Origin of the sequence: Conchiformibius kuhniae DSM 17694 (assembly GCF_000428785.1) — a bacterium.
Taxonomy (GTDB): Bacteria; Pseudomonadota; Gammaproteobacteria; order Burkholderiales; family Neisseriaceae; genus Conchiformibius; species Conchiformibius kuhniae.
This window is the reverse complement of the sequence record NZ_KE386799.1, coordinates 5,690-61,929: the sequence shown is the minus strand read 5'-3', so window position 1 is coordinate 61,929 and position 56,240 is coordinate 5,690. Positions and strand designations below refer to the sequence as shown.

The following is a 56,240-nucleotide window of genomic DNA, read 5'->3' as shown; positions in this document are numbered from 1 at the left end:
CCGCCGCCCTGATACAGGCACGCGTGCGCCGCGTCATCTACGCCGCCGCCGAACCCAAAAGCGGCGCGGCGGGCAGCGTTTGCGACCTGTTCGCCCAAAAAAAACACAACCCCCACACGGCGGTACTCGGCGGCGTACTGGCGGCACAAGCCCAAGAACTGATGCGCGGCTTTTTCCGCCAACGCCGCCACACCCCACCGCCCGAACCCAACCCAACGGAGCCAACCCCATGACCTTCAACCTGATTTTATGGCGGCACGCCGAAGCCGAAGAAGCCAAAGCACAAGGGCGCGACCTGCCGCGCAAACTCACCCGCAAAGGACACAAACAAGCCAAAAAAGCCGCCGCCTACCTGCGCGCCAAACTGCCTGCCGATGCCCGCGTCTTCGCTTCGCAAGCCACCCGCAGCCAGCAAACCGCCGACAGTCTCGGCACGGCATACCACATCATGCCCGCGCTCAACCCCGACATCGACGCCCGCAGCCTTGCCCGCATACTCAACAACTTGCGCGGACACAGCCACGTCGTTTTGGTCGGACACCAGCCATGGCTCGGACAACTGTGCGCGTTTTTGCTCAACGGCAACTGGGCGCAGCAAAACATCTGGTCGGTGAAAAAAGGCGCGTTTTGGTGGTTTCAAGTGCGCCCCGAAGCAGACGGCAGCTTCCGTGCCAAACTGAAATTGGTGATGTCGCCGGCAGACTTGGCAGATTAAGGCACATCGTCAATTGCCTGAAAAAACGCCACACCGTCATGCCCGCACAGGCGGGAATCCAAAACCAATTTCAAAAAGCGTTGATAAAACATCGCTTCACAAACATCAGGCAGTGGATTCCCGCATTCGCGGGAATGACGGCGCAGCGTTTCTTCGGTCAAATGATGACACGCCCTAAAAAAACCGTGTTCCCCCAACGGAACACGGTTTGTTGTGACGGATTAACGCTGCTGCGTTTGCGCCGCTTTCACAAACGCGCTGAAAAGCGGGTGTCCCTTGCGCGGCGTGGAGGTGAATTCGGGGTGGAACTGGCAGGCGAAAAACCACGGATGTTCCGCAATTTCAATGCATTCCACCAAACGCTCGCGCCCCGCCGACACGCCGCCCACCGTCAAACCCGCCGCTTCCAGTTGCGGCACGAAGCCGTTGTTTACTTCGTAGCGGTGGCGGTGGCGTTCGCTGATGCGGGTGCTGCCGTAGATTTTGGCTGCCAAGCTGTTTTCTTTTAATTCAACTTCTTGTGCGCCCAAACGCATGGTGCCGCCCAAATCGGCGTGTTCGTCCCGTTGCTCCACTTCGCCGTCCGCCGTTTGCCACTCGTCAATCAGCGCGACCACCGGCGCGGGCGTTTTCGGGTCAAACTCGGTGGAGTTCGCGCCGTCCAGTCCGGCAACGTGGCGGGCGTATTCAATCAGCGCGATTTGCATGCCCAAACAAATGCCTAAATACGGCACGCGGTTTTCACGCGCATAACGGGCTGCGGCGATTTTGCCTTCCACGCCGCGCAAGCCGAAACCGCCCGGCACCAATACGGCATCAAATTCTTTCAGGCAGCCTGCGCCGTTCTGCTCGATGGTTTCGCTGTCAATATAAGTAATTTGAACATCGGTTTGCGTGTGAATGCCCGCGTGTTTCAGGGCTTCGGTGAGCGATTTGTAAGACTCGGTCAAGTCCACATATTTGCCCACCATGGCGATTTTGACGGCGTGCTGCGGATTTTGCACGGCATACACGATTTTTTTCCATTCGGTCAAATCGGCTTGGCGCACGGTTAATTGCAGTTGCTCGCACAAAATCGCGTCAATGCCTTGAGCATGCAGCATTTCGGGGATTTCGTAAATGCTGTTTGCATCGTAGCAGCCGATAACGGCGCGTTCCTCCACATTGCAAAACAGGGCGATTTTGCGTTTTTCCTCTTCGGGCAGCACCCTGTCCATGCGGCAAATCAACACATCGGGCTGAATGCCGATTTCGCGCAGTTCTTTCACGGAGTGTTGCGTGGGCTTGGTTTTGATTTCGCCCGCCGCTTTGATAAACGGCACATAACTCAAATGCACAAACAAGGAGTTGGTGCGCCCCAGTTGCGAACGCATCTGCCGAATCGCTTCCAAAAACGGCAGCGATTCGATGTCGCCCACCGTGCCGCCGATTTCCACAATCGCCACGTCCGTGCCTGCCGCGCCTTCGTGAATGCGGCGTTTGATTTCATCGGTGATGTGCGGAATCACCTGCACTGTGCCGCCCAAATAATCGCCGCGCCGTTCTTTGGCGATGACGTTTTCATAAACCTGCCCCGCGCTGAAACTGTTGCGGCGGCTCAAAGTGGCGTTGATAAAACGTTCGTAATGCCCCAAATCCAAATCGGTTTCCGCACCGTCTGCGGTTACGAACACTTCGCCGTGCTGAAACGGGCTCATCGTGCCGGGGTCTACGTTGATGTAGGGGTCGAGCTTGAGCATGGTTACGTTCAGCCCGCGCGATTCCAAAATGGCGGCAATGGAAGCGGCGGCGATGCCTTTCCCCAAAGAAGACACAACGCCGCCGGTTACGAAAATAAACTTGGTCATGATGTAAAACTTGAATTGGAATGCGCGATTTTAGCCGAAAAACGGTGCGGGCAAAAGGGTTCGCCCCCAGCCTTGCCGCCCCCGCCGCGCCCAAGCGTAAAAAAACGTTAAATACAAAGTGTTTGTGATTGTATTCTTTAACAAAACTTGGCACAAACCCAAGATTGGGATTATAATGCGCGGCAAATGATTTTCATCTGCCTGTTTGAAAATCCGCATGCGCCCTTGCCGTTTGCCGGCACACGCCGAAGCGGACGGGCAGCCCCCCCCGCCCGAATCCGAGCAATCACGCGCCAACGGACGCCGCCGCGCACACGGCAGCGCCCCACAAACCGAATTTCAAACCGAAAAGGAATTTTGATGAACGGACACAAAAACCCATTGCACTACTTCGCGGGCGTGTGCGCGGTACTCGCCGCAGCCGGTTGCGGCGGCGGCCCGCACGCAGACAACCGCGATACCGGCAGCCCCTTTCCTGCGGCGGTGGTCGGCGCATCGGTCAGCAGCATCGAAAGCAATCCCTTTTTCAAAGGCATGTACCAATCGCTGGAAGAAACCGCCAAACAGCAGCCCAACCTCACCCTGATGCTCGACAGCGCCCGCAACAACCAAGCACTGCAAAACACCCAACTGGACGGCATGCTCGACAAACAGGCAAAAGCACTGGTGGTCAATCTGGCGGAAGTGGCGCAAGGCCCCGTGTTTTTGCAAACCATGTGCAAACGCAAAATACCGGTGGTGTACATCGACCACCACCCCGGCAAACGCCCCCTTGCCTCCTGCCCGCAAGCCTATATGGTTGAAGGCGACTCGGTACAAGCGGGCATTTTGCAGGGACGCCAAGTCCTCAAAGGCTGGAAGGCCAATCCCAAATGGGACAAAAACGGCGACGGCGTGATTCAATACGCCATGCTCGAAGGCACGCCCGGACACGAAGGCGCGATGGCACGGACAAAATGGTCGGTCGGCACGATGGAACACTACCCCAAGCTCGGCGTTCCCGTGCAAAAACTGTTTCAGGAAACCGCCATGTTCAACTTCCAAAAAGCCGAAGAAGTGGTGGGCGAATGGGTCAAATCCCCCGCCTTTGCCGGCGTGGAAGTATTGCTCGCCAACAACGACAGCATGGCATTGGGCGCAATCAATGTTTTGAAAGAAAACAATATTTCCCTACCCGTATTCGGCATTGACGGCTCGGAGCCGGCACTTCGCGCCATGCAGGCGGGGCATCTGACCGCCACCGTGTTCAACGACTACCGCGAACAGGCGCGTACCGCCTTGCGCATGGGCGCCAACCTTGCCGCCGGCAAAGACGCATCGGCAGGCATCGGACACAACATGGAATACCGCGTGGTCAAAATCCCCTATCAGGAAATCGATGCCGACAACATCGCCCAATTCCTGCCGCAATGATTGATACAAAAACCAAAGGGCCACTGTTATGTTTAACAGCCGTTTTTTCAACCGCAGCATCAAAAAATACCGTGCCTTGGTGTTGCTTATCGGCATATTCTTGGCACTGAACGTCGTCTTGCTGGTGTTCAGCTTTTTCGCCACCCGCTACTTCACCAACCACGCCCTCATCATCGACGCCACCGCCCGTCAGGGCGTATTGGTACAGCAAATGTCCAAAAACCTGATGGACACCGACCTGTATCTGGCAGAAGCGCTCGCCGCCAACCCCACTGCGGACGGACGCGTGGCAACGGCGGCACTGCCCCAAGAAGTCCTGTACCGCATCAGCGAAATCAAACAATACCGCGACCAATTCCAACAAGCCCTGCAAACCCTGCAAAACGGCGGACAAATCCACATGCCCAACGGCACGTCCGCCCACATCGGCAGCGACCTGAGCCAAGACCCGAAAATGCGCGGCTACATCGACAAGCTCGATACCTACTGGACACCCTATCTGGGCTTGCTCGACAACTACCTGCAAGACATCGGCGCAGGCTACCTCAACGCCCAAACCAGTAACTATCTGGTCGAATACACCCGCCTGTACAACCAAGCACTGCTGACCGAAGCGGGGCATCTGACCGAAGTACTGCACGAAAAAATCGCCAAAGAAACCACCACATGGGAGCGGTTTCAATTATTCGGCATCGTCTTGGCATTTGCCCTGTTCGGACTCATCGTCTTCGGGGCGCTGCGCCGCTTGGCAGAAAGCGACGAACTGCTCGAAATCGCCAACCGCGAAATGGGCGAAATCATGTCGTCCGTGCGCGAAGGCTTGTTTTTGCTCGACAAAGAATTTTCCATCGGACACGAATATTCCGCACGCTTGGAAGAAATCTTGGGGCAGAAAGACATCGGCGGCAAAAACTTTCTCGACGTGATTTCCGGACTCGTTCCCGAAAGCGACTTGGAAACCACACGGATTTTTGTCGAACAGCTTTACAGCGACTGGGTGGTCGAAGACCTGATTGAAGACCTCAACCCCCTGCACCGCATCGCATTCGTTCCCGAAGGCGAAACCGTGCCGAAATATTTGGATTTCAAATTTTTCCGCGTAACCAACAACGGCACCATCGAACGCGTTTTGGTAAACGTGGTGGACAGCACCGAAACCGTGATGCTGCAATCGAGCTTGGAAGCGCAAAAAGAGCAGGAAAAACGCGAACTGGAAATGCTCAACACCATTTTGAACACCGACGGCATGGTGTTGGACAACTTCATCCGCGTCAGCAAAGAGCGTTTGGAAGAAATCAACACCGTACTCAAATCGCCCGAAACCGGACAAATGGAGCTGAAGAGCAAAGTCAATTACATCGGGCGCGGCATCCACAGCATCAAAGGCGAAGCTTCCGCCCTGCACCTGAACCGCATGGTGGACATCTGCGAAACGGTGGAAGACACCCTAACCCTGCTGCGCCGCCAAAGCAGCCTGAGCGGTCAGGACTTTTTGGGCATGGTGGTGCTGCTGGAGGATTTGTACCGCTTGGTGGACATTTTGGACAACTACAGCGAGCGTCTGAACCGCAGCCAAGGCAACCAAGACAAACGCCTGAAAGAAAAACTGCTCGCCAACGCGCCCGCTTCGGTGCAGTTTGCCCACGCCCAATCGCTGCATTTGCAACGTTTTGTTGCCGACATCGCCGAACGCTCGGGCAAAAAAGTTTCCTTGCTGGTGCAGGGCTTCGACCGCGAAAACGGGGTAACGGGCAAACAATGGCAGGCCGTGCAGGACATTGCCATGCAGATTTTGCGCAATGCGGTGATTCACGGCATCGAAACGCCCGATGTGCGCCAAGCCCGCAAAAAATCGGAAATCGGACGCCTGAAGCTGAGCATCAGCGAAGACAAAGACAAAAAACATCTGGTTTTGGTGGCAGAAGACGACGGCAACGGCATTGATTTTGACGCGATTCGCGCCAAAGCGGTGGCAAACGGCCAATACACCGAAGAACAAGCGGCGAATTTGAGCAAAAACCAACTGCTGGTGCTGATGTTGGGCGACGGTTTCTCCACCGTTGAAGAAGCGGGCGAAGATGCCGGCAAAGGTGTGGGCATGGGCATCATCAAAGAAACCGTGCATCAGATGGGCGGCAAGATGAATATCGCCACTGCCAAACACCAATACACCCGCTTCAGCATCAAGTTTCCGAAGGCAAAACCATAATACGGGGCAACAAATATGGCTAAACTGATGATTGTGGACGATTCAAACATCATCCGCAACCGTATTGAACGCAGCATGGAAGGCATGCAAATTGAAGTGGTGGCCACAGCGTCCAACGGCGAAGAAGCCGTAGAGCTGTTCATGCAGCACCGCCCCGATTTGATTACCATGGATTTGACCATGCCCAAAGTAGACGGTTTGGAGTGCATCAAGCGCATCAGGGCGTTGAGCTCGGACGTGAGCATTTTGGTGGTGTCGGCGCTGTCCGACCGCCAAACGGGCTTGCGTGCCTTGCAATACGGCGCGCGCGGATTTATCTGCAAGCCGTTTACCGAAGAGCAATTGATTTTGGCGTTTACCAAATTGCTGCAAAATCATCAGCGCATGAAGCAAACGGGCAAGGGCTGAGGGCGCATGACGGCTTCGGTTTAACAAATCTTGATGTTTCTTATAAAAAAATAATACAAATGGGGCAAATCTTGATTTGACACCTTTGCGCCAAATGCCGCATAATGGCTGCGTTCCGTTGCAGTGATGCGGCGGGATATTTCTCCTCTATTTCTCCTTTGTAGACTTGGCGCATATCCGTAATCGGGTATGCGCATTTTTTTGCTTGGTAAAACATTATGGCGATTCAATGGTTTCCCGGACACATGAACAAGGCGAAAAAGGCCATCGCCGAACGCATGAAAAACATTGATATGGTGATTGAAATGCTGGACGCGCGTTTGCCCGCTTCCAGCAGCAATCCCCTGCTGGCGCAGCTTGCACGCGGCAAGCCGAAGCTGAATATTCTCAACAAACAAGACCTTGCCGACCCGGAGCGCACGGCATTGTGGCTGGCGCATTATCAGGCGCAGGCGCAAACCCGCGCTTTGGCTTTGGACGCGTCCGACAATCAGGCAGCCGCCAAAATCAGTCGCACCTGCCGCGAGCTGCTGCCGCAGCGCAGTGGTTTGGACAAGCCGTTGCGGGTGTTGATTTGCGGGATTCCGAATGTGGGAAAATCCACTTTAATCAACGGTATGATTGGCAAAAAATCCGCCAAAACCGGTAACGAACCGGGCATTACCAAAGCGGAACAGCGTTTGTTTCTCGCCGATGATTTCTGGCTGTACGACACGCCCGGAATGTTGTGGCCGAAAATCATTGTGGAACAAGGTGGTTATAATTTGGCGGCAAGCGGCGCGGTGGGGCGCAATGCGCTGGACGAAGAGGAAGTGGCTTTGGTGTTGCTGGATTATTTGCGCCGTCATTATCTGCCGCTTTTGCAGGCGCGTTATGCCGCCGACAAAGACCCGAGCAGCCATTGGGACGATGTGGCGTGGCTGGAATGGGTGGCGCAAAAATGCGGTGCGCTGCTCGGTGGCGGACGGGTGAATTATCAGAAAGCGGCGGAACGGGTGTTGGTGGATTTTCGCGGCGGACACATCGGGCGCATCACGCTGGAAACGCCGCAGCAATGGGCAGGCTGGCTGAAAACGGCGCAACGGCGCGAGGCGGAATTGAAAGCCGAACGCGAAGCGAAAAAAGCGGCGCGAAAGGGAAATGGTGGCAACTGATACACAAGGCTATGTTTATGTTTTGGTTTCGCCAAACTGCGACAGCTTGAAAATCGGTGGCAGCGACTATCCGCCGTTTAAACGTCTGAAAGAAATCAACCACAGCGAGCCGTACAAGCACTGGGGCAAGTGGGAGTTGGCGGATTTTCGCCAAGTGCGCAACTGGCGCAAGGTAAAACGCAGTTTGCATTATGCGTTCCGCAGCCGTTTGAATACGCGGCTGCCCCATCAAAAAGAGCTGTTCCGCATCAGCCTGAAAGAAGCATCAGATGCTTTTCATGCCGTTGATGAAGATGAAATTATCGGCAAGCCCAAAGTAGACCGTATGTTTTACGATGCGCCGTTTCGCGATTATCTGCAGCAATTGTTTGTGTTTGCGGGCTTGACGCATTGGCTGGCATATCAGGGCGCTTGGACGTTTGTTTTGTTTCCGGCAACGGAGGGAGGGCGTTATTTTACGCTGAACATCGGCCCGCATGAGGTGGCATTTGCCACATTGAACCGCAAAAGCCGTCCGACCGAACACATGATTTTAACCGACTGTTTGATTTTGGATTTTGACGAAGTGGCGGTTTGGTTGGCAGCACACGGCGGCAAAACGGTGGCGGCACATTATCAAACCGCTTGGCCGCGTGCGGTATGCGTACACTTTGTCGGCGACTTTGCAACGGCTGCCGAATTTTTGCACTTGCCCGGCGTGCGCCGCGCTTTGATTGCTTATTGGCACGATGCGCTGTTTGATTTGAAAGACCGCGATAAGACGAGTGTTTATGCGCGTTTTCATCATTATAATGCGGTCGCAAAATTGAACGAATATATTGCACAAAACCCCTAAAGCGTGGGATTTCCGCTACAATGATGTTTCCGCTCGGTTTGCGGCAATGATGCCGAATGGGGCTGCATATTCTCTTTTCCGTGCAGTATTGACGCAGTTTTCCGCCTTGTTTGGCGGATAAAAAACGTTCCGGCACGACAAACGGACTTTAGATTTGCAACCAACATCAATTAAGGAAACACAATGAACAAACTCTCTCTGACGGCAGCAGCAACGCTGCTGGCGCTGGCTGCCTGCGGCGGCGGTCAAAACGAACAAGACAAGCAAATTCAGGAAAACAATAAAAAAATTGAATTGCTAAAACAAGAAGCCGAAATCAAACGCCTGCAAAACGAAGTGCAAAACGCTGGCGCACAAGCCGCTTCCGGCGCGGCGCAGGTGTACCAGCTTGCCGCTTCGGAAGTGGCGAACACCATTCCCAAAGAAGCACAGGCAGCCGCCAAAGCGGGCGAAGTGGTGCAGGGCAAGGACGGCCAGCAATACACGTTTGACCCCGACACCGGCAGTTGGCTGCTGTATGGCGCACTCGGTGCGGCGGCGGGCTATTTGGCGGCCAACGCCATGAATAAAAACAAATACGAACCCGCGCCCAAACCCACCGCCGCCGTGGAGCGCGTCCACAAAGACTATCAGGCGAAACACCCCAGCCAAATTCCGCCGCCGAAACCTGCCGCCACCGCGCCGCAAAACAAGCCTTTCGTACCTGCCAACGCGCCCGCGCAGCAGCAGTCGCCCGACCAACGCGCCGCCCAGCCCGCGCAGCAGCAATACCGCCAAACCCAGCAGGGCTACAGCAATCATCAAAAACCGTCCGGCAGCCGCTTCGGTGGCGGGCGCAGACGGCGTTGATTTTCAGGCTGCCTGAACATGCCGTTGCCGCCGCCCCTGCTGCTGGAAGCCGCCTTGCTTACCAGTGCCGAACCGCTTGGCGAAGCCGCCTTGTGCCGCCTGTGCGAACCGCCCTTGTCGCGGGAAGCAGTGCGGGCGCATCTGCACGATTTGCAAAAACATTGGCAAAACCGTGCCTTAACCTTGGAGCAAACGGCGGCAGGCTGGCGTTTCCGAGTGTGCGCGGAGGCTTTTTCCCGATTGGGACAATGGCAGCAGCAGCGTCCGCCGCGTTATTCCCGCGCCGTGTTGGAAACTTTGGCGGTGATTGCGTATAAACAACCGGTTACGCGCGGCGACATTGAAGCCGTGCGCGGCGTGTCCGTGTCGCAGAACGTGATGCAGGTCTTGCAGGAACGCGGCTGGATTGCCGCCGCAGGGCAGCGCGACAGCATCGGCAAACCGACTTTGTGGGCGACCACCGCCGCGTTTTTAAGCGATTTCGGCTTGAACGGCTTGGACGAACTGCCGCCGCTTGCCGATTTGGGCGCAGTCTTTTCAGATGAGGAAACCGATACATGAACAGCGTTTACGTCTTGCATCATGTCCGTCCCGAAGAAGACGATTATTATGAAGATGTTAAAATGATAGGCGTGTTCACCGATATCGCCGCCGCCGAAGCTGCCAAAACCGCGTTGTTGTCGCAACCGGGCTTCCGCGATTATCCCGATGGTTTTCACATTGACGAATACGAATTGAACAAAATCCATTGGCAGGAAGGTTTCGGCGACCCATCTTAAATCCAAACAAATCAATACAATGAAAAACAAAATCAAAACCAAACGCGAATTTCGGGACGGCGGCGGCAAAAAATCCGCCCGCCGCCCGTCTGCCGCCGCGCCGCGTCCCGAAACCGCCGCGCCGAAAACCCGCACCACCCGCGCCAAAAAACTCGCCGTGCGCGCGCCGAACCAAAAAATCCAAAACCGTTCCCGCGACTTGCGCGAACAACGCGGCGATTTGTCGCGCATGGAACCCGTGCGCCTGCAAAAAGCTCTGGCGGCTTCGGGTGTCGGTTCGCGCCGCGAAATGGAAGCGTGGATTGAAAACGGCTGGGTCGCCGTCAACGGGCGCACCGCATCGCTGGGCGACAAAGTGTCGCCCGATGACCAAGTAACGGTAAAAGGCAGCGCGATTAAGCTGAAATGGCCCGACCGTTTGCCGCGCATCATCTTGTATTACAAACAGGAAGGCGAAATCGTTTCCCGCGATGACCCACAAGGGCGCGTGAGCGTGTTTGACCGTTTGCCGCAGGCGGCGAGCAGCCGTTGGGTCGCCATCGGGCGGCTGGACATCAACACCTGCGGGCTGATGATTTTGACCACTTCCGGCGAGCTGGTGCAGCGTTTCGCCCACCCGCGTTTTGAAGTGGAACGCGAATACGCCGTGCGCGTGTTGGGCGGTTTGGACGCGGAGCAACTGCGCCAACTCACCGAAGAAGGCGTGATGCTGGAAGACGGCGAAGCGCGTTTGGCGCGTATCCGCGAACAGGGCGGCGAGGGCGCAAACCGTTGGTATCATGTGGTGATTAAAGAGGGGCGCAACCGCGAGGTGCGGCGGATTTTTGAGCATTTCGGTTTGACCGTCAGCCGTTTGGTGCGCGTGGGCTTCGGGCCGATTGCGCTGCCCAAGCGTTTGAAACGCGGACAGTTTTACGAACTCAATCCGGCAGAAGTGGCGGGCGTGATGAAGTGGGCGGACATGGCATTGCCCGGTTCGCGCCGCCGCCGCTAAACAGGTCTTGTCAAAACGGATAACAGCCCGTATAATACGCATCTTTACGGAATGTAGCGCAGTCCGGTAGCGCACTTCGTTCGGGACGAAGGGGTCGGAGGTTCGAATCCTCTCATTCCGACCAATTTTTCAGGCAGCCTTATTTGTTGGGCTGCCTGATTTTTTTGGAGAAAGCCATGAGCAACCTGCCCCGTCCGCTTTCCGACCGCCAAATGGCGTTTTTGCTCGCCATGCTGGTGGCGGTGATGCCGTTTTCGGTGGACGCGTATCTGCCCGCACTGCCGCAAATCGCGCAGGATTTACGCGCCGACATTCATTATATTGAAAAAAGTTTGGGCAGCTTTATTTTGGGTGTGGCATTCGGGCAATTGCTCGGCGGTTCGCTCGCCGACATCAAGGGGCGGAAAAATCTGGCGGTGGCGGGTTTGACGGTGTACATGCTCGGCAGCGCGGGGCTGGTATTGGTGCAAACCGCGCCGCAGCTTTTGCTGTTGCGGGTGGTGCAGGCGGTGGGCGCGGGCATGGCATCGGTGGTGGTCGGCGCGGTGGTGCGCGACAATTATCAGGGGCGCGAAGCGGCGCAAATGTTTGCGCTGATTGGCATCATCATGATGGCTGCGCCCTCGCTCGCGCCGATGATTGGCGCGGGGCTGCAAACTTTGGGCGGCTGGCGGCTGGTGTTTGTGTTTTTGCTGGCTTATGCGGCGTTGGTGTGCGCTTTACTGGTGCGTTTTTTGCCGAAACACAAAACCGCCGAGCCGTTTACCCGCGATATTTTGCGCGTGGTGCTGGCGCGTTACCGCAACGTGCTGGCAACCCGTCCGGCTTTGGGTTTTTTGTGTTTTCAGGCGGCTTCGTTTTCGTCCATGCTGGTATTCTTAACGGAATCGCCGTTTGTGTACATGCAGTTATACGGCTTGACCCCGCACCAATACGCTTGGGCGTTTGCGGGCAACATCGGCATGATGGCGCTGTTTAACCGTACCACCGCATGGCGGTTGCGGCGCGGCAGCCCGCCGGAAAGCATTTTGCTGACGGGCATTGCCGTGCAGTTGTCGGCAAACACGGCATTGGCGGCGATGACGTGGGGCGGTGCGCTGCCGTCTGCGGCGGGCTTGTTGGCGTGTGCGATGGTATCGGTCGGCACGCAGGGCTTTGTGGTGGCGAACACACAGGCATTGTTTATGGAATTTTTCCGTGAAAACGGCGGTAGTGCCAATGCGCTGTTGTTGGCAACGGCATCGTTGGCGGGCGCGGGTGCGGCGCTGCTCGCCACCACGCTGCACAACGGCACGGCACAGGTGATGGGCGGCATGATGTTGGCGTGTACGGTGTCGGGATTGGCGTTGTTGTCGCTGCTGTCGCCGCAGGTGTGGCGGCGCGGCTGATAACGACGCGGCATACCAAAACGCCGTTTCCTGCGGGGAAACGGCGTGATTGCTTCAACAAAGCACCGGAGCGTGTCGCCAATTAACCGAAAAATCCCTGCACCGTCATTTCTGCGAATACGGAAAGCCACTGCCCGATGCTTGGCAAGCCATATTTTATCAAGTCTTGTCGTGCTTCGACTTGGCTTCCCGCCTGTGCGGGAATGGCGGTGCCGTGTTTTCTTGGTCAATTGATGACACGCCCTAACGGTAGCCTTGTTTCAGCACAAAACCTTTCGAGCGCATACAATAGCCCACCAGCTTCTCCGCCTGCGCTTTGGCAAGCCTGTCCGCGCCCACGTCCTGACGGCAAAAGCCCAACACATCACGGGTTTTCGCCTGACTCACGCCCTGCTTTTCCCAAAAATAATACGGTTCGGAAGCGCATGCCGCCAAACACCCAAGCGCCAGCCATGTGAACATTCTTGTTTTCTTGAAAAATACATTCATTGAAATTCCTTTACTGCATAAAAATGAAAGCATATTCTGCGCCCCAAACGGCGGCAGCCCTTATTTGTCCGCCGAATTGTTCAGATTGACTTTGTTCACCGGACTCAAGTTGATGATGATGCCGCCTTTGTTGTCTTGGCTGCCCTTGCTTTTGGCGGCGGGCGCATCGTTGTGGTGGTCGGTACACTGGTATTCGCGTATGTGCTGCCACACCACGCACACGCCTTTGGGGTGGCGGTCGATGCAGGTGCGCGTGTTGCCGCCAAACGATTCCGCGCCCGTATAGCCCCACACTTTGCAACGGTGGTAGGCAACGTTTTGTGCTTGTTTTTCATTGCGCGACAACCTTTGTTTGAAATGCTGTTCGTATGCCACGCGCACAATGCCGTCCGCACGGCTGCCGCCGATGGCTTGCCAATCGGTCGGTTCGGGCGTGGAGGCAGTCAGCATCAAAGCGGTCGGCACAAATAAAAAGCCGTATTTTTTCCATTTCATCACACATATCCTTTATTCACACAATCGGTTTGGGAAAAAGCAAGAAACCATGCTTGCCACAGAAAAACAATTTATCTGCAAGCATAGCCATTGCCGCAAAAAAGCACCAGAGACAAACTGTCCCCCTTACCCGCCCAAAATGTCCCTATGATGAAAATGAAAATCAAGTGCGGCAAACGGCGTTTGGACATTCCGCGTTTGCAACAGATTGCCGCCGTGTTCGGCATGGACGCGGCGGATTTGATGACGGTGGACACGGGTGCGGTGCTGTTGGCACGGAACAACCGCTTGAAAGACGTCAAACAAAGCGTGGTGTGCCTGATGAATAAGGACAGCCCCAGCCACCATACTTATTACAACGGCGCAGAAGCCCTGTTGCACGAAATCGAAACGCTGAAGCTGCAATTGGCGCACCAAGGCGAAATCATGCGGCAGCAACAGCAGCAGTGCGAAGCCTTGACGGCGGCACAGCAGCGCGAAATCGATTTGCTGCGCGGTTTGCTGGCATCGCTGCAAGCACAATAAGGCGCGTGAAAAGCCGTGCCGCGCCACCGTTCTGCGGCGCGGTTTTTTGTTGCCCGTCATTCGCGTTTGCGGCGGGGATTTGTTAAAATCATCGGGTTTGGATAACGCTTTTTGACCGTAAAACCATGTTCCGATTTGCCCTTGCCGATGATGCCCCTCCCCTGCGCCGCGCCGTCACCGCCGCCTACCGCCGCGATGAAGCGCAAGCCCTTGCCGAACTGCTGGAAACGGCGGCGCTGCCGCCCGAAGACGAACAGGCGGCACGCAACCACGCCCACACACTGATGCGCGAAATCCGCGCCACACGCAGCAAGGCAAACGGCGTCGATGCGCTGATGCACGAATTTGCCCTGTCGGGCGAAGAAGGCATCGCACTGATGTGCCTTGCCGAAGCCTTGTTGCGCATTCCCGATGCCGCCACCCGCGACCTGCTGATTCGCGACAAACTTTCCGGCGGCGACTGGGCGGCGCATTTGGGCAACAGCCCGTCCCTGTTTGTGAACGCCGCATCGTGGGGCTTGCTGCTCACCGGCAAACTCACCGCCGCCCCCGCCGCCGACACGCTTTCAGGCAGCCTGAACCGTTTGCTCGGCAAAGGCGGCATGCCCTTGATACGCAAAGCGGTGGACTACGCCATGCGCTTGCTCGGCAAACAATTCGTAAGCGGCGAAACCATTGATGCTGCTTTGAAAAACGGCAAAGCTGCCGAACAGCGCGGCTACCGTTTCTCGTTTGACATGCTCGGCGAGGCGGCGATGAACCAAGCCGATGCCGAACGCTATTATCAAGACTACATCAACGCCGTTCACGCCGTCGGCACAGACGCTGCCGGCGCGGGCGTGTATGCGGGCAACGGCATTTCCGTCAAACTCTCCGCCATTCACCCGCGCTACGTCCGCGCCCAACACCAACGCGTGTTGGACGAACTCTATCCGCGCCTGAAACAACTGTTTGTTTTGGCAAAAACCTACAACATCGGTTTAAACATCGATGCCGAAGAAGCCAACCGCTTGGAACTGTCGCTGGATTTGATGGAAAAACTGTTGTCCGACCCCGACTTGGCGGGCTTTGACGGCATCGGCTTCGTGGTGCAGGCGTATCAGAAACGCGCCCCCTTTGTGATTGATTACTTGGTGGACTTGGCGCGGCACAACGGGCGCAAACTGATGATTCGCCTCGTCAAAGGCGCGTATTGGGACAGCGAAATCAAATGGGCGCAAACAGACGGTTTGGACGGCTATCCCGTTTACACCCGCAAGGCGCACACCGATGTGTCGTATTTGGCGTGCGCCCGCAAGCTCTTGGACGCGCAAGACGCGGTTTATCCGCAGTTTGCCACCCACAACGCGCTGACTTTGGCAACGGTGGCGCAAATGGGCAAAGGCAAACATTTTGAATTTCAATGCCTGTACGGCATGGGCGAAACCCTTTATGACCAAGTGGTCGATGCCGACACCTGCCGCGTGCGCGTCTACGCCCCTGTCGGCACGCACGAAACGCTGCTGGCGTATTTGGTGCGCCGACTGCTGGAAAACGGCGCAAACTCATCTTTCGTCAATCAGATTGTGGACGAGCGAACCGATTTGGACACGCTGCTGCGTTCGCCGGTGGAAGCGGCGCGGGCAACGGGCGGCGCCATGCACGCTGCCGTGCCGCTTCCCCGCGATTTATACGGCGCAGCACGACAAAATTCGCAAGGCTTTGATTTCAGCAACGAAGCGGATTTACACGCCCTGCAAACGGCGTTGAACCAAGCCGTGCAAACCCGCGTTGCCGCCAAGCCTTTGGTGTCGCCGCGCCTGAAAAAAGCCGATGTCGCCGCGCCGCACGATGTGTTGAATCCTGCCAACCATGACGATGTGGTCGGCACGGCGGCGTTTTTGACGGCGGACGCGGTGGCGGCGGTGGTCGGTTCGGCGTGTGCCGCGCAAAAAAATTGGGCGCAAACTTCCGCCGCCGAGCGTGCCGAATGTTTGCGCCGTTTTGCCGACTTGCTGGAACGGCACGCGCCCGAACTGATGATGTTGGCGGTGCGCGAAGCGGGCAAAACCCTGCCGAATGCGGTGGCGGAAGTGCGCGAAGCGGTGGATTTTTGCCGTTACTACGCCGCCGAAGCGGAAAACACTTGCGCCGGACGCGCCCCCATCGGCACGGTGGCGGCGGTCAGCCCGTGGAATTTCCCGTTGGCGATTTTTGTCGGCGAAGTGGTGGCGGCGTTGGCGGCGGGCAACACCGTGGTTGCCAAACCTGCCGAACAAAGCTGCCTGATTGCCTACCGCGCCGTGCAACTGCTGCACGAAGCGGGCATTCCCGCCAAAGCCCTGCAACTGGTACTCGGCGCGGGCGACGTGGGCGCGGCGCTCACGCAGGATTCGCGCATCAACGGCGTGATTTTCACCGGCTCCACCGAAGTGGCGCGGCTGATTAACCAAAGTTTGGCGCAACGCGATGATTTGCCGGTACTGATTGCGGAAACGGGCGGACAAAACGCGCTGATTGCCGACAGCAGCGCGTTGGCGGAGCAGGTGTGCGCCGACGTGCTGAACTCGGCTTTTGACAGCGCGGGGCAACGCTGTTCCGCGCTGCGGGTGTTGTGCGTGCAGGAGGAAGCCGCCGACCGCCTGATTGCCATGATTAAGGGCGCGATGAACGAGTTGCGCGTGGGCGACCCGCGCCGTTTGGACACCGACATCGGGCCGGTGATTGATGCGGAAGCACAAGCCAATTTGTTGGCGCATATTGATAAAATGAAAGGCGTGGCGAAGTCGTTCCACGAAATCAGGCTGCCCGAACACGCCGCCAAAGGCACGTTTGTCGCGCCCGTGTTGTTTGAGTTGGACAATCTGGACCAACTGCAACGCGAAGTGTTCGGGCCGGTGCTGCACGTGGTGCGTTACCGCCGCGAACACCTGCCGCAGCTTATCCGCCAAATCAACGCCAAAGGCTACGCGCTCACGGGCGGGGTGCACAGCCGTATTGATGAAACGGTGGCGTTTGTGCGCGACAGTCTGGCGGCGGGCAATCTGTATGTGAACCGCAATATTGTCGGCGCGGTGGTGGGCGTGCAGCCTTTCGGCGGACACGGCTTGTCCGGCACCGGCCCGAAAGCGGGCGGGCCGTTTTACCTGCAACGCTTGAGCAAAGGCGCGTGGCAGATGCCGGCGCTCACCCGCCACGGTGAAGCAGACACCCGCGCCGCCACCGTGTTGGAACGCTTGCTCGCCCGCCAAGACTTCGACCAAGCGGCACGTTTGCGGCTCGGCGCGGTGCTGGGGCAAGCGCGTTTGCACACCCTGCGCCACGCCCAATCCCTGTTGCCCGGCCCCACCGGTGAGGAAAACATCTTGTCGTGGCACGCGCCCGCACGGGTGTATCTGGCGGACGGCGCGGGCGAACGCGCATGGGAAGCCTTGATTTGGCTGGCACTTTCCGGCATGCAAACGGTGGTGGACATCAACCACCCGCTCGCCCGCTTCGCCCCCGATGCGGACGGGCTGCTTGCCACCGACCCGCATTCCGCACACACCGCCGCCTGCGTGCTGACACTGGACGGCTTGCCGCCCGAGCGCAAAATCGAATTTGCCGCCCGCGAAGGCGCATTGCTGCGGCTTGCGGACGCGCAAAACGGCGTGGACGTGCTGCCCCTGTTTTACGAACACAGCACCAGCACCAACACCGCCGCCGCAGGCGGCAACGCCCGCCTGATGGCGATGTCGGAAGACGGCGTTTGCGCCTGATTGCCCGCACCATCATGACAGGCTGCCCGCACGGGCAGCTTTTTTGCGCCCGCACGCACGCTTGCCAATCCGATTGTTCACACGCCGCAAATTGCGCTACCATACGCGCCTTTCACCGCCATTGACGGCGCGGTTCAAACCGAAAAGGAATTGTGATGAATACCGCCCCCATGCTCGCCTCCGTTGATTTGGGCTCCAACAGCTTCCGTCTGCAAATCTGCCAAATTCGGGACGGACAAATCCAGATTATTGAAAACATTAAAAACATGGTGCGTTTCGCCGCCGGTTTGGACGAACAGAAATACCTCGACCAAGCCTCGCAAGCCCGTGCGCTGGAATGCTTGGCACAGTTTGGCGAACGGCTGCGCGGTTTTGACCCCGCCTGCGTCCGCGCCGTTGCCACCAACACCTTCCGCGTGGCGAAAAACATCGCCGGTTTTCTGCCGCAGGCGGAAGCCGCTTTGGGTTTTCCGATTGAAGTGATTGCCGGACGCGAGGAAGCGCGGCTGATTTACACCGGCGTGGTGCACACCTATCCCGCCGAAGGGCGCAAAATGCTGGTGGTGGACATCGGCGGCGGCAGCACCGAATTCGTCATCGGCAGCAGCCTGCAACCCGTTTTGACCGAAAGCCTGCCGCTCGGCTGCGTCAGCTACTCCGTGCGCTTTTTCGCCGACAAAACCAACCGCAAAACCTTTCAGGCAGCCGTGAACGCCGCCCGCAGCGAAATCCAACGCATCGCCAAATTCTACAAACGCGAAGGTTGGGACATCACGCTCGGCACTTCCGGCACGGCAAAATCCATCGCTGCCGTGATTGCCGCCGAAGGCTTGGGCAACCGCATCACGGCGGGCGCAATGCGCGTGCTGGCGGAACGCATCATCGCGGCGGGCGGCGTAAAAAAAGCCAAATTGGACGGCTTGAAACCCGAGCGCGTGGACGTGTTTGCGGGCGGGCTGGCCGTATTGACGGCGGTGTTTGAAGAACTGGACATTGCCGAAATGGGCTTTACCGAAGCCGCCTTGCGGGACGGCGTGTTTTACGACCTGATTGGGCGCAAACCCGACACCGACATGCGCGAACAAACCGTGCGCCAATTCCAAAGCCGTTACCACGTCAGCAGCAAACAGGCGGCGCGGGTGGCGGATTTGGCGGCGCGTTTGTTCGGCGAAACCAACCATTACCTGCGTTGGGCGGCGATGCTGCATGAAATCGGCTTGGACATCGCCCACACCGCCTACCACAAACATTCCGCCTATATTTTGGAACAGGCGGATATGCCCGGATTTTCCCGACCCGAACAGCAATTATTGGCAAAACTGGCATTGGGACAGCGCGGCGACTTGAAAAAAATGGCGGATTTGCTCGGCAATGACGACAAATTGTGGCGGGCGGTGCTGGCATTGCGCTTGGCGGTACTGTTCTGCCGTGCCCGTCTGCCCGATGCGCTGCCGCCCGATGCCCGTCTGCACTGCGAAAACGGCGCATGCGTGCTGCATCTGAACGGCGCGTGGCTGGACGGCAACCCGCTTACCTCGTCCGCGCTGCACGCCGAACGCGAGCAATGGCGCAAATTGGGGCGCGAATGGGTGTTGGAAGCGGTGTGAACGGGTTTCAGGCAGCTTGAAAACGTGCGGGCTGCCTGTAAAGTTGATATTTTATGAATGAAAGGTAAAAAAACATGGATACAAAACAAAAAGCAGAAAGTATTTTTCAAAAAGCTTATGAATTGTATGAACAAAATAAAATCAATGAAGCGATTGAAGCTTGGCAAAGCATTCGGCGCGAAGATGATGCTGAAGTTTATGTTTTAGCGCAAACCTTTTTGGGGATATGTTTTGAAGAACTCAATCAATTAAGTAAAGCCCAAAAAGCCTATCAAAATATTCAATATACAGATTCGCCTAAATATTATGCTAGGGCACAATTCCATCTTGGGATTTTATTTGGTAATCAAAATCAAGCGGACAAAGCCCAAAAAGCTTGGGAAAACGTTAAGCGCGAAGATGAGCCTGAACAATATACTAATGCACAATTTCATCTCGGTTTACTATTTATGGGGAAAGAACAATTTGATGATGCCCGTCAGGCTTGGAGCAACATAGAGCGAGCTTATTTATCTGTAGAATTCGGTTTTATCTATGAAGGGATAGGGAGAGTTCTCCATTCAGAAAAAACTGCTGATTTATTAAAAATTTTTTGGATTATTCAGGATATTTTAGAAAATTTGCGTGTGGGTCAAAACAGCTCGGAAATCGAACGCCAATTCTCCCATTACACCCGTCCTTCCACCGCGCATTCGTTACTTATGGGAGAATCGGCATTCCGTTTAAACACCGTTGCCAACGTCAATGACCCCACCGAAGGCAAAATTCTTCATCGTTATTTAAACAACCCTTTTGCAGAACACGGCAATCATGCCGTATTTATCAGTTGCTTTACTTTCAATCACGACAGCTTGAACCAGTTCCGCCTATACGGAAAAGAGGGCGGCAAAGAAGCGACAGGTTGCAGCATGGTGTTGGATAAGGCATTTTTTAACCAAAGTCCATTGAATTTTGCTTCTATCAATCTCAATACGCATCAAAGCATGGCTTTGTCTGCCGATATGAACAAACCGGATAAACCAGCCGAAGCCAAACCCGCCCCATCAGGCATCGGCTTGCTGCCTTTATACCGTTGTATTTATATTGATGAAAAAAGCGGCTATGTGCGCTTGGCTTGTCGCGATGAGGTAACGTTTTATCGGGAATACGGACAAGAGGCAACGGACAAATGGTTAGCGTATCAAAAAATGATTGAAGATAAACAAAAGATTGTTGCGGAAAAATTGAACCATATCCAAACCATTTTAGCGGGATTAAAAGAGTATAAAGACGATGAAAAATTGTCAGAAGCCATTGATTTTATTTTATTGCCATTGAAATATCTGGTTAAACACGCCGCATTTCAGGAAGAGCAGGAGTGCCGCGTTTTTTATATTGCCGATTGGGGCGATGAATATATTCAAACCGATTTTAAGAATAATTGGTTGTATGTAAATTATGACGAGCCGCCGCTTGCCCATTTGCGTAAAATTTATTTGTCGCCTGGCGCGATGCCGTATCAGCATTTCTTTGAAAAATTGATATTTGAGCGCAATCAAAAAGAACCGGAAAAAGCCAAATTGTGCATTTCCCACAATCCTTTCCGTAATGCCTAACGCTGCCTGAAAGCCCGCCATGTCCCAACGCATCGAATGCCCCCACTGCCGCACCCCGTTCACGCTGGACGAAAACGACTACAACCACATCGCCGCGCAAGTACGCAGCCACGAATTCCAAACCGAACTGGAACAACGCCTGACCCAAGAGCGCGACAAACACCGCCGCGATTTGCAGCTTTCCGCCGAGCGTTTGCAGCACCACGCCGAACAGCAACTGGCGGCGAAAGAACGCGAATTGGCGGTGTCGGCGCAGCACATCGCCCAGCTTTCCCAACAAGCCGAGCATTTGCGCCAAGCGCAGCAGTTTGCCGTGCAGCAGGCGGTGAACGAGAAAGAAAAAGAAATCCTGCAATTACACAGCCGTCTGACCCAAGCGGACGCGGAAAAAGAACAGGTGCGGCAGCAGGAACAACAGCGCTTGTCGGAGCAAATGCACGCGCAACAACGGCAAATCGCCGAATTGCAGGCGCAGCAAAAATTGCTGCTGTCTGAAAAACAACAGGAATTGGCGCAAGCGGTGTGGACGGCGCAGCAGGAGCGGGCGCAGTTGGAAAGCCGTTTGCGCGAGCAGCAGAGCCGTTACGAGCTGGACAAACACCATCTGAACGAGCAGCACCGCCGCACGCTGGAACAAAAAGATGAAATGATTGAATACTATCGGGATTTCAAAGCGCGGCAGTCCACCAAAATGCTGGGCGAAAGTCTGGAGCAGCATTGCGAAACCGAGTTCAACCGCATCCGCACCGCCGCCTTTCCGCAGGCGCAGTTCGGCAAGGACAACGATGCCAAAAGCGGCAGCAAGGGCGATTATATTTACCGCGAATCGGACGAAGACGGCACGGAAATCGTTTCCATTATGTTTGAAATGAAAAATGAGGGGGACGAAACCGCCACCAAAAAGAAAAACGAGCATTTTTTCAAGGAATTGGACAAAGACCGCCGCGAAAAAGGCTGCGAATACGCCGTATTGGTGTCGCTGTTGGAAGCGGATAACGAGTTGTATAATAACGGAATTGTGGACGTTTCCTATGCCTATCCGCGTATGTATGTGATTCGTCCGCAGTTTTTTATTCCGATAATCAGCCTGTTACGCAATGCCGCGTTGCACGCGCTGCCCTACAAACGCGAAGTGCAGCAAATCCGCAATCAAAACATTGATATTACGAATTTTGAGCGGGATTTGGACAACTTCAAAAGCGCGTTCGGGCGCAATTACCGCATCGCCAGCGAGAAATTCAAAACGGCGATTGAGGAAATTGACAAGACCATCAGCCACTTGGAAAAAACCAAAGCCGCGCTGCTGTCGTCCGAAAACAATTTGCGCCTTGCCAACGATAAGGCGGAAGATTTGACGGTGAAAAAGTTGGTGCGGAAAAATCCGACCATGAAAGCGCAGTTTGAAGCCTTGAAACAAAATGGTTTGTTGGACGGGGTTGAAGACTAGGGCGTGTCATCAATTGACCGAAAAACCTTTGCACCGTCATTCCCGCGTAGGCGGGAATCCAAATCAAAGCACGACAAACCTTGATGAAACATCGCGTTCCAAACATCGCGCAATGGATTCCCGCATTCGCGGGAATGACGGTATTTTTGTATTGTGCCGGTTTGCAGCAGGTGTAGCTTGGGTTGGAGCGAAGCGCAAACCCAACAACATCCATAAATTTTCGGAAATTCGACCTAAGCTACGCTTGCTTCACAAACATCAGGCAGTGGATTCCCGCATTCGCGGGAATGACGGCGTTTTTATATTGTGCCGGTTTGCAGTGGACACGTCCTAGTGGGGCAGATGCAGGCGTTTTGCCAGTTTTTCCGCCGTTTCGCTGCGGGTGAGGCGGGCTTGGGCGGACGGTGTGCCGTTCAGGGACGACCATTTGGGGTGTTGCCGCGCTTGGTTTAATTCGGGCGGCAGTTTGTCGGGTTGCCAAGGGGCAAGGGCGGCTTGGGCGGTGATGCCGTCTTGGGCGGCGTGTCCGCGTGTTTGCAGGACGGCGAGCAAATCCAATGCCCGCGCCGCCAATACGGTCAGGCTGTCGGCGTCAAGGCGTACGTTGTCCACGCCTTTTATTTTGTCCGACAAGGTGTTGAAGTTGGGAAACAGGCCGCCGATGATGCCGCCCAGTGCCGTCCCCACGCCCAATGATGCGCCCAGTGTGAGCGCGTCGATGCCGAAACCGATGAGCGCACCCGCCGCCGCGCCGCGTGTGGTGCGGATACCGTAGTGTTTGAGCTGGCTGCTGTCAAACGGGTCGTGGCGTTGCAGTTGCAGGGCATGTGCGCCCGCCGCCACTTCGCTGTGGTAGAAGCGGTAGCGGGCGAGTGTTTGTTGTTGGAAGTCGCGCTCCAAACGGCGCACGGCTTCGTGCAGCTCGTTTTGAATGTCGGGCAAGGCGGCGGCATCGGCAAGCGGGCGCACGCAGGCGGCGGCATCGAGCAGAAAATGCGCCGCGTCCAAACGCGATTGTGCGTCCAATTGCGCCCATTCGCGGCGGCGGGCGGCGGTGAGCCGTTCGGGTATGTCCCGTTGCGGCAACATGGTTGCCAAATTGTTCCACAGGCGCATTTCCCCTTCAAAATCAAACGCCACAGTGTCGAAGCTGCTGACAACGTGCAGGTTGCGCCGCGCCAGCATGGTTTGCCATGCCGTCAAGTCGCGCCCCTGCGTGAAGTTGAACACGGGCATCACCGGCTTGGCGCACCACGACAATACCGTCAGTTCGTCTTTGTATTTGGGCAACACGGGTTCGCGCGCGTCCACCACATACAGGGCGACGTCGCTGTGCAGAAGCTGGCGCAACACTTTGGCTTCTTGGGAAAATTCGTTTTGCGCGGCAGGGCTTTGCAGGAAAATCCGCAAGCGTTCGATGCCGTCCCGATGCGCGGAGGTTTCGCTTTCCAGCCAGTCCAAAATCCCGCCCGCGTCTTCCAGCCCCGGCGTGTCGTACAGGCGCACCAAGGGCGTGCCGCCATCGGCAATCACAGCTTCTTCAACGTGGCGGGTGGTGGCGGCGGCGTTGCGTACTTCGCCAAACGCGGCATCGCGCAGCAATGTGCGCATCAGCGAGGTTTTGCCGGTGTTGGTGTGGCCGACCACCGCAAGGGCAAGGGCTTCGGACATAAGGGGCTTCCTATAAAATTTGATGTGTGCCGCCCGTCTGCGGGCAAGACAAACATTATACCTTTGCCCGAGACAGGCGCAAAATCACACCGCCAAACCCGCGCAGACGTGTTACAATCCGCCCGCCGCTTCACGCAGCAACGCAACATGCGCCTGAAACCCTAACCGCGCCCATTGGCAACAGTGTGCGCCGTTAGTGTTTCAGGCAAGACAAACAATTGATTCAGGAAAACGATATGTTTCAAAAATTCAAAAAATCCTTTCAATACGGCGACCACACCGTAAGCTTTGAAACCGGCGAAATCGCCCGCCAAGCCGCCGCCGCCGTCAAAGTGTCGATGGGCGACACTGTGGTGCTGGTGGCGGTTACCGCCAACAAAGAAGTGAAAGCCGGACAAGACTTTTTCCCGCTCACCGTAGATTACTTCGAGCGCACCTACGCCGCAGGCAAAATCCCCGGCGGCTTTTTCAAACGCGAAGGCAAACAAAGCGAAAAAGAAATCCTCACCAGCCGCCTGATTGACCGCCCCATCCGCCCCCTGTTCCCCGAAGGTTTTTACCACGACATTCAAATCGTTGCCACCGTATTGTCCGTTGACCCCGAAATCGATTCCGACATTCCCGCCATGCTGGGCGCGTCTGCCGCGCTGGTGTTGAGCGGCGTACCGTTCGCCGGCCCGATTGGTGCGGCGCGGGTGGGCTATGTGAATGATACTTATGTATTAAATCCCACCAAAGCCCAGTTGAACCGTTCCCGCTTGGATTTGGTGGTGGCGGGCACGGCGCAAGCGGTGCTGATGGTGGAATCCGAAGCCGATATTTTGTCGGAAGACATCATGCTCGGCGCGGTGGTGTACGGTCATGAACAAATGCAAACCGTCATCAACGCCATCAACGAATTGGCAGACGAAGTCAATCCCGCCGTTTGGGATTGGCAAGCGCCCGTTGCTGATGCGGAACTCGTTGCCAAAGTGAAAGAAATTGCCGGCGACACCGTTCAGGCAGCCTTCCAAATCCGCGAAAAACAAGCGCGTGGCGCGAAAATCGCCGAAGCGTGGTCAGCCGTGGAAACCGCGCTTATCACCGAAGACACCGACACCCTGAAAGCCAACGAAATCAAAGGCATTTTCAAACAACTGGAAGCCGATGTGGTGCGCGGTCAGATTTTGGAAGGCAAGCCGCGCATTGACGGCCGCGACACCCGCACCGTGCGCCCGATTGACATTCAAACCAATGTGTTGCCGCGCACGCACGGCTCCGCCCTGTTCACACGCGGCGAAACGCAGGCACTTGCCGTTGCCACGCTCGGCACGTCCCGCGACGAGCAAATCATCGATGCCTTGAGCGGCGAATACAGCGACCGCTTTATGCTGCACTACAACTTCCCGCCCTATTCCACCGGCGAAGTCGGCCGCGTGGGCCCGCCCAAACGCCGCGAAATCGGACACGGCCGTTTGGCAAAACGCGCCCTGCTTGCCGTGCTGCCGCCTGCCGAAGAGTTCAGCTACACCATGCGCGTGGTGTCGGAAATCACCGAATCCAACGGCTCTTCTTCCATGGCGAGCGTGTGCGGCGGCTGCTTGAGCCTGTTGTCGGCGGGCGTGCCGCTCAAAGCGCATGTGGCGGGCGTGGCGATGGGCTTGATTTTGGAAGGCAACAAATTCGCCGTGCTGACCGATATTCTCGGCGATGAGGACCACTTGGGCGACATGGATTTCAAAGTGGCGGGCACGACCGAAGGCGTTACCGCGCTGCAAATGGACATTAAAATCCAAGGCATTACCAAAGAAATCATGCAAATCGCATTGGCACAGGCGCAGGAAGCGCGTTTGCACATTCTGAAACAGATGCAAAACGCGGTGGCAGGCCCGCAAGCCCTGTCGCAACACGCGCCGCGCCTGTTTACCATGAAAATCAACCCCGACAAAATCCGCGAAGTCATCGGCAAGGGCGGCGAAACCATTCGCGGCATCACCGCCGAAACCGGCACGGAAATCAACATCGCCGATGACGGTACGGTAACCATCGCCGCCACCACTTCCGAAGCGGGCGAAGCGGCGAAAAAACGCATCGAGCAAATCACCGCCGAAGTGGAAGTGGGCAAGGTGTATCAAGGCACGGTGGTGAAACTGCTGGACAACAATGTCGGCGCGATTGTGTCGGTGATGCCCGGCAAGGACGGTTTGGTGCACATCAGCCAAATCGCCCACGAGCGCGTGAAAAACGTGTCGGATTATCTGCAAGTGGGGCAAACGGTGAACGTGAAGGCTTTGGAAGTGGACGAGCGCGGCCGCGTGCGTCTGTCCATCAAGGCTTTGATTGAACCGGCCGCACCTGCTGCGGAATAAGGTTCCGTAAAAATAAGGGCTTGCCCGTACATTTCTTCCGTACGGGCAAGCCTTTTTGCGCGATGGCGATGTGTTTTCGTGTTAAAATGGGCATGCTTGAAACCCGTTTTGCAGGAAAGCGCGTCGTGAATATTTTTAAAAAAGCCCTGTACCGCTATGTGCTGTATTTGGTGCAGATTTATGTCGTGTTGTTTGCTTTGGTTTTGCTGACGGTGCCGGTGGCGATGCTGCAATGGCACGGGCAGCAGTGTATGCCCCACGCTTGCGGTAATCGGGATATGCTGCAATATGTGTTTGATTTTGTGCCTTATGTGCTGATGCACGATAAGGTGGTCGGCTATTGGACATATTTTCCGCATTTGTGTGCGGTGGCTTTGTTGCTGAACCGTTGGTTTCAGCGTTTGTTGGCGGATTAGGGCGTGCCATTATTTAAATTTTCAAAATTAAATCAATTAAATATAAAAATACGCCGTCATGCCCGCGCACGCGAAAATCCAAAACAAGTTCAAACAAACCTTGATACAATCTTGCTTGCAGCTCATCGGACAATGAATTCCCGTCTGCGCGGGCATGACGGTGCAAAGGTTTTTCGGTCAATTGGTGGCACGGCGGTGTATAATACGTGTTTTTGCTCTATTGCTGATGCGCCGGGGCGGGCAGTGGATTCGCGCATTCACGGGAATGATCGCATTTCCGATAACAAGTTGATTTTATTAAAAATTTAAACATCAGCACACCCTAAACGTTTTATTTTCAAAGGATTGCCATGTCTTTTGCATTCTTTTTTCCCGGACAAGGCTCGCAAAGCCTGAACATGATGAACGGTTTTGACGGCAACGCCGTGGTCAAAACCACCTTTGACGAAGCCGCCGCCGCGCTCGGCGAAGATTTGTGGGCGATGATGAACGGCAGCGATGCCGAGCTTATCGCGCAAACGGTGAACACGCAGCCTTTGATGCTGGCGGCGGGCGTGGCGACCTACCGCGCTTATCTGGCGGCGGGCGGCGCGAAACCGCACAGCGTGGCGGGACACAGCTTGGGCGAATACAGCGCATTGGTGGCGGCGGGCGTGTTGGACTTTGCCGATGCCGTGCGCTTGGTTCGCAAACGCGCCGAACTGATGCAAAACGCCGTCCCCGCCGGCGAGGGCGCAATGGCGGCGATTTTGGGTTTGGACGATGACGCCGTGCGCCAAATCTGCGCCGATGCCGAACAGGGCGGCGTGGCGGAAGCGGTCAATTTCAATTCGCCCGGACAAGTCGTGATTGCGGGCGATGCCGCCGCCGTTGCCCGCGCCGCCGATGCCGCCAAAGCCGCCGGTGCGAAACGCGCCCTGCCTCTGCCCGTGTCCGTGCCATCGCATTGCCGCCTGATGCGCCCCGCCGCCGCCGAACTTGCCGATTATTTAAACGGTATCCATTTCAGGCAGCCTGAAATCCGCGTCTTGCACAATGCCGACGTTGCCGCCCACGCCGACCCCGCCGCCGTCAAAGACACGCTCGTGCGCCAACTCTACTCCCCCGTGCGCTGGACGGAAACCGTTGCCCTGCTGGTGCGCGAAGGCATCGCCGAATCCGCCGAATGCGGACCGGGCAAAGTCTTGGCAGGTTTGGCAAAACGCATTGACAAAACCGCCGCTTGCACCGCGCTGACTTCGCAGGAAAGCGTAGACGCTTTCGCCGCCGCCCACCCCCAATAGGGCGCGTCATCAATTAAATTTTCTACTGAAAATCAGTGCAATAAAAAATATCGTCATTCCCGCGAATGCGGGAATCCACTGCACGATGTTTTGGAAAACGATGTTTTATCAAAGTTTGTTTCAATTTGCTTTAGATTCCCGTCTGCACGGGAATGACGGCACTGTGTTTTCTCGGTCAATTAACGACACACCCCAACCCCGAAAGGATACCCCATGACCCACCATTTAAACGGAAAAATCGCGCTGGTAACCGGCGCATCACGCGGCATCGGTGCCGCCGTTGCCGACACGCTGGCACAAGCGGGCGCAACCGTTATCGGCACTGCCACCACCGCAAACGGCGCAGCCGCCATCAGCGAGCGTTTGGCAGCACACCAAGGCACGGGGCGCGTGCTGGACATCGGCGAAGCGCAATCCGTAGAAAACCTGATTGCCGAAGTGGAAAAACAATACAGCAAAATCGACATTTTGGTAAACAACGCGGGTATCACCCGCGACAACCTGCTGATGCGGATGAAAGAAGAAGACTGGGACGCGGTCATGGACGTGAACCTGAAATCCGTATTCCGCGCCGCCAAAGCCGTATTGCGCGGCATGATGAAACAACGTGCGGGACGGATTATCACCATCACTTCCGTGGTCGGCACGATGGGCAACGCGGGGCAATGCAACTACGCGGCGGCAAAAGCGGCGTTGGCGGGCTTTTCCAAATCGCTGGCGCGGGAAGCGGGCAGTCGCGGCATCACCGTAAACTGCGTGGCGCCCGGCTTTATCGACACCGACATGACCCGCGTGCTGCCCGAAGAAACCCGCAAAATGTTTGAAGCGCAAACCGCGCTGGGACACTTCGGCGAAGCGCAGGACATCGCCGATGCCGTGTGTTTTCTCGCTTCCGACCAAGCGCGTTACATCACGGGGCAAACCCTGCACGTCAACGGCGGCATGCTGATGCCCTAAAGCGCATCATCATTTAAACTTTCATAGCAAAATCAGCACAATATAAAAAAACGCCGTCATTCCCGTGCGGGCGGGCATGACGGCGCTGTGTTTTTCCGGTTCATTGATGACACGCCCCACCGATTGAATCGCGCCCCGCTTCTGCTACAATCTCCCGCTTCCGCCTTTTTTCCGCCCCCGCCATGTTTGCTTCTTTCCGCAGCCTCACCCCCGCCGAAACGCAGTTGGCACGCCATGTGTTCGGCAACAGCATGGATTACGCCCGTGTGCGCGTGCATCGCGGGCGTTTGATTCCCCTGTTGCAGCACGAACGCATCGCCATGAGTCCGTTCGGCACGATGCACTTTCCGCCGCCGATTTACCGCGATGATTTCGCCGCCGCCGACATCGGTGCGCGACATTTGTTTATTCACGAGATGGCGCACGTTTGGCAACACGCGCTGGGGCTGAAGTTGTGGCTGGACGGCAGTATTTTGGCGTGCAAGGGCGGCTACCGCAACCATTCCTGCTACCGTTACCGCGATTGGCTCGGGCAGTGCGATGCGCTGAACCAATTCAATATGGAGCAGCAGGCAGACATCATTGCCGATTTTTTCGTGTTCCGCCACACCCGCGACGACGCACACGTCCGCCGCATCATCGCCGCGTTCCGCGACAATCCCGCCGATGTGCGTTTGCTGCCGCGCCACACCGATTTCATCACCCCCGCCGCCGGCGCACGCACCCGATGAAGTCCTTTCCGTTTACCGCTTCGCATTTCGCCGCCGCCGTAGCGGCTTTGTTGGTGTCTTACGGCAGCAGCGCGGTGATTATTTTTCAGGCAGCGCAAACATTCGGCGCCACGCAAACGCAAATCGCTTCGTGGTTTACCGTTATCGGTTTGGTGTGCGGGGTGCAGACACTGTATTTGAGCGTGCGCCACAAAGCGCCCGTAATGATGGCGTGGTGCACACCCGGTGCGGCGATGATGGTGGGCTTGGAAGGCGTGTCGCTGGCGCAGGCGGTGGGGGCGTTTGTGTTTGCGGGGGCGTTGATGTGGGCGGTGTCGGCGGCGGGGCTGTTTGACCGTTTGGTGCGCCACATTCCGCCCACGCTGGCGGCAGCGATGTTGGCGGGGATTTTGATTAACTTCGGCAGCCGCGTGTTTGTGTCCATGCAAACGCAAACCGTGCTGGTGGGCTTGATGTTGGCGGTGTATCTGTTGGGGAAAATCCGTTTTCCGCGTTACGGCATTTTGCTGATGTTGGCGGCAGGCTGCGGCTACGCCCTGCTCGGCGGACTGGCGGACATCAGCCAAATCCGCGCCGCGCCGCCCGTATTGGAATGGGTGTCGCCGCAATTTGAATGGGACAAAATCATCGGCGTGGGCATTCCGCTTTTTATCGCATCGCTCGCCACGCAAAACGTTCCGGGCATGGCGATTCTCCGCGCCTACGGCTACGCCACGCCCGCCAAACCTTTGATGACGCATTCGGCGGCGGCAACGGTGTTGTTTGCGCCGTTCGGCGCGTTTATGGTGAACTTGGCGGCGATTAGTTCCGCCATCTGCATGGGCGGCGATGTGGACAAAGACCCGCAACGGCGTTATTTGGCGAATGTGTTGCTCGGCGGGCTGTATTTGCTGCTGGGAGCGGCGGGGGGCATGGTGGTGTCGCTGTTTGCCGCGCTGCCGCCGGAATTGTTGGCGGCGTTGGCGGGGATTGCGGTGTTTGCCACTTTGCAAAACAACCTGTCCGCCGCGTGGCAGGACGAAGCCACCCGCGAGGCTTCGCTGATGACGCTGCTGGCGAGCGCATCGGGCATGAATTTGCTCGGCATCAGCAGCGCGTTTTGGGGTTTGTTGTTGGGCTTGGCGGTGTATTATTTGAACCGCAGCACCGCCCGCGCCAAAGCGTGAAGATAAGGACGTGTTTTAATCCAAATGCCCGTCTTCCGCATATTTGCGCCCCAAAGAAATCAGGCTCACCCAAGCAGGAAAGATGAATACCGCATAAAACATAGTGCTTGTAAAAATAAACTTTTCCATTGCCGTCATGTCTTCAGACGTGGAACACGCCCGCCCCCCTACGCCCGTGCAATCCCATTCCGGTCCGAACAGAAACGCCACCAGCAGCACCGCCAACCAAATCATAATCGGCTTTTTATACGCCCGCCAACGCTCCTGCCAGATTTCCGCCGTGGTCATCGTATCAACATCATCGTCCCAATCCGTTCTCATCACACACTCCGTGCATCGCATCACACCGTTTTACCCTACCATGTTCACATTGTCTTGGCAAGATTTACCCAACAGACAAAATGCCTTGCCGATGCGCCGTGCAGACTGCCCAAGCCCGTCCCCAATCCCCGTCCAATCCCTGCTATAATGCGCCCGTTTCACGCTACAAAATATTACAAGGAGCAAAATCATGGCACTCGTATCCATGCGCCAACTGCTTGACCACGCCGCCGAACACGGCTACGGCCTGCCCGCGTTCAACGTCAATAATCTGGAACAAATGCGCGCCATTATGGAAGCCGCCAACGAAGTCGATTCGCCCGTGATTGTGCAGGCATCGGCAGGCGCGCGCAAATACGCGGGCGCACCTTTCCTGCGCCACCTGATTTTGGCGGCGGTGGAAGAATTTCCGCACATTCCTGTGGTGATGCACCAAGACCACGGCACTTCCCCCGATGTATGCCAACGCGCCATTCAGCTCGGCTTCAGCTCGGTGATGATGGACGGCTCGCTGATGGAAGACGGCAAAACCCCCGCCGATTACGAATATAATGTGGACGTTACCCGCCGCACCGTTGCCTTTTCCCATGCCTGCGGCGTGTCGGTGGAAGGCGAAATCGGCGTGTTGGGCAATCTGGAAACCGGCGAAGCGGGCGAGGAAGACGGCATCGGCGCGGTCGGCAAACTCAGCCACGACCAAATGCTTACCAGCGTGGAAGACGCAGTGCGCTTCGTGCAGGATACCGGCGTGGACGCGCTGGCGATTGCCATCGGCACCAGCCACGGCGCATACAAATTCAGCCGCAAGCCCACCGGCGACGTTTTGCGGATTGACCGCATCAAGGAAATCCACACCGCCCTGCCGAACACGCATATCGTGATGCACGGCTCCAGCTCCGTGCCGCAGGAATGGTTGGAAATCATCAACGAATTCGGCGGCAACATCGGCGAAACCTACGGCGTTCCCGTAGAAGAAATCATCGAGGGCATCAAACACGGCGTGCGCAAAGTCAATATCGACACCGATTTGCGCCTCGCTTCAACAGGCGCCATACGCCGCTATATGGCGCAGCACCCCGCCGAGTTTGACCCGCGCAAATACTTGGGCGAAAGCGTGAAAGCCATGAAGCAAATCTGTCTTGACCGTTACCGCGCATTCGGCTGCGAGGGCATGGCGGGCAAAATCAAGCCCGTGTCGCTGGACAAAATGGCGGCGAAATACGCTGCGGGCGAGTTGGCGCAACAAATCGTCCGCTAAACGCCATGCAAATCGACAGCCTGCCCACCCCGTCCGCGCCCGCACTCGTTCCCGAATTATTGGTGTGCGAATTGTCCGCCAGCTTGGATTTTTACTGCTGCCTGTGCGGTTTTCACATTCTCTACCAACGTGCGGACGGGCATTTTGCCTATCTTCAGCGCGACAGTGCCGAACTGATGCTGGAGCAGGCGGGCGTTGCGCCCGATGTTGCGGCGGGCAAGCCGGATTATCCTTTCGGGCGCGGCATCAGTTTGCAAATCAGCGTGCGCGACATCGACACGCTGTATGCCCGTTTTGCCGCGCACCCTGCCCTGTTTTTGCCGATGGAAGAAAAATGGCATGCCACCGGCAACAACCAAACCGGCGTCAAACAATTTGTGGCACAAGACCCGGACGGCTACCTGCTGCGCTTTTCGCAAAGGCTCGGCATCCGCCCCGCCTGAAAACGGCAAAATCAAAACACCGCCATCGGGCGGTGTTTTTTTGTTGGCGGCGCATCACGCATCATCTTTTGAAATTTGTTTTGGATTTCCGCCGGCGCGGGAATGACGGTGCAGCATTTTTTCGGTTAATTGATGACACGCCCTACGGTTTGCGTTTCGCCCAATAATTCTTAACGATTTCATACGCCATCGGCAGCACCGACACCACAATAATCCCCAACACCACTTTGCCGAAATTGTCCTTAACAAACGGCAGGTTGCCGAAGCCGTAGCCGATATAGGTCAAACCCAGCACCCACGCCAACGCGCCGATGATGTTGTAGCGGATAAATTGCGCGTAATCCATCTTGCCCATGCCCGCCACAAACGGCGCAAACGTACGCACAATCGGCACAAACCGCGCCAAAATAATGGTTTTGCCGCCGTATTTTTCGTAAAAGGCATGGGTTTTGTGCAAATATTCGCGTTTGAAGATTTTGGAATCGGGCTTGGCAAACAGTTTTTCGCCGAAATATTTGCCGATGGCGAAATTCACCGCATCGCCGACAATCGCCGCCACCAGCAGCACCGCCACGATGATGTGGACGTTTAAGGCGCCGCCCGATGCCGCCGCCACCGCGCCCGCCGCAAACAGCAGCGAATCACCGGGCAGAAACGGCGTAACCACCAGCCCCGTTTCGCAAAACACAATGACAAACAAAATCACATACAGCCACACGCCGTATTGTGCCGACAGTGCCGCCAAGTGTTTGTCGATGTGCAGGATAAAATCCATCAGTTCGGCTATCATGTTGTTCCTTATTTTATTGGGTTTTGCGCCGCATCATCGGCTGCGGGTCGCGCCATAAATCGGCGATGTCGTGTTCAAAAATATCCAGATAGTCAAAATGTTCCTGCCGAAGCAGTAAGTCGCCCAAGCCGAAAAAGCTGTGTGCCAATGCAGCATAGGGAAAACCGATGGCGCAAACGCTTAAAAAATAAGCCGCCAATCCCATGCCTACTTCGCCGGTCTGCATCACCGCCACACCCGCCACCGCCAAAGGCAGCAACAACAACGCCAGCAGCCATTGGCGCGAGTTGAGCCAATACAGCATCGCCCACCCCACGCCGAACATTACAAGCGGCAAAACAATCCATTCAAACATGGTTTTCTTTCAGGCAGCCTGAAAATCAAACGCCCTGCTTCAAGCTGGCTTCAATAAAGCCGTCTAAATCGCCGTCCAACACGGCTTTGGTGTTGCCTACTTCGTAGCCGGTACGCAGGTCTTTAATCCGTGAAGAATCCAAGACATAGGAACGGATTTGGTGTCCCCAGCCCACATCGGACTTGCCGTCTTCCAAAGCCTGTTTTTCTTCGTTGCGCTTGCGCATTTCCAATTCAAACAGCTTGGATTTGAGCATGTCCATGGCGGCGGCGCGGTTTTCGTGTTGGGAACGGCTGTTTTGGCATTGCACCACGATGCCGGTTGGCTCGTGGGTGATGCGCACGGCGGAATCGGTTTTGTTGATGTGCTGTCCGCCCGCACCCGATGCGCGGTAGGTGTCGGTACGCAAATCGGCGGGGTTGATGGTGATTTCAAAGCTGTCGTCCACTTCGGGATAGACGAACACCGAGGCAAACGAAGTGTGGCGTTTGTTATTGGAATCAAAGGGCGAATGGCGCACCAAACGGTGAATGCCGGTTTCGGTACGCAGCAGCCCGTAGGCGTATTCGCCTTCCAGTTTGACGGTGGCGCGGTTGATGCCGGCGATTTCGCCTTCGTCTTCTTCCAAAATTTCTACTTTGAAGCCTTTGGCATCGGCATAACGCGAATACATGCGCAACAGCATGCCCGCCCAGTCTTCCGCTTCCGTGCCGCCCGCGCCGGCGGTGATGTCGATAAAGCAGTTGTTGCCGTCCGCAGGCTGGTTGAACATGCGTTTGAATTCCAAATCCGCCATTTTCGCTTCCAAATCCGCCACATCTGCCTGAATCGCGGCGAAGCCTTCGGCATCGTTTTCTTCCACCACCATTTCAATCAGTTCGCGGTTGTCGGCGATGCCGTTTTCAATCGCGTCCAGCGTCAGCACCACGCCTTCGAGCATTTTGCGTTCTTTGCCGATTTCTTGGGCGCGTTTGGGGTCGTTCCAGAGTTCGGGGTCTTCGGAAAGCCCGACCACTTCTTCCAAACGCTCTTTTTTGCCCTGATAATCCAGATAGTTGCGAATTTCTTGATTGCGTTGTGCCAAATCGTTCAAGGTGTTGTGTAATTGATTGACGATTTCGGTTTCCATAATTGCCGTGTTCATCAAAATTCCTTTTGCGGTAAAATCAGCTTTTATTCGGGCAGGACGTAACCCTGTCCCGAATCAGGACGACACATGGCATTGAGCTTTATGTGCAACCCTGTGTGTTGAAACAAAGAACAGGATTGTAGCGGATTTCAGGCAGCCTGAACACCGCAAAAAACCCGCCACAGGGCGGGTTGTCGGTGGGGCAAACGCGCTTTACTCGCCCGCTTGCTGCTCCACTTTGGTAACGAAGCCGATTTTCGCCAGCTTTGCGTCCCGTGCCGCATCCAGCACCTGCGCGACAAAATCGTAAGGCACTTCTTTGTCGGCGGAAATGGCGACAATGGTATCGGGTTTGTCTTTCGCCACTTCCATCAGGCTGCGCTTGACCGTGTCCAAGTCCACCGCATCTTGCGATTCCGCGCCCACGCGGTAGGCGCCGTCTTTGTCGATGGCGATGGTCAGGGGTTTGACGTCCTGCTTGGGCGGTTCGTCTTTTTTCTGCGAAGTAACGGGCAGTTCCAAAGGAATGGAATGCGTCAGCACGGGCATGGTAATCATAAACACAATCAGCAACACCAGCATCACGTCCACCAAGGGGGTTACGTTGATGTCTGCCATCGGGGTGTCTTCATCGCCGCCGTTTGTCGAAAACGCCATATCGCCTCCTTATTTTTTGTTTTTGCTGTTTTGCTGCTGTGCCTGACTTTTGTCGTTGAGCAGGTACAGGTGCATGTCGTGGGCAAAGCCGTGCATGTAGCGCGAGAAGGTTTTGTTGGCACGGGTGAAGTAGTTGTAACCCAACACGGCGGGAATCGCCACAAACAAGCCGAATGCCGTTGCCACCAACGCTTCGCCGATGGGCCCTGCTACGGCGGCAATGCTCATTTGTCCGCTTGCGGTGATGTTAATCAGGGCGTGGTAGATGCCCCACACGGTGCCGAGCAGCCCGATAAACGGGGCGGTTGCGCCCACCGATGCCAACACGCTCAAACCGCCGTCATAGCGGTTGAGGATTTTGCTCAGGCTGTGGCTGATTTCGCGTTCCAAAAATTGGTTTTTCGGCAGGCTGGCGGAAAGCATGGTTTGCTGGCTTTCGGCATAGCGGCGGTTGGCGGCAACGGCATCGACCACCAGTTCGCTGATGGGCGAGTCGTATTGTTTGGCATAGCTTTCCGCCAAATCGAGCGATTCGGCGCGGCGCACGGCTTCATAAGCCACGCGGCTGCTTTTGCGGGCATGGTGCATTTTGACGAAACGCCATGCAATCAAAACCCATGTGGCGGTGCTCATCAGCACCAGCAGCACCGATACGCCGATTAAAACGGGGTCGCCGCTTTTGAACATCAAACCTAAATTCATCACAATTCCTTTTATAAAAACAAAAATCTAAAAAACCCAACGGCATCACAGGGTGAAGTTGCAGGTGGTGTTGAACACGGTGCGCTGCGGTGCGCCGCCTTCGCTGTTGGGGCGGTAGCCGCCGCTTTTGACGGCGCGTTTGCATTCGCGCACCAAGCTGGGGTCGCGGGTGCTGCCGCCGATGACGTCCACATCGCTGACTTTGCCGCTTGCTTCCACTACAAATTTGACTTTCACCGAGCCTTCGATGCCTTCTGCTTCGGCTTGGGCGGGGTAGTTGAGCTTGGGCGGGCGGGTGTAGCCGCCGTTTACCGTGCCGCCGGAGGGCTTGCTGCCGGTATTGTTGGGGTTGCCTGCGGGTTTTTCGGGGTCGCCGCCGCGCTTGCCCGCACCGTTGCCGGGGGCTTTGCTGTTGGGGTCGCTGCCGCCGCCGCCGTCCGTGCGCCCTTGTCCGCCCGCGCTGCTGCGTCCGGCACCGGCTTCTTTGCCGCTTTTGCCTTGCGAACCGGCTTTGCCTTCGCCCACATCATCGCTGCGGCGCGGCGGGGCTTTGAGCCCTGCGGGCTTGTCGTCTGCGGCTTTGGCTTCAGGCTTTTGCTCCGGCTCGGCTTTTTTCGGCTCGGGCTTGGTTTCGGGGGCTTTTTTCTCCGGCTCGCTCGGTTTGGGTTTGGGCGGGTCGGGTTTGCGTTCGGGCTTTTTCGGGGGTTCGGTGTCGGGCTGGCGCAAATCGGCTTTCGCCTGTGCTTTTTCAACCGCTTTGATTTTCGGCTGTTCGACAGGTTTGGGCTTGGGTTCGGGCTTTTTCGGGGGGTCGGGTTTGCGCTCGGGCGGTTTGGGTTTGGGCGGAGGCGGCGGCGCGGCGGGGGGCGGGGCGGCATCGGCGGCGGCAGGTGCGCCGTCCGCGCCGTCGGCAAAGCCCGGCGCCGCGTCCAAATCCACAAAGGTCAGTTGTTCGGCTTCAACCGGCTTTTTCGGCGGCGCGGGCGACCACATCAGCGCGAGCAAGCCCGCATGCAGTGCGCCCACCGTCAAAACAATGCCGATTTTGATGGGGCGTTCGTGTCTCATGCGGACAATATAATGCAAACCATTACTATTTGCAAACTTTATCTTTCCCCCCGAATATGCCGTTTCCGGTTAAACTGTTTAAATTTTTGAAAATTCATCGGGCAAACCGGCGCGAAAAATGCCTTGTGCGTTTACAATTCTTTTCAAACGGCGCGCACGCTGCTATAGTTCGCCGCACGGCACACTTGTTCAAGGAGAAAAATCATGACCCTGATTCTGCCCCGCCCCGAAGTCGATGCGGACGGTTTGCTGGAATATTCGGTGGTGTACACCGACCGCGCCCTCAACCACATGTCGCACAAATTCCGCCACGCGCTCGCCGCCGTTTCGTCCGCGCTCAAATCGCTCTACCGCGCCGACTACTGCGCCGCCGTGCCGGGCAGCGGCACTTCGGGCATGGAAGCCGTTGCCCGCCAGTTGGCACGCGGACAAAAATGCCTGATTGTCCGCAACGGCTTGTTCAGCTTCCGTTGGACGCAGATTCTGGAACAGGGCAAGCTCGCCGCCGAAACCCGCGTGTGTGCCGCCCGCCCCGTTCACAACGGTGCAAACGCCCCGTTCGCCCCCGCCCCGATTGACGAAGTTTGCGCCCAAATCGCCGACTTCCGCCCCGCGCTCGTGTTTGCCCCGCATGTGGAAACCGCATCGGGCATGATGCTCCCCGACGACTACATCCGCCGTTTGGCAGACGCTGCCCACGCAGTCGGCGCACTGCTGGTCATCGATGCCATCGCTTCCGGCTGCATGTGGCTCGATATGCGCGGTTCGGGCATCGACATTTTGCTCTCCGCCCCGCAAAAAGGCTTGAGCGCCCCGCCCTGCTGCGGCTTGGTTCTGCTCAACGAAACGGCATACCAACGCGTTCAACACACCGATTCCGACAGCTTCGCCCTCGATTTGAAAAAATGGCTGGCGATTATGGCGGCGTTTGAAAACGGCGCACACGCCTACCACGCCACCCCGCCCACCGATGCACTCTACCGTTTGCATTTGGCACTGGAAGAAGCCGCACACACCGGCTTCGACACCCTGAAAGCCCGCCAAGCCGAATTGGGCGCGCGCGTCCGCGCCCTGTTGGCGCAACACGGCTTCGACAGCGTGGCGGCGGCGGGCTTTGAAGCACCGGGCGTGGTCGTTGCCTACACGGGCGGACGCGCCGACCTGCACAACGGCAGTGCCTTTGCCGCGCACGGCGTGCAAATTGCGGCGGGCGTTCCCCTGCAATGCGGCGAAAACGCAAATTTCCAAACCTTCCGCATCGGCTTGTTCGGCTTGGACAAACTGCACGACGTGGACGCTGCATACAACCGCTTCGCCGCCGCCCTTACCCAACTGTAACCGATTAAATTGAGGAGCCAGCATGCACACCATTCGCGCATTAAGCATCGTATTCGGCTTTTTGGCAATTGGCGAAGCGATTGTTTACTTTAGCGGATTGAAATTTCCGGGCAGCATCATCGGCATGTTTTTCCTGTTTGGCGCATTGCAGGCGGGCTGGGTGAAAGCGGCGTGGCTGATGCAGCTTGTGGACGTGCTGATGGCGAATCTTGCCCTGTTTCTCGTGCCGCCGTGCGTGGCGGTAATGAGTTATCTGGACTTGGTGGCGAAAGATTTGTTGTCCATCGCCGTTGCCACGCTCATCAGCACCTTTGCCGTGATGTTCGTTACCGGCAAAACCCACGAATGGTTGCGGAAACGTTGATATGGACATGCTCAAACACCCCGTTGTTTTGCTGTGGCTCACGATTACCGTGTATTGGGCGGCAAACCTGCTGCGCGTGCGCACGGGCAGCGTGCTGTTTAATCCCGTTGTGGTCAGCACCATTGCCGTCATCAGCTACTTAAAAGCCTGCGGCATTGATTATCCCGTTTACCACGAAACGGCGGAGCTGATTGATTTTTGGTTAAAACCTGCCGTAGTCGGCTTGGCGGTACCGCTTTATCTGAACTGGGAAAAAATCCGCAAACAATGGCTGCCGATTGTATTGTCGCAGGGCGCGGGCAGCATCACCGGCATCGTAACTGCCGTGTGGATTGCCAAACTGATGGGCGCGGAACGCGAAGTGGTGTTGAGTTTGGCGGCGAAATCCGTTACCAACCCGATTGCGATTGAGATTACCAAATCCATCGGCGGCATTCCCGCGATTACCGCCGCCACCGTCATTGCGGCGGGCATGGTCGGGCAGATGGTCGGCTACCGCATGATGACGATGAGTACCGTGCGCAAACCGATGTCGCAAGGCATGTCTATGGGCTCGGCATCGCACGCGATGGGGATTGCCGCTTCGCTGGAAAAAAGCAAAAAATTCGCCGCCTATGCCAGCTTGGGTTTGATTTTTAACGGCGTTTTGACGGCGATGCTGGTTCCCGTGTTGTTGCCTTTGATGGGGATTTGAAACGAACATGCCGTCATTTTCACACCATTCTTTACGATTTCTATCGCATAGGATTCAAAGGGATATAGCGGTGATGAAATTTATCTACATGAAAAGTTATTTCATTAAAAGCATTTTGTATCCCCACTTTGTGAATAGGATGACTATATTGATACACCTTTACCCCATGATGATGATTTTGAAAGAAACGTCCTTCAGGGTCAATCATAAGATATGATTGTGTCATTTCGTCATTATTTTCCGAACTAATAATTGACCTAAACGCTTGGTGATTGAGTAAAAAAGTTTCAAACTGTTGATTACTTACACTTAAATTATTTGTTATGATGGGCAACATCTTAAAAATCTTCCATTTTTGTGGATTTGCCTTGTGAATAAAATCATTCATATCCTCTTGAAAATTATATTCATTAACCACTGTATTAATTTTTATACCAATATTCGGCGCATAAGTACGAATTGCATTAATATATTGAAGAATCATACTTGCTTTAAATACCTCCCGATTTGAACCACGACCAATTGCCACATTGGTTTGTTCATGGATAGAATCTACACTAAATCCTATTTGCACAAATGACTCTGATATGATATTGACCCAGTCTTGATTTAGTAAACTACCATTTGTAATTAACGACAATAATAAACCGCTTTGACGTGCACAATGAATAATTTCCCTTATGGCTTCGGGATATAACAAGGGTTCACCACCCACCAAATTTAAACGTATATATTTAAAACAAGTTCCGAAATTCTCATTCAATATTTCCAATAATTTTGGAATCTCTCTTATAAGAATCCCAATATTCAAAGGGTTGTGAATTAATTCGCGTTCATTACCCTCCCATTTTGCAAAACAGTAACGGCAATTATAATTACATGCTTCTGTAATATGCCAATTAACCACCAGTTCATCCATTGTCAATTCCTTATTTAAAATCTTTTTATAATTTGGGTTTATACGACAACCCAATCTATACTTGCCAGACATACGATATCTGCATTAGGATATTCCATCTTGTTCCTACTTCACTTTACAAGCTGATAACCATTTATGCTTTAAGAATATTGCACAAACAATAATGGCAATATCACGATATGTCTTTGATTAAAACGTTCAATGAAAAACGTAGATTCGTACCCCATTCTTTTAAATTGAACTTTATAAGTCCAAATATCTCATTAAAAGATATGTAAGTCAAGACAGAGATGCGACAAGATGCAGGTTTTGCCAACTGTTTTCAAATAACGCTTATGCCGGACTTTTCTATCATCAACCGCCAAATCGGAAAAAGCATTGCCAAACGCCGCCAGCAAGCAGGCTTCACGCAAGAGCAAGTTGCTGAAAAACTTGGCATCGGCTATGTGGCAGTGTCGCGCATGGAACGTGGTTTGGTGATGCCTACCGTTGCCCGTTTGTATCAGCTTGCCGAACTGTTTGGCTGTTCCAGTGCCGATTTATTGGATGAAAACAGCCCGCTTGCAGATGACCAAGCCCGCCGCTTATGCCATTTATTCAATCAATTGCAAGAACACGACCGCAAACTGCTTGGCGATATTTTTCAGATTTTGAGCGAGCGTTTGCGCGAACCATAAAAAAATCTGCTTGAAACGCGGCTTGTTTCAAGCAGATTTTTTGATTAATTAAAGGTGAAAAATCATATTCGCCAATTGCCACGCCGCCCATGCCGCCACCGTCAGCCCTGCTGCCAAGCGCACGCCGCTCCGTTGCAATACGCCGCGCAGTTGTGCCGCAAACACACCCGCCGCCAGCAGGTTGGGCAGCGTACCCAAGCCGAATGCCAGCAGATATGCCGCGCCCGTTCCCGCCGAGCCGCTTCCCAAGGCGTACAGCGCGGCGTTGTACACCAAGCCGCAGGGCAGCCAGCCCCACAACAGCCCCACCGCCACACAACCCGCCGCCGAACGGACGGGCAGCAGACGGTTCAACACGGGATTGAGCCGCCGCCACACCGGTTTGCCGATGCCTTCCAGCCGCGCCGCAAGCTGCGACACGCCCGCCAGATACAAACCCGTCAATAACAGCAAGCCGTTGGCAAGCAGCATCAACAGCGTTTGCACGCGGCGGGTGTCGTCCAGCAGCATGCCCGCTTGCGACACCGCGCCGATGGCGGCACCCGCGCCAACATAGCTGACAATTCTGCCAAAATTCAACAGAATAATCAGCCTGATGCGTCCGACATTTGGCGGCAGTTGCAGGGCAAACGCACTGCTCAAACCGCCGCACATGCCGATGCAGTGCGTTCCGCCGAAAAAACCCAGCAGAAACAAGGTCAGCAGCGTGATTTCACCGTGCATCAGTGTTGGCTGTCCAGCCAGCGTTCCGCGTCCAAAGCGGCTTGGCAGCCCGATGCCGCGCTGGTGATGGCTTGGCGGTAAACATGGTCTTTCACATCGCCCGCCGCCCACACGCCGTCAATATTGGTCGCGCCCACATCCGCACCCGTGCCGCCGCGCGTTTTCAGGTAGCCCGTTTCGTCCATCTCCAGTTGTCCTTGAAAAATATCGGTATTCGGTTTATGACCGATGGCGATAAACACGCCCTGCACCGCCAATTCTTCGCGGCCGCCGTCCGCCAACTTCAGGCGCACGGCGTTTACACCCGCATCGTCGCCCAAAATTTCGTCCACTTCGGCATTGAGTTTTAAGGCGATTTTGCCTTCTTCCACGCGGCGCATCAGTTTGTCCACCATGATTTTTTCGGCGCGGAAAGTGTCGCGGCGGTGGATTAAGGTAACTTTGGCGGCGATGTTGGCGAGATACAGGGCTTCCTCCACCGCCGTGTTGCCGCCGCCGACCACGGCAACTTCTTGATTTTTATAAAAGAAGCCATCGCAAGTGGCACAGGCGGACACGCCGCGCCCCGCAAACGCCTCTTCGCTGGGCAAACCCAAATATTTCGCCGATGCGCCCGTTGCCACAATCAGCGCATCGCAGGTGTATTCGCCCGCATCGCCCGTGAGCGCAAACGGGCGCTTGTGCAAATCCACTGTGTGAATTTCATCAAAAATCAGCTCCGTACCAAAACGCTCGGCGTGCGCCTGAAAACGCGCCATCAGCTCGGGGCCTTGCACGCCGTCGGCATCGGCGGGCCAATTTTCCACATCGGTGGTGGACATCAACTGCCCACCCTGCGCCAAGCCGGTAATCAGCGCGGGTTGCAGATTGGCACGGGCGGCGTAAACGGCGGCGGTATAACCGGCGGGGCCCGAACCCAGAATAATCAATTTGTGGTGGCTCATGCCAACAGCCTTTCATGGCAAAACAAAACGGCTAGTATAACAAAAAACCGCCCGAAAGTTCGGGCGGCGCGACCGTGTCAAACCGTCAAAATCAAAGCTGCTGCAAAGCGGCGATGCGGTTGTCCAAGCTCGGGTGGGTGCTCCAAATCGAATCCTTTTCCGCCGCAGAAATGCCCATCGCCGCCATCTCGTTAGGCAAATCGCTGCCATGCCCCTGCAAACGCTGCAAAGCCGCAATCATCTTCGGCGCACCGACCAGCTTCGCCGCACCCGCATCGGCACGGTACTCGCGCTGACGGCTGAACCACATCGTAATCAGGCTTGCCAAAAAGCCGAACAAAATCTGCAACACGATGTTTACCGCAAAATACACCAAGCCCCCGCCCTGCGCCTGCTCCTCGCCCTCATCACTCTGATTCAAAAAGCCCGACACGAACTGCGCGATAATCTGCGCGAAAAACACCACAAACGTATTGACCACGCCCTGAATCAAGGTCAGCGTAACCATATCGCCGTTGCCGATGTGCGCCATCTCGTGCGCCAGCACCGCTTCCACCTCATCGCGGGTCATGCCCGACAGCAAGCCCGTACTCACCGCCACCAAAGAATTGTTTTTGCTTGCGCCTGTGGCAAAAGCGTTCATTTCGGGCGAATCGTAAATCGCCACTTCGGGCGTTTTCAGATTCCATTGCCGCGCCTGATTTTCCACCGTTTGCACCAACCATGCTTCGGTTTCGTTGGCGGGCTGCTCGATGACTTGCGCGTCCACCGATTTTTTCGCCAACCACTTGGACATCAGCAGCGACATAATCGAACCGGTAAAGCCGATGACCGCCGCCCCCGCCAACACCCCGCCCAGCGAAGTGGCCTTATTCAGCCCGAAAATGTTGAAAATGATGGTGATGACCGCCAAAACGGCAATATTGGTTGCCAAAAATAAGAAAATACGTTTCACTCGTTATCCCCTGTGATTTGTGTTAAACAAAAAACGTCCTTGCGGACAGGGGCGATTATCGCAAAAAATCCGCGAAAGAAAAGGCTTTCAACCGCAAACTTATGCAAATGCGCCCGCACCCGTCCGCTTCTTTTCCTTTGCGCGGCGCGGCACGGGCTTGTACAATCGCGCTTTTGCTCAAAACTTCCGGAACGGGACGATGTTGATTGTGCGTAATTTGGCGTATTGGCTGATTTTGTCGGTCAGCGCGATACTGATGTTTGTCTGTGTGGTGCCTGCCATGCTGTTTCCGCAAGGCCCGAACAAGGTCGGGCGCGGTTGGGCTTTGCTGCTGATGTGGTCGCTCAAGCACATCATCGGGCTGAAATACGAGGTGCAGGGGCGCGAACACATTCCCAAACAGGCGGCGATTATCTGTGCCAAGCACCAAAGCGGCTGGGAAACGCTGGCATTGCAGGAAATTTTCCCCCTGCAAATTTATGTGGCAAAAAAGGAGTTGTTTAAAATTCCGTTTTTCGGCTGGGGCTTGAAGCTGGCAAAAACCATCGGCATCGACCGCAAAGCGGGCGCGAAAGCCACCACGCAGTTGATGGAACAGGGCTTGGCACGCAAGCGGGAGGGCTTTTGGATTACCATTTTTCCCGAAGGCACGCGGGTAAAGGCGGGTGAGCGCGGCAAATACAAATTGGGCGCGGCAAAGATGGCAAAGCTGTTGGAAATGGATTTGGTGCCGGTCGCCCACAACAGTGGCGAGTATTGGCCGCGCAATTCGTTTTTGAAATATCCGGGTACGGTACGGGTGGTCATCGGCGAACCCGTGCCGCACACGGCGGGCAATGAGGCGGAGCTGATGCGCCGTTGCGAAGAGTGGATTGAGGCGCGTCAGGCGGAAATCGGCGGGGTCGGGCCGTGCTATTCCGCACCCGCGCCGCGTGATGCCGCATAGGGTGTTTTCCACTATAATGTCCGCACTCTCCCCCATTTCCGTTTCAGAAAGCGCGATACTATGGACAAATTGAAAATCACCGGCAACGGCGCACTCTACGGCGACATCACCGTTTCCGGCGCGAAAAACGCCGCCCTGCCCCTGATGTGTGCGGGACTGCTCACCGCCGACACCCTGCGTTTGAGCAACGTCCCCATGCTCGCCGATGTCAAAACCACCCACAAACTGCTGGAGGGCATGGGCGCAAGCGTGTCCACAGACGGCGTCAGCACCTTTGACATCAACGGCAGCAGCATCAACAACACCTGCGCCCCCTACGAATTGGTACGCACCATGCGCGCGTCCATTTTGGTGCTGGGCCCCACGCTGGCGCGTTTCGGCGAAGCGCAAGTGAGTTTGCCGGGCGGTTGCGCCATCGGTGCGCGGCCGGTTGAGCAGCACCTGAAAGGCTTGGAAGCGATGGGCGCGGTGATTACGCAGGAACACGGCTATGTGAAAGCCACCGGCAAACTCAAGGGCGCGCGCGTGATTATGGACATGGTTACGGTGGGCGGCACGGAAAACCTGCTGATGGCGGCGACTTTAGCGGAAGGCACCACCGTGTTGGAAAACTGCGCCGTTGAGCCGGAAGTGGTGGATTTGGCGGAATGCTTGGTGAAAATGGGCGCAAAAATTGACGGCATCGGCACGGCCACCATGACCATCGAGGGCGTGGACAAACTGCACGGCTGCGAACACAGCGTGGTTCCCGACCGCATTGAAGCGGGAACGTTTTTGTGCGCGGTGGCAATGGCGGGCGGCAAAGTTACCCTGCACCGCGCCGCACCGCACACCATGGAAGCCGTGTTGGACAAACTGCGCGAAGCGGGCGCGAACATTCACGCCGAAGCCGACCGCATCACCATTGAAATGACGCGCCGCCCCAAAGCCGTCAATCTGCGCACCGTGCCGCACCCCGGTTTTCCCACCGACATGCAGGCGCAATTCGTTGCCCTGAACGCGGTGGCGGAGGGCAACAGCAAAGTGGTTGAAACCATTTTTGAAAACCGCTTTATGCACGTTCCCGAGCTGAACCGCATGGGTGCGGATATTTCCGCCGAAGGCAATACCGCCGTGATTTGCGGCGTGGAAAAATTGTCGGGCGCAACGGTGATGGCAACCGATTTACGCGCTTCCGCCAGCTTGGTGATTGCGGGCTTGGTGGCGGACGGCATCACCACCGTAGAGCAGATTTACCACCTTGACCGTGGCTACGAACACATCGAGAAAAAACTCGGCGGCGTGGGCGCGAAAATTGAACGTGTTTCAGAATAGGAAAACAATCATGACCTTGATTATTGAAGATTTGACTGTCGGCGATGGCGCGGAAGCCGTGAAAGGCAAGGACATCACCGTTCACTACACGGGCTGGCTGACGGACGGCACGAAATTTGATTCCAGCCTCGACCGCCGCCAACCGCTCACCATCACGCTGGGCGCGGGGCAGGTGATTCGCGGTTGGGACGAGGGCTTTGCGGGCATGAAAGCGGGCGGCAAACGCAAGCTGACCATTCCGCCCGAAATGGGCTACGGCGCACGCGGCGCGGGCGGGGTGATTCCGCCGAATGCCACGCTGGTGTTTGAAGTGGAATTGCTGCGCGTTTCCGAATAAACAACAAGGGTTTGCCGTTTTGTGCAAACCCTTTTTCCGCTTCAATGGCAGCCCAAATTCCGCGCCACCGCATCAAAGCTGCGGTTCAAATCGGTGCAGGCAGCTTCATCGGGCTGCTCGTGCGCCAATTCTTCCCGCGCCTCGTCCAACATTGCCAGCAGCGCATCGCGGTTTTCGTTTTGCGAAAAACACTGCTCGGCACGGCGGAAATAACGCTCGCAAGCGGGCGCAAGCGCAGGCAATGCCAAATTGTTTTCCGCATCAACGGACAAAGCTGCGGACGCTGCCGATGCCGCCGCCGCCACTTCCGATGCGCTCACCTCCGCCATCGCCTGACGGCTGCTGGACAAAATGTCCTGCTCCTGCGGGCTGTTGAAAATCTGCGCCGCAATCGGCGATGAAGCGGCGGCGGCGGCAAAATCTTCGCCCGATGCGCGGCTTGGCGCGGCAGAAGCAAGCTGCTCGGACGTTTCGGAAGAACACGCCGCCAACAAACCCACCGCCAACGGCACAAACCATTTTATCTGTTTCATAAACCATTTCCCTTTATCATCAACGATAAAGAGCCTGTATCAGAACAAAGCGCGTACCGCCGCGCCAATATCGGGCGCACGCATCAGCGTTTCGCCAATCAAAAAAGTATGCACGCCATGCCCGCGCATCAACGCCACATCATCACGACAGGCAATGCCGCTTTCGGTGATGACGATGTGGTCGCGCAGATGGGGCAACAGCTTGACGGTTTGCTGCAAATCCACTTGAAACGTCCGCAAATTGCGGTTGTTCACCCCGCGCAGGGGCGTGTGCAGCGCCGCACAGCGTTCCGCTTCCGCCTCATCGTGCAGCTCCAACAGCACCGCCATGCCCAAATCGTGCGCCACCTGCTCGAAACGGCGCAATTGTGCCGTGTCCAGCGCCGCCGCAATCAGCAAAACCGCGTCCGCGCCCCACGCCCGCGCCTGAAAAAGCTGATATTCGTCAATGATAAAGTCCTTGCGCAACACGGGCAAGGCACACGCCGCACGCGCCTGCTGCAAATATTCGGGCGCACCTTGAAAAAACGGCGCATCGGTCAGCACCGACAAACACGCCGCGCCCGCCGCTTCGTATTCACGCGCATGCTCGGCAGGCGCAAAATTCGCCCGAATCAGCCCTTTGGACGGACTGGCTTTTTTGATTTCGGCAATCAGCGCGGCATCACCACGCGCATGTTTGGCACGGACGGCGGCAATAAAATCACGCGGCGGTGCGGCGGCTTCGGCTTGGCGGCGCAGCGCATCCAAAGGCAAAACCGCTTTGGCGGCAGCCACTTCCCGTGCTTTTTCGGCAAGGATTTTTTGCAGAATATCGGACATATCAACCCATTGATTTAAAAGTAAGGCTGCCTGAAAAATCAGGCAGCCCGTTGAGACAATGCTGCGTGTCAGTCGCCCTGACGGCGCAACATGGCAGGGATTTCAAAATCGTCCAGCACCGACTGGCTGGAGAAGTCAGCCGCCACCAGATTCACGCTGCGGGTGTTGCGGCCGGAACGAATCACGCCTTCCATACCGGGCAGCATGTCCGCCACGCTGTTGGACGCTTGCGATGCGGCGGCACGTTCGCGGTTGCTGCCGCCCGCACCGCGCAAACCGCCGCCGCCGCGATGGGTCAGCACATCGGCACTGCGCTCGGAATTTTCGCGCAAACCGGTGGCGATAATGGTCACGCGAATGGCTTCTTCGGGCATGTTCATGTCTTCCGCCGTACCGAATTTCAGCTCGGCATCGGGCGAGGCATATTCGCCCACCACAGACATAATTTCTTGATATTCGTCCAAAATCAGGCAATCGGGCGCGGTGGTAATGTTCACCAGCACGCCTTTGGCACCGCTCAGGCTGATGTCGTCCAGCAAAGGGCTGGAAATCGCCTGTTCCACTGCGATGCGGGCGCGGTCGGAGCCTTTGGATTCGCCGATGCCCATCATCGCCATGCCGATGATGCTCATCATGTTTTTTACGTCCGCAAAGTCCAGATTGATGAAGCCAGGGCAGGTAACGATTTCGGAAATGCCCGCCACGCCGTTACGCAACACATTGTTGGCGGCGCGGAAGGCTTCGCGCACGGTTGTGCCTTTACCCAATGCTGCCAAGAGTTTATCATTCGGCACGACAATCAGCGAATCCACGTGGTTTTTCAACTGCTCGATGCCTTGCTGCGCCACCACGCCGCGTTTGCCTTCGTGTTTGAACGGGCGGGTAACCACGGCAACGGTGAGAATGCCGAGTTCTTTGGCAATTTCGGCGATGACGGGGGCTGCGCCCGTGCCGGTGCCGCCGCCCATGCCGGTGGTGATGAACAGCATGTCCGCGCCGCTAATGGCTTTGACAATCGCTTCGCGGTCTTCCATCGCCGCCGCACGACCCACTTCGGGGTTCGCGCCCGCGCCCAAGCCGCGTGTGAGGCTTGCGCCCAATTGGATTTTGTTCGGCGCCATATTGTCCATCAACGATTGGGCATCGGTGTTGGCACTGATGTATTCTACACCCTGAATCGGGTTTTCAATCATATTGTTAATTGCATTACAGCCACCGCCGCCTACGCCGATAACTTTAATGACTGCCGGGCCGGTGGGGGCTTCGACAAAGTTATAAATCGGTTTTTCCATTTCAGTAAAAACTCCTCATACCCTCGGCGGGGCATGTAAAGACAAATTTAAAATTAAAAATATGCGCTAATTATAAAGAAGTCTCGGCATATTGGCAAAAAGACTTCTGCCTGACCCCGTACGGCGTGGTGTTTCACAACAGTTTGCCGCAAACGGTTTACAGGGTGCGGTTAATCCATTCTTTGATGCGGGCAAACAGGCTCGGCTGCGGCTGTTCGTAGCGGTCTTGCTGGTAGCGCGGCGGGCTGACGGGCGGTTCGGGGTCGAACAGGGGGTCGCCGGTAACGGGCTTGGGCGCGGGAATCGGTTTGCGGGTGGACACCACCGAACGCACGCGCGGATTGCGTTCGTGCTGCTCTTTGGCTGCCTGAAGCAGACCGATGACGGTGGAATAGCGCGGATTGCGCACGCGCTCCGACAAGCCCGGCATTTCCGGCGGCACGCCGATGCGCACGGGCAGGTTGAACACGTCTTCCGCCAGCTCCACCATGCCGCGCAGCAGCGATGCGCCGCCGGTCAGCACGATGCCGGAAGTGAGCACTTCTTCGGGGAAGCCGGAACGGCGCAATTCGTTGAGCGTGAGCTCCAAAATTTCTTCCACACGCGGCTGAATCACGCTGGCGAGTACGCGGCGGGAAATTTGGCGCGAGCGGCGGTCGCCCACGCTGGGCACTTCCACCATATCGTCCAAGCCTTCGATGTTTGCCAGTGCCACGCCGTAATGCACTTTGATGTATTCGGCGGAGCTGGACGGGGTACGCAGCGCGTGTGCCAAATCGCGGGTAATCAAGTCGCCCGCCACGGGAATCACGGCGGTATGGCGGATTGCGCCGTTGGTATACACGGCGATGTCGGTGGTGCCGCCGCCGATGTCCACCACGCACACGCCCAATTCTTTTTCGTCTTCGGTCAGCACCGCATCGGCACTTGCCAAGGGCTGAAGCATGATGTCGTCCACCACCAGCCCGCAACGCTGCACGCATTTTTGAATGTTTTGCATGGCGGTAACCGCGCCCGTGATGATGTGGACGCGGGTGTCCAGACGGATGCCGCTCATACCGATGGGCTCGCGCACACCGGGCTGGTTGTCGATGATGTACTCCTGCACCACCGTGTGCAAAACCTGATGGTCGGGCGGAATATTGACGGCTTTGGACGTTTCTTTGGCGCGGTCGATGTCGGCTTGGGTAACTTCGCCGTCTTTAATCCGCACCACGCCTTGCGAATTGAGGCTGCGGATGTGGTTGCCGGCAATGCCGGTAATTAAGCCGGTTACTTTGCAATCGGCCATGTGTTCTGCTTCCGACATCGCCTGTTTGATGGCCTGTGCGGTGGCATCGATATTGGTTACCATGCCCGCTTTCAGGCCGCGCGAGGGGGCTTGTCCGATGCCGACAATATGGATTTCGTCGTCTATCAACTCGCCGATTAGGGCGATTACCTTAGACGTGCCGATATCCAGCGCACTGATATATTGTTTGCTTTCAGCCATTTTTATTCATCTCGGTTAATTGGGTAAATCATCTGAATCCGGTTTGGGAGCTTCCTCTCCGGCCCTGTCGGCAGCCAAAGCCATTTCAAGCGCTTCGGTCGCATTGCTGGCGGTACGCGAACGGTTGCGCGTGGCAAAACCGTCGGGATAGCGCATGTCCACATAATCCAACTGCAAAGCCTTTTCCCGCAAAGAATGCTGCCATGCGCTGACAAAGCGGTTCATGCGGGTATTGACTTCCTGTTTGCCCAAACGCAGCTCGATGCCGTTGTCGAGCATCATCGACCACGATGAGCGCGGGGTATATTGTAAACGCAGAATCTGCAAACGCAAAGGCTTTAACTCGTTTGAAAAACTTTTATATTGGGAAACCATCTGCGGCTGGTCTTCGGCGGCGCCGTCAAATTCGGGCAGTGGCGCATCGTAATCTGCCTGAAAAATTTGTCCGTCCGCATCGACCAAGCCTGCCGGCTGACCCTGCCGCATCCACCGCGCCACAGGTTCGTGTTCTTTCACGGTAACGGTGATGGTGTTGGAGGCGGTGCGCTCGATTTTGACATCGCTCACCCATGTAAAATGCCGCGCCGCTTCCTGTGCCGCGTCCAAGTCCACATAGAACGAGCTGCCACTCAAATGCGGTTTGACCGCGTCAAACAGTTTTTGTTTGTCCACATATTTGAGCGGTTCGCCCTGATGCACGCTGACCAAATCGATGGTGGCGATGTGAAAATAGCTGTGGTGGGTAATCCAGCGCACGCCCGCACCCACCAAAAACACCCCCACCAAGCCGTAGAGTGCTTTGAGCATGATGCTGCCTGCCGAATTTTCCTGATTATTCATCAACATTCCTTTTCGGTGCGCCCTGTGCCGCGTTTACCGGCATCACGGTGTCCGCCCGCCAAGCGGTCGGGACGACACGTCCGCTTGCGCCCGATGTGCGGCTTTTTAATTTGAAACGTAAGCGGTTTGTAAAATTTTAACACATAAATCGGCAAAACCGATGCCGCATTGCGCGGCGGCTTTGGGAATCAGGCTGTGGCTTGTCATGCCGGGCAGGGTGTTGGCTTCCAAAACGTACAACGCGCCGTCCGCGCCGCGCAAAAAGTCCACGCGCCCGCAGTTGCCGCCGCCGCCAATTGCCGCAAACGCCCGCAATGCCAACGCCCGCATGTGCGCTTCCTGTTCGGGCGGCAAATCGGACGGGCATTGGTAGACGGTGTCATCGCGCAAATATTTGGCTTCGTAGTCGTAAAACTCGGTTTGCGGAATGATTTTCACGCTCGGCAGCGCTTCGCCCGCCAACACGCCGCAGGTGTATTCGCCGCCGGAAACAAATTGTTCCGCCAAAATTTCGCCGTGCAGTTTTTCATCGCGCAACTGTTTGTAAATTTGTGCCAATTCGCCCGCCTGTTTGACTTTGTGCACGCCCACGCTGCTGCCTTCGGCGGCGGGTTTGACAAACAGGGGCAAGCCCAATTGCGCTTCTACGGCGGCAAAATCGCTGTCGTCATGCAGCACGGCATACGGCGGCACGGGCAGACCGAGCGCCTGCCAAATCAGTTTGCAACGGTATTTGTCCATGCCCAGCGCGGAGGCGAGTACGCCGCAACCGGTGTAGCGCACGCCCAGCGCGTCCAAGGCGCCTTGTACCGTGCCGTCTTCGCCGTAGGTGCCGTGCAAAATATTAAACGCAATATCAAATCCTTGCGTTTTCAGTTCGCCCAAATCGCGCTCGGCGGGGTCAAACAGGCGTGCGTCGATGCCTTTGCTTTTGAGTGCGTCCAACACCGCCGCGCCGCTTGCCAGCGACACTTCGCGCTCGGCGGAAAATCCGCCCGCCAACACCGCTACTTTGCCAAAGTTTTGCATGATAATGTTTTCTTTCAAAATATTTCTCAGGCAGCCTGCGCCGCCAAATCCGCCAATGCCTGTGCGGTGCGGTTGATGCTGCCCGCGCCCATCGTCAGCACCACGTCGCCGTCTTGCAACACGTTCAGCAGCACGGCGGGCAGTTCGTTCACGTCTTCGCAGTAAATCGGTTCGACCTTGCCCGACACGCGCAGGGCGCGCGCCAAGGCGCGGCTGTCGGCGGCGACAATCGGTTCTTCGCCCGCCGAATAGACTTCGGTCAGCACCACGCTGTCGGCGCCGCCCAATACCTGCACGAAATCTTCAAACAAATCACGGGTGCGCGTGTAGCGGTGCGGCTGGAACGCCAGCACCAGGCGGTTGTCGGGATACGCGCCGCGCGCGGCGGCAAGCGTGGCGGCCATTTCTACGGGGTGGTGTCCGTAATCGTCAATAATCAGGGCTTTGCCGCCTTCAGGCAGCCTGATTTCGCCGTAGCTTTGGAAACGCCGTCCCACGCCGCCGAAGTTCGCCAAACCTTCCTGCACCGCCGCCACGCTGGCGCCGCATTCCAAGGCGATGCCGATGCTCGCCAGCGCGTTGAGGACGTTGTGGCGGCCGGGCAGGTTCAGGCGCACGGGAAATTCGTGTACGCCGTGTTTGTGGCGGGCGCGCACGTCAAAAGTCATTTGTGCGCCGTCCGTTTGCAGATTGCTGGCGGAAAGGTCGGCGCTGTCGTCATCAATATTGTAGGTGGCGAAGGGTTTTTTGATTTTCGGCACGACGGCGCGGACGTGTTCGCTGTCGGTACACAAAAACGCCTTGCCGTAGAAAGGCATACGGTGGACAAAATCCACAAACGCCTGATGCAGTTTGTCGATGCTGTGGCCGTAGGTGTCCATGTGGTCGGTGTCGATATTGGTAATCACCGACATCACCGGCGACAAATACAGAAAAGACGCATCGCTTTCATCGGCTTCGGCAACGATGTATTGCCCTTTGCCCAGCTTGGCGTTGGTGCCGGCGGCGGTGAGTTTGCCGCCAATCACGAAAGTCGGGTCAAGCCCTGCCGCGCCGAGAATGGACGCGGTCAGGCTGGTGGTGGTGGTTTTGCCGTGCGTACCGGCGATGGCGATGCCGTCCCGAAAACGCATCAGTTCCGCCAACATCATGGCGCGGGGAATCACGGGAATGTGTTGCGCCAACGCCGCTTCCACTTCGGGATTGTCGGGCTTGACGGCGGTGGAAGTAACCACCACGTCTGCGCCGTTGACATGTTCGGCGGTGTGGCCGGGAAACACGCGCACGCCCAAAGCGTCCAAATGACGGGTTACCGCGCTTTGCGCTTGGTCGGAACCGGAAACCTGAAAACCGAGCGTGTGCAGCACTTCGGCAATGCCGCACATGCCCGAACCGCCGATGCCGACAAAATGGATGTTGTTTACTCTGTTTTTCATGGGTTTGCTACTTTTTCGCGTTCAGGCAGCCTGTTTGCGCCAAAAAGCCGATATTTTAAAGGGCTTACGCCGCTTGCGCCATGCTTTTTTATCACTATTTTGCCGATGCCTGTTTTTATGCGGTTTTCACGGGGGCGGGCTTGGCGTTAAAATGACGGTTTGGATTGTTTTTCAGGCAGCCTGAACATGTTGGTACTCGGCATTGAATCTTCCTGCGATGAAACCGGCATCGCGCTCTACTGCACGCGGCGCGGCCTGCTCGCCCACGCCCTGCACACGCAAATGGCGATGCACGCCGAATACGGCGGCGTCGTTCCCGAGCTGGCAAGCCGCGACCACATCCGCCGCCTTGTTCCGCTCACGCAAAGCTGCCTGAAAGACGCGGGCGCGGATTTTGCCGACATCGACGCCGTTGCCTACACGCAAGGGCCCGGCTTGGGCGGCGCTCTGCTGGCGGGCGCGTCCTACGCCAACGCGCTGGCGTTTGCGCTGGACAAACCCGTGTTGCCGCTTCACCACTTGGAAGGACATCTGCTCTCGCCCCTGCTGACGGACGAAGGCGTGGATTTTCCCTTTGTCGCACTGCTGGTTTCGGGCGGACACACGCAATTTATGGCGGTGCACGGCGTGGGCGACTATGTCCTGCTCGGCGAAACGGTGGACGATGCGGCGGGCGAAGCCTTTGACAAAACGGCAAAACTGCTCGGGCTGCCCTATCCGGGCGGCGCGAAACTGTCGGAACTGGCGGAACTCGGCACACCCGATGCCTACCGTTTCCCGCGCCCCATGCTGCATTCGGGCGACCTGAACATGAGTTTTTCCGGACTGAAAACCGCCGTTTTGACGGCGGTGGAAAAAGCCCGTGCCGAACACGGCGGCAGCCTGCCCGAATCCGTCCGCAACGACATCTGCCGCGCCTTTCAAGATGCGGTGGCGGACGTACTCGCCGCCAAAGCCGCAGCCGCGTTGCGGCAAACGGGCTTGCGCACGCTGGTGGTGGCGGGCGGCGTGGGCGCGAACCGGCAGCTCCGCCAACGCCTGTGTGCGCTGACCATCGGCAAAGAAGCCGTGCAAACCTTTTTCCCGCCGCCCGCGCTCTGCACCGACAACGGCGCGATGATGGCGTTTGCGGGGGCGATGCGTTTGCGGCACGGCGTTCAGGCAGCCGCGCCTGCGGGGGCGTTTACCGTGCGCCCGCGTTGGCCGCTCGCCCAATTGTCGCCATAAACCCCACCGACACCGCCCCATCGGGGCGGTTTTTTTGCGACTGCCCCGTTTCCGCCACAAACGATGCCCCCGCCCGCACCGGCATGCGGCAACAGAAAAAATTTATGATAAAATCAAACAAGTTGCACCCCGAAAACCTGTCCCGCCCTTTGGCAGCGCAGATGTTCCGTGCCGCACAGGTTTGCCCTTTCACATTTTTAAAGGAAAGCACCATGTTTCAACGCACAGGACTGCACATCAAGCACAGCCCGATGCCTTGCCCCGATGGTTCGGACGGAATAACGCCCCGCCCGAATGAAGCTGATTTTACCGCCGCCAACGGCGGGGTTTCACACCGAAAAGGAATCTTGATGAACATACGACAAACCCTGTTGTTTGGGGCATTGCTGCTCGGCATCGGCGCTTGCGGCAGCGACAATATGCCCTTAAGCAGCGACACCTACCCCGCCCACCAAGTCAATAGCAACGGCGGTAAAAAACCAAGCACCGCATCATCAAATGCGGGCAACAACGGTTCGCAACCCAACAATCCGCCAAACACGGGCAGCAACAACGGTTCACAGCCCAACAATCCCCC

The 56,240-nt window shown here is 56.4% G+C and carries 58 protein-coding genes and 1 tRNA gene (1 of these 59 cut by a window edge); 37 read left to right on the top strand and 22 right to left on the bottom strand.

Annotation, left to right across the window (positions count from 1 at the left end; translation table 11 throughout):
• Both tadA and G392_RS0110650 read left to right on the top strand, forming a co-directional pair.
• A protein-coding gene (gene tadA, locus G392_RS12860; protein ID WP_051255712.1) for a tRNA adenosine(34) deaminase TadA crosses the window boundary here: on the top strand, positions 1–233 show its final stretch. 511 nt of this gene lie to the left of the window's left edge; the window shows 233 of its 744 coding nt (coding positions 512–744); its start codon lies beyond the left edge, outside the window; the stop codon is at positions 231–233.
• Positions 230–715: a SixA phosphatase family protein gene (locus G392_RS0110650; protein WP_027010193.1), complete on the top strand. Its 486-nt coding sequence runs from the start codon at positions 230–232 to the stop codon at positions 713–715. The genes tadA and G392_RS0110650 overlap by 4 nt, the downstream gene beginning before the upstream one ends.
• A 221-nt stretch (positions 716–936) precedes the next feature.
• On the opposite strand, the gene G392_RS0110640 is transcribed toward G392_RS0110650, so the two are convergent.
• Positions 937–2,562 carry a CTP synthase gene (locus G392_RS0110640; protein ID WP_027010192.1) on the bottom strand — a complete coding sequence of 542 codons (1,626 nt, stop codon included), beginning with the start codon at positions 2,560–2,562 and terminating at the stop codon, positions 937–939.
• 217 nt (positions 2,563–2,779) lie between these two features.
• Between G392_RS0110640 and G392_RS13825 the strand changes: the two genes are divergently transcribed.
• From G392_RS13825 to G392_RS0110580, 12 genes are all read left to right on the top strand, one after another.
• Positions 2,780–2,923, top strand: coding sequence for a hypothetical protein (locus G392_RS13825; protein ID WP_156900924.1), 144 nt, complete (start codon positions 2,780–2,782; stop codon positions 2,921–2,923).
• Positions 2,923–3,975, top strand: coding sequence for a galactose ABC transporter substrate-binding protein (locus G392_RS12855; RefSeq protein ID WP_084165987.1), 1,053 nt, complete (start codon positions 2,923–2,925; stop codon positions 3,973–3,975). Before G392_RS13825 ends, G392_RS12855 begins: the two co-directional genes overlap by 1 nt.
• Positions 3,976–4,003: 28 nt before the next feature.
• Positions 4,004–6,184, top strand: coding sequence for an ATP-binding protein (locus tag G392_RS0110625; protein ID WP_027010191.1), 2,181 nt, complete (start codon positions 4,004–4,006; stop codon positions 6,182–6,184).
• A gap of 15 nt (positions 6,185–6,199) precedes the next feature.
• A complete protein-coding gene (locus tag G392_RS0110620; RefSeq protein ID WP_027010190.1) occupies positions 6,200–6,592 on the top strand; it encodes a response regulator in 393 nt (130 codons plus the stop codon).
• A gap of 218 nt (positions 6,593–6,810) precedes the next feature.
• A complete protein-coding gene (gene ylqF, locus G392_RS0110615; protein ID WP_027010189.1) occupies positions 6,811–7,746 on the top strand; it encodes a ribosome biogenesis GTPase YlqF in 936 nt (311 codons plus the stop codon).
• Positions 7,733–8,581 (top strand): GIY-YIG nuclease family protein, encoded by an 849-nt coding sequence (locus tag G392_RS0110610; RefSeq protein WP_027010188.1) that lies wholly within the window; start codon positions 7,733–7,735, stop codon positions 8,579–8,581. The genes ylqF and G392_RS0110610 overlap by 14 nt, the downstream gene beginning before the upstream one ends.
• A 183-nt stretch (positions 8,582–8,764) precedes the next feature.
• Positions 8,765–9,430 (top strand): hypothetical protein, encoded by a 666-nt coding sequence (locus tag G392_RS0110605; RefSeq protein ID WP_027010187.1) that lies wholly within the window; start codon positions 8,765–8,767, stop codon positions 9,428–9,430.
• 12 nt (positions 9,431–9,442) lie between these two features.
• Positions 9,443–9,991 carry an SMC-Scp complex subunit ScpB gene (gene scpB / locus G392_RS0110600; RefSeq protein WP_027010186.1) on the top strand — a complete coding sequence of 183 codons (549 nt, stop codon included), beginning with the start codon at positions 9,443–9,445 and terminating at the stop codon, positions 9,989–9,991.
• Positions 9,988–10,209, top strand: coding sequence for a DUF7336 domain-containing protein (locus tag G392_RS0110595; protein WP_027010185.1), 222 nt, complete (start codon positions 9,988–9,990; stop codon positions 10,207–10,209). The genes scpB and G392_RS0110595 overlap by 4 nt, the downstream gene beginning before the upstream one ends.
• 19 nt (positions 10,210–10,228) lie before the next feature.
• Positions 10,229–11,203, top strand: coding sequence for a pseudouridine synthase (locus G392_RS0110590; RefSeq protein WP_027010184.1), 975 nt, complete (start codon positions 10,229–10,231; stop codon positions 11,201–11,203).
• Positions 11,204–11,250: 47 nt separating this feature from the next.
• Positions 11,251–11,327: transfer RNA gene (locus tag G392_RS0110585), tRNA-Pro, on the top strand.
• 52 nt (positions 11,328–11,379) lie between these two features.
• Complete coding sequence (locus G392_RS0110580; protein ID WP_156900923.1) at positions 11,380–12,591, top strand: multidrug effflux MFS transporter; 1,212 nt, start codon at positions 11,380–11,382, stop codon at positions 12,589–12,591.
• 243 nt (positions 12,592–12,834) lie between these two features.
• Here G392_RS0110580 and G392_RS0110575 read toward each other — a convergent pair whose 3' ends face one another.
• Positions 12,835–13,053 carry a hypothetical protein gene (locus G392_RS0110575; protein WP_027010182.1) on the bottom strand — a complete coding sequence of 73 codons (219 nt, stop codon included), beginning with the start codon at positions 13,051–13,053 and terminating at the stop codon, positions 12,835–12,837.
• 87 nt (positions 13,054–13,140) lie between these two features.
• Positions 13,141–13,575 carry a YecR family lipoprotein gene (gene yecR / locus G392_RS12850; RefSeq protein WP_051255703.1) on the bottom strand — a complete coding sequence of 145 codons (435 nt, stop codon included), beginning with the start codon at positions 13,573–13,575 and terminating at the stop codon, positions 13,141–13,143.
• A gap of 156 nt (positions 13,576–13,731) precedes the next feature.
• Here yecR and G392_RS0110565 point away from each other — a divergent pair, with 156 nt between their 5' ends.
• The 5 genes from G392_RS0110565 to G392_RS0110545 all read left to right on the top strand — a co-directional run bounded on the left by G392_RS0110565 (position 13,732) and on the right by G392_RS0110545 (position 22,486).
• Positions 13,732–14,100 (top strand): hypothetical protein, encoded by a 369-nt coding sequence (locus tag G392_RS0110565; RefSeq protein ID WP_211224372.1) that lies wholly within the window; start codon positions 13,732–13,734, stop codon positions 14,098–14,100.
• A gap of 125 nt (positions 14,101–14,225) precedes the next feature.
• Complete coding sequence (gene putA / locus G392_RS0110560; RefSeq protein WP_027010180.1) at positions 14,226–17,837, top strand: bifunctional proline dehydrogenase/L-glutamate gamma-semialdehyde dehydrogenase PutA; 3,612 nt, start codon at positions 14,226–14,228, stop codon at positions 17,835–17,837.
• Between the two features lie 155 nt (positions 17,838–17,992).
• Complete coding sequence (locus G392_RS0110555; protein ID WP_027010179.1) at positions 17,993–19,444, top strand: Ppx/GppA phosphatase family protein; 1,452 nt, start codon at positions 17,993–17,995, stop codon at positions 19,442–19,444.
• A 74-nt stretch (positions 19,445–19,518) separates the two neighbouring features.
• The gene (locus tag G392_RS13820) at positions 19,519–21,039 is read left to right on the top strand and encodes a tetratricopeptide repeat protein (protein ID WP_156900920.1); all 1,521 of its coding nucleotides are present in this window, start codon (positions 19,519–19,521) and stop codon (positions 21,037–21,039) included.
• Between the two features lie 19 nt (positions 21,040–21,058).
• Complete coding sequence (locus G392_RS0110545) at positions 21,059–22,486, top strand: DUF2130 domain-containing protein (protein WP_027010178.1); 1,428 nt, start codon at positions 21,059–21,061, stop codon at positions 22,484–22,486.
• A 330-nt stretch (positions 22,487–22,816) separates the two neighbouring features.
• Here G392_RS0110545 and G392_RS0110540 read toward each other — a convergent pair whose 3' ends face one another.
• The gene (locus G392_RS0110540; protein ID WP_034335208.1) at positions 22,817–24,157 is read right to left on the bottom strand and encodes a GTPase/DUF3482 domain-containing protein; all 1,341 of its coding nucleotides are present in this window, start codon (positions 24,155–24,157) and stop codon (positions 22,817–22,819) included.
• 236 nt (positions 24,158–24,393) lie between these two features.
• Here G392_RS0110540 and pnp point away from each other — a divergent pair, with 236 nt between their 5' ends.
• The 7 genes from pnp (at position 24,394) to G392_RS0110500 (ending at position 31,058) form a co-directional block, all read left to right on the top strand.
• Positions 24,394–26,505 carry a polyribonucleotide nucleotidyltransferase gene (pnp, locus tag G392_RS0110535; RefSeq protein ID WP_027010176.1) on the top strand — a complete coding sequence of 704 codons (2,112 nt, stop codon included), beginning with the start codon at positions 24,394–24,396 and terminating at the stop codon, positions 26,503–26,505.
• 125 nt (positions 26,506–26,630) lie between these two features.
• Positions 26,631–26,921 carry a hypothetical protein gene (locus G392_RS0110530; protein WP_156900919.1) on the top strand — a complete coding sequence of 97 codons (291 nt, stop codon included), beginning with the start codon at positions 26,631–26,633 and terminating at the stop codon, positions 26,919–26,921.
• Between the two features lie 3 nt (positions 26,922–26,924).
• Positions 26,925–27,230, top strand: a complete 306-nt coding sequence (locus G392_RS13815) for a hypothetical protein (protein WP_156900918.1) — start codon at positions 26,925–26,927, stop codon at positions 27,228–27,230.
• A 41-nt stretch (positions 27,231–27,271) separates the two neighbouring features.
• A complete protein-coding gene (gene fabD, locus G392_RS0110520; RefSeq protein ID WP_027010174.1) occupies positions 27,272–28,204 on the top strand; it encodes an ACP S-malonyltransferase in 933 nt (310 codons plus the stop codon).
• A gap of 213 nt (positions 28,205–28,417) precedes the next feature.
• Entirely contained in the window at positions 28,418–29,161 is a 744-nt protein-coding gene (gene fabG, locus G392_RS0110515; protein ID WP_027010173.1) for a 3-oxoacyl-ACP reductase FabG, read from the top strand.
• Positions 29,162–29,343: 182 nt separating this feature from the next.
• Positions 29,344–29,892: a hypothetical protein gene (locus G392_RS12840; RefSeq protein WP_051255700.1), complete on the top strand. Its 549-nt coding sequence runs from the start codon at positions 29,344–29,346 to the stop codon at positions 29,890–29,892.
• Positions 29,889–31,058, top strand: a complete 1,170-nt coding sequence (locus G392_RS0110500) for a benzoate/H(+) symporter BenE family transporter (protein ID WP_027010172.1) — start codon at positions 29,889–29,891, stop codon at positions 31,056–31,058. Before G392_RS12840 ends, G392_RS0110500 begins: the two co-directional genes overlap by 4 nt.
• Before the next feature lie 15 nt (positions 31,059–31,073).
• Here G392_RS0110500 and G392_RS0110495 read toward each other — a convergent pair whose 3' ends face one another.
• On the bottom strand, positions 31,074–31,379 hold the full coding sequence (locus tag G392_RS0110495) for a hypothetical protein (RefSeq protein WP_156900917.1): 306 nt from the start codon (positions 31,377–31,379) through the stop codon (positions 31,074–31,076).
• A 190-nt stretch (positions 31,380–31,569) separates the two neighbouring features.
• On the opposite strand from G392_RS0110495, the gene fba reads away from it, so the two are divergent.
• Entirely contained in the window at positions 31,570–32,637 is a 1,068-nt protein-coding gene (gene fba, locus G392_RS0110490; RefSeq protein ID WP_027010170.1) for a class II fructose-bisphosphate aldolase, read from the top strand.
• 5 nt (positions 32,638–32,642) lie between these two features.
• Positions 32,643–33,080, top strand: a complete 438-nt coding sequence (locus tag G392_RS0110485) for a bleomycin resistance protein (protein WP_051255699.1) — start codon at positions 32,643–32,645, stop codon at positions 33,078–33,080.
• Between the two features lie 142 nt (positions 33,081–33,222).
• Here G392_RS0110485 and G392_RS0110480 read toward each other — a convergent pair whose 3' ends face one another.
• The 6 genes from G392_RS0110480 to G392_RS14320 all read right to left on the bottom strand — a co-directional run bounded on the left by G392_RS0110480 (position 33,223) and on the right by G392_RS14320 (position 37,781).
• Positions 33,223–33,870, bottom strand: coding sequence for a DedA family protein (locus G392_RS0110480; protein WP_027010168.1), 648 nt, complete (start codon positions 33,868–33,870; stop codon positions 33,223–33,225).
• Between the two features lie 13 nt (positions 33,871–33,883).
• Entirely contained in the window at positions 33,884–34,225 is a 342-nt protein-coding gene (locus G392_RS0110475) for a hypothetical protein (protein WP_027010167.1), read from the bottom strand.
• 25 nt (positions 34,226–34,250) lie between these two features.
• On the bottom strand, positions 34,251–35,354 hold the full coding sequence (gene prfB, locus G392_RS0110470) for a peptide chain release factor 2 (RefSeq protein ID WP_027010166.1): 1,104 nt from the start codon (positions 35,352–35,354) through the stop codon (positions 34,251–34,253).
• 213 nt (positions 35,355–35,567) lie between these two features.
• Positions 35,568–36,011 (bottom strand): ExbD/TolR family protein, encoded by a 444-nt coding sequence (locus tag G392_RS0110465; RefSeq protein WP_027010165.1) that lies wholly within the window; start codon positions 36,009–36,011, stop codon positions 35,568–35,570.
• 9 nt (positions 36,012–36,020) lie between these two features.
• Positions 36,021–36,713, bottom strand: a complete 693-nt coding sequence (locus G392_RS12835) for a MotA/TolQ/ExbB proton channel family protein (RefSeq protein WP_051255698.1) — start codon at positions 36,711–36,713, stop codon at positions 36,021–36,023.
• A gap of 45 nt (positions 36,714–36,758) precedes the next feature.
• Positions 36,759–37,781: an energy transducer TonB gene (locus G392_RS14320; protein WP_051255697.1), complete on the bottom strand. Its 1,023-nt coding sequence runs from the start codon at positions 37,779–37,781 to the stop codon at positions 36,759–36,761.
• Between the two features lie 204 nt (positions 37,782–37,985).
• Here G392_RS14320 and G392_RS0110450 point away from each other — a divergent pair, with 204 nt between their 5' ends.
• The 3 genes from G392_RS0110450 to G392_RS0110440 are packed head-to-tail and all read left to right on the top strand — an operon-like array spanning position 37,986 to position 40,177.
• On the top strand, positions 37,986–39,119 hold the full coding sequence (locus G392_RS0110450; RefSeq protein WP_034335205.1) for an aminotransferase class V-fold PLP-dependent enzyme: 1,134 nt from the start codon (positions 37,986–37,988) through the stop codon (positions 39,117–39,119).
• Positions 39,120–39,141: 22 nt separating this feature from the next.
• Positions 39,142–39,483, top strand: a complete 342-nt coding sequence (locus tag G392_RS0110445) for a CidA/LrgA family protein (protein WP_027010163.1) — start codon at positions 39,142–39,144, stop codon at positions 39,481–39,483.
• Position 39,484: 1 nt separating this feature from the next.
• On the top strand, positions 39,485–40,177 hold the full coding sequence (locus G392_RS0110440) for an LrgB family protein (RefSeq protein ID WP_027010162.1): 693 nt from the start codon (positions 39,485–39,487) through the stop codon (positions 40,175–40,177).
• A 40-nt stretch (positions 40,178–40,217) separates the two neighbouring features.
• Here the strand turns inward: G392_RS0110440 and G392_RS13400 are convergent, their stop codons facing one another.
• The gene (locus G392_RS13400) at positions 40,218–41,096 is read right to left on the bottom strand and encodes a viperin family antiviral radical SAM protein (RefSeq protein ID WP_084165985.1); all 879 of its coding nucleotides are present in this window, start codon (positions 41,094–41,096) and stop codon (positions 40,218–40,220) included.
• 335 nt (positions 41,097–41,431) lie between these two features.
• Here G392_RS13400 and G392_RS0110425 point away from each other — a divergent pair, with 335 nt between their 5' ends.
• Positions 41,432–41,773: a helix-turn-helix domain-containing protein gene (locus G392_RS0110425; protein WP_027010161.1), complete on the top strand. Its 342-nt coding sequence runs from the start codon at positions 41,432–41,434 to the stop codon at positions 41,771–41,773.
• A 48-nt stretch (positions 41,774–41,821) separates the two neighbouring features.
• Here the strand turns inward: G392_RS0110425 and G392_RS0110420 are convergent, their stop codons facing one another.
• From G392_RS0110420 to htpX, 3 genes are all read right to left on the bottom strand, one after another.
• Positions 41,822–42,496: a sulfite exporter TauE/SafE family protein gene (locus G392_RS0110420; RefSeq protein WP_027010160.1), complete on the bottom strand. Its 675-nt coding sequence runs from the start codon at positions 42,494–42,496 to the stop codon at positions 41,822–41,824.
• Entirely contained in the window at positions 42,496–43,440 is a 945-nt protein-coding gene (gene trxB, locus G392_RS0110415; RefSeq protein WP_027010159.1) for a thioredoxin-disulfide reductase, read from the bottom strand. The genes G392_RS0110420 and trxB overlap by 1 nt, the downstream gene beginning before the upstream one ends.
• A 91-nt stretch (positions 43,441–43,531) precedes the next feature.
• The gene (htpX, locus tag G392_RS0110410; protein ID WP_027010158.1) at positions 43,532–44,395 is read right to left on the bottom strand and encodes a protease HtpX; all 864 of its coding nucleotides are present in this window, start codon (positions 44,393–44,395) and stop codon (positions 43,532–43,534) included.
• A gap of 199 nt (positions 44,396–44,594) precedes the next feature.
• Between htpX and G392_RS0110405 the strand changes: the two genes are divergently transcribed.
• From G392_RS0110405 to G392_RS0110395, 3 genes are read left to right on the top strand one after another with little or no spacing between them, the layout of a single operon-like run.
• Positions 44,595–45,341 carry a lysophospholipid acyltransferase family protein gene (locus G392_RS0110405; RefSeq protein ID WP_027010157.1) on the top strand — a complete coding sequence of 249 codons (747 nt, stop codon included), beginning with the start codon at positions 44,595–44,597 and terminating at the stop codon, positions 45,339–45,341.
• A 60-nt stretch (positions 45,342–45,401) separates the two neighbouring features.
• Positions 45,402–46,655, top strand: coding sequence for a UDP-N-acetylglucosamine 1-carboxyvinyltransferase (murA, locus tag G392_RS0110400; RefSeq protein ID WP_027010156.1), 1,254 nt, complete (start codon positions 45,402–45,404; stop codon positions 46,653–46,655).
• Between the two features lie 7 nt (positions 46,656–46,662).
• Positions 46,663–46,992, top strand: coding sequence for an FKBP-type peptidyl-prolyl cis-trans isomerase (locus G392_RS0110395; RefSeq protein ID WP_027010155.1), 330 nt, complete (start codon positions 46,663–46,665; stop codon positions 46,990–46,992).
• Between the two features lie 41 nt (positions 46,993–47,033).
• Here G392_RS0110395 and G392_RS0110390 read toward each other — a convergent pair whose 3' ends face one another.
• The 7 genes from G392_RS0110390 to murC form a co-directional block, all read right to left on the bottom strand.
• Positions 47,034–47,525, bottom strand: coding sequence for a hypothetical protein (locus G392_RS0110390; protein WP_027010154.1), 492 nt, complete (start codon positions 47,523–47,525; stop codon positions 47,034–47,036).
• A gap of 39 nt (positions 47,526–47,564) precedes the next feature.
• The gene (trpC, locus tag G392_RS0110385; protein ID WP_027010153.1) at positions 47,565–48,347 is read right to left on the bottom strand and encodes an indole-3-glycerol phosphate synthase TrpC; all 783 of its coding nucleotides are present in this window, start codon (positions 48,345–48,347) and stop codon (positions 47,565–47,567) included.
• Positions 48,348–48,415: 68 nt separating this feature from the next.
• A complete protein-coding gene (ftsZ, locus tag G392_RS0110380) occupies positions 48,416–49,639 on the bottom strand; it encodes a cell division protein FtsZ (protein ID WP_027010152.1) in 1,224 nt (407 codons plus the stop codon).
• Positions 49,640–49,796: 157 nt separating this feature from the next.
• Positions 49,797–51,131, bottom strand: coding sequence for a cell division protein FtsA (ftsA, locus tag G392_RS0110375; protein WP_027010151.1), 1,335 nt, complete (start codon positions 51,129–51,131; stop codon positions 49,797–49,799).
• 15 nt (positions 51,132–51,146) lie between these two features.
• Positions 51,147–51,971 carry a cell division protein FtsQ/DivIB gene (locus tag G392_RS12820; RefSeq protein WP_051255696.1) on the bottom strand — a complete coding sequence of 275 codons (825 nt, stop codon included), beginning with the start codon at positions 51,969–51,971 and terminating at the stop codon, positions 51,147–51,149.
• Between the two features lie 105 nt (positions 51,972–52,076).
• Entirely contained in the window at positions 52,077–53,000 is a 924-nt protein-coding gene (locus tag G392_RS0110365) for a D-alanine--D-alanine ligase (RefSeq protein ID WP_027010150.1), read from the bottom strand.
• Between the two features lie 26 nt (positions 53,001–53,026).
• Positions 53,027–54,436, bottom strand: a complete 1,410-nt coding sequence (gene murC, locus G392_RS0110360) for a UDP-N-acetylmuramate--L-alanine ligase (protein ID WP_027010149.1) — start codon at positions 54,434–54,436, stop codon at positions 53,027–53,029.
• Between the two features lie 186 nt (positions 54,437–54,622).
• Between murC and tsaD the strand changes: the two genes are divergently transcribed.
• Positions 54,623–55,663, top strand: coding sequence for a tRNA (adenosine(37)-N6)-threonylcarbamoyltransferase complex transferase subunit TsaD (gene tsaD, locus G392_RS0110355; protein ID WP_027010148.1), 1,041 nt, complete (start codon positions 54,623–54,625; stop codon positions 55,661–55,663).
• Positions 55,664–56,013: 350 nt separating this feature from the next.
• Positions 56,014–56,240 (top strand): hypothetical protein (locus G392_RS13990; protein WP_211224370.1); only part of this gene is annotated, 227 nt, incomplete at its 3' end.

What these genes read in the sequence shown, in the direction of transcription:
- G392_RS0110440 (WP_027010162.1), top strand. Translation starts at nt 39,485, where the DNA reads ATGGACATGCTCAAACACCCCGTTGTTTTGCTGTGGCTCACGATTACC.
- ftsA (WP_027010151.1), bottom strand. Translation starts at nt 51,131, where the DNA reads ATGGCTGAAAGCAAACAATATATCAGTGCGCTGGATATCGGCACGTCT.
- fba (WP_027010170.1), top strand. Translation starts at nt 31,570, where the DNA reads ATGGCACTCGTATCCATGCGCCAACTGCTTGACCACGCCGCCGAACAC.
- G392_RS0110485 (WP_051255699.1), top strand. Translation starts at nt 32,643, where the DNA reads ATGCAAATCGACAGCCTGCCCACCCCGTCCGCGCCCGCACTCGTTCCC.
- G392_RS0110445 (WP_027010163.1), top strand. Translation starts at nt 39,142, where the DNA reads ATGCACACCATTCGCGCATTAAGCATCGTATTCGGCTTTTTGGCAATT.
- G392_RS12820 (WP_051255696.1), bottom strand. Translation starts at nt 51,971, where the DNA reads ATGAATAATCAGGAAAATTCGGCAGGCAGCATCATGCTCAAAGCACTC.
- G392_RS0110595 (WP_027010185.1), top strand. Translation starts at nt 9,988, where the DNA reads ATGAACAGCGTTTACGTCTTGCATCATGTCCGTCCCGAAGAAGACGAT.
- G392_RS0110625 (WP_027010191.1), top strand. Translation starts at nt 4,004, where the DNA reads ATGTTTAACAGCCGTTTTTTCAACCGCAGCATCAAAAAATACCGTGCC.
- G392_RS0110555 (WP_027010179.1), top strand. Translation starts at nt 17,993, where the DNA reads ATGAATACCGCCCCCATGCTCGCCTCCGTTGATTTGGGCTCCAACAGC.
- G392_RS0110575 (WP_027010182.1), bottom strand. Translation starts at nt 13,053, where the DNA reads ATGTTCACATGGCTGGCGCTTGGGTGTTTGGCGGCATGCGCTTCCGAA.
- G392_RS0110405 (WP_027010157.1), top strand. Translation starts at nt 44,595, where the DNA reads ATGTTGATTGTGCGTAATTTGGCGTATTGGCTGATTTTGTCGGTCAGC.
- murC (WP_027010149.1), bottom strand. Translation starts at nt 54,436, where the DNA reads ATGAAAAACAGAGTAAACAACATCCATTTTGTCGGCATCGGCGGTTCG.
- G392_RS0110580 (WP_156900923.1), top strand. Translation starts at nt 11,380, where the DNA reads ATGAGCAACCTGCCCCGTCCGCTTTCCGACCGCCAAATGGCGTTTTTG.
- G392_RS0110495 (WP_156900917.1), bottom strand. Translation starts at nt 31,379, where the DNA reads ATGAGAACGGATTGGGACGATGATGTTGATACGATGACCACGGCGGAA.
- G392_RS0110425 (WP_027010161.1), top strand. Translation starts at nt 41,432, where the DNA reads ATGCCGGACTTTTCTATCATCAACCGCCAAATCGGAAAAAGCATTGCC.
- tsaD (WP_027010148.1), top strand. Translation starts at nt 54,623, where the DNA reads ATGTTGGTACTCGGCATTGAATCTTCCTGCGATGAAACCGGCATCGCG.
- G392_RS0110365 (WP_027010150.1), bottom strand. Translation starts at nt 53,000, where the DNA reads ATGCAAAACTTTGGCAAAGTAGCGGTGTTGGCGGGCGGATTTTCCGCC.
- G392_RS12835 (WP_051255698.1), bottom strand. Translation starts at nt 36,713, where the DNA reads ATGAATTTAGGTTTGATGTTCAAAAGCGGCGACCCCGTTTTAATCGGC.
- G392_RS14320 (WP_051255697.1), bottom strand. Translation starts at nt 37,781, where the DNA reads ATGAGACACGAACGCCCCATCAAAATCGGCATTGTTTTGACGGTGGGC.
- G392_RS12840 (WP_051255700.1), top strand. Translation starts at nt 29,344, where the DNA reads ATGTTTGCTTCTTTCCGCAGCCTCACCCCCGCCGAAACGCAGTTGGCA.
- G392_RS0110605 (WP_027010187.1), top strand. Translation starts at nt 8,765, where the DNA reads ATGAACAAACTCTCTCTGACGGCAGCAGCAACGCTGCTGGCGCTGGCT.
- yecR (WP_051255703.1), bottom strand. Translation starts at nt 13,575, where the DNA reads ATGAAATGGAAAAAATACGGCTTTTTATTTGTGCCGACCGCTTTGATG.
- G392_RS0110465 (WP_027010165.1), bottom strand. Translation starts at nt 36,011, where the DNA reads ATGGCGTTTTCGACAAACGGCGGCGATGAAGACACCCCGATGGCAGAC.
- G392_RS0110480 (WP_027010168.1), bottom strand. Translation starts at nt 33,870, where the DNA reads ATGATAGCCGAACTGATGGATTTTATCCTGCACATCGACAAACACTTG.
- G392_RS0110610 (WP_027010188.1), top strand. Translation starts at nt 7,733, where the DNA reads ATGGTGGCAACTGATACACAAGGCTATGTTTATGTTTTGGTTTCGCCA.
- G392_RS0110640 (WP_027010192.1), bottom strand. Translation starts at nt 2,562, where the DNA reads ATGACCAAGTTTATTTTCGTAACCGGCGGCGTTGTGTCTTCTTTGGGG.
- G392_RS0110420 (WP_027010160.1), bottom strand. Translation starts at nt 42,496, where the DNA reads ATGCACGGTGAAATCACGCTGCTGACCTTGTTTCTGCTGGGTTTTTTC.
- G392_RS0110650 (WP_027010193.1), top strand. Translation starts at nt 230, where the DNA reads ATGACCTTCAACCTGATTTTATGGCGGCACGCCGAAGCCGAAGAAGCC.
- G392_RS0110390 (WP_027010154.1), bottom strand. Translation starts at nt 47,525, where the DNA reads ATGAAACAGATAAAATGGTTTGTGCCGTTGGCGGTGGGTTTGTTGGCG.
- G392_RS13820 (WP_156900920.1), top strand. Translation starts at nt 19,519, where the DNA reads ATGGATACAAAACAAAAAGCAGAAAGTATTTTTCAAAAAGCTTATGAA.
- G392_RS0110565 (WP_211224372.1), top strand. Translation starts at nt 13,732, where the DNA reads ATGAAAATCAAGTGCGGCAAACGGCGTTTGGACATTCCGCGTTTGCAA.
- G392_RS0110540 (WP_034335208.1), bottom strand. Translation starts at nt 24,157, where the DNA reads ATGTCCGAAGCCCTTGCCCTTGCGGTGGTCGGCCACACCAACACCGGC.
- pnp (WP_027010176.1), top strand. Translation starts at nt 24,394, where the DNA reads ATGTTTCAAAAATTCAAAAAATCCTTTCAATACGGCGACCACACCGTA.
- G392_RS12855 (WP_084165987.1), top strand. Translation starts at nt 2,923, where the DNA reads ATGAACGGACACAAAAACCCATTGCACTACTTCGCGGGCGTGTGCGCG.
- murA (WP_027010156.1), top strand. Translation starts at nt 45,402, where the DNA reads ATGGACAAATTGAAAATCACCGGCAACGGCGCACTCTACGGCGACATC.
- prfB (WP_027010166.1), bottom strand. Translation starts at nt 35,354, where the DNA reads ATGGAAACCGAAATCGTCAATCAATTACACAACACCTTGAACGATTTG.
- G392_RS0110450 (WP_034335205.1), top strand. Translation starts at nt 37,986, where the DNA reads ATGACCCTGATTCTGCCCCGCCCCGAAGTCGATGCGGACGGTTTGCTG.
- trpC (WP_027010153.1), bottom strand. Translation starts at nt 48,347, where the DNA reads ATGTCCGATATTCTGCAAAAAATCCTTGCCGAAAAAGCACGGGAAGTG.
- trxB (WP_027010159.1), bottom strand. Translation starts at nt 43,440, where the DNA reads ATGAGCCACCACAAATTGATTATTCTGGGTTCGGGCCCCGCCGGTTAT.
- G392_RS0110475 (WP_027010167.1), bottom strand. Translation starts at nt 34,225, where the DNA reads ATGTTTGAATGGATTGTTTTGCCGCTTGTAATGTTCGGCGTGGGGTGG.
- G392_RS0110545 (WP_027010178.1), top strand. Translation starts at nt 21,059, where the DNA reads ATGTCCCAACGCATCGAATGCCCCCACTGCCGCACCCCGTTCACGCTG.
- G392_RS0110620 (WP_027010190.1), top strand. Translation starts at nt 6,200, where the DNA reads ATGGCTAAACTGATGATTGTGGACGATTCAAACATCATCCGCAACCGT.
- G392_RS13825 (WP_156900924.1), top strand. Translation starts at nt 2,780, where the DNA reads ATGCGCCCTTGCCGTTTGCCGGCACACGCCGAAGCGGACGGGCAGCCC.
- putA (WP_027010180.1), top strand. Translation starts at nt 14,226, where the DNA reads ATGTTCCGATTTGCCCTTGCCGATGATGCCCCTCCCCTGCGCCGCGCC.
- fabD (WP_027010174.1), top strand. Translation starts at nt 27,272, where the DNA reads ATGTCTTTTGCATTCTTTTTTCCCGGACAAGGCTCGCAAAGCCTGAAC.
- G392_RS0110500 (WP_027010172.1), top strand. Translation starts at nt 29,889, where the DNA reads ATGAAGTCCTTTCCGTTTACCGCTTCGCATTTCGCCGCCGCCGTAGCG.
- ylqF (WP_027010189.1), top strand. Translation starts at nt 6,811, where the DNA reads ATGGCGATTCAATGGTTTCCCGGACACATGAACAAGGCGAAAAAGGCC.
- ftsZ (WP_027010152.1), bottom strand. Translation starts at nt 49,639, where the DNA reads ATGGAAAAACCGATTTATAACTTTGTCGAAGCCCCCACCGGCCCGGCA.
- G392_RS13400 (WP_084165985.1), bottom strand. Translation starts at nt 41,096, where the DNA reads ATGGATGAACTGGTGGTTAATTGGCATATTACAGAAGCATGTAATTAT.
- G392_RS0110590 (WP_027010184.1), top strand. Translation starts at nt 10,229, where the DNA reads ATGAAAAACAAAATCAAAACCAAACGCGAATTTCGGGACGGCGGCGGC.
- fabG (WP_027010173.1), top strand. Translation starts at nt 28,418, where the DNA reads ATGACCCACCATTTAAACGGAAAAATCGCGCTGGTAACCGGCGCATCA.